Genomic DNA, 56843 nt, shown 5'->3' on the forward strand with positions numbered 1-56843 from the left:
TCACCATCGGCAAGTACGGCGTGGGCATGCTGGTGAACCTGGCGTGGCTGGTCGGTTCGTTCTACCTGACCTCGCTGCTGTTCGTGATCGTCATCCTCGGCCTGGTGTCGTGGTGGTGCGGGTTCTCGATCTTCCGCCTGATCCGCTACCTCAAGGCCGAACTGCTGCTGGTGCTGGGCACGTCGTCGTCCGAATCCGCGCTGCCTTCGCTGATGGAGAAGATGGAGCGTGCGGGCGCGTCCAAGTCCGTCGTAGGCCTGGTGGTGCCCACCGGCTACTCGTTCAACCTGGACGGCACCAACATCTACATGACGCTGGCCGCGCTGTTCATCGCGCAGGCCACCAACACCGAACTGAGCCTGGGCCACCAGATCATGCTGCTGCTGGTGGCGATGCTGAGCTCGAAGGGTGCGGCCGGCGTGACCGGCGCCGGCTTCATCACCCTGGCGGCCACGCTCGCGGTGGTGCCGGAAGTGCCCGTCGCCGGCATGGCGCTGATCCTGGGCATCGACCGCTTCATGAGCGAATGCCGCTCGCTGACCAATTTCACCGGCAATGCGGTAGCCACGCTGGTGGTCGCGCGCTGGGAGAACGCGCTCGACCGCGACGCGCTGGCGCGCGCGCTGGGCGGGCCATCCGCACCGATCGCCGCTGCGCCCGACCCGGCCGCAGGCCCGGGCGACCCGACACGACTCACGGCCGACTGACGCCGGCCACACCACGTCTTCAGAGGAGGGACTGAACGATGCATACCCAACGACGCGCCGCCCCATTGAGGAGCGGCCTCACCCTGGCCTTGCTGGCCGTCATCCACACGGCCGTGGCCCAGGAGGCGCCCGCGCCGGCCGAGCCTGCTCCGCAGACCGAAGCCGCACCCGCCGACGATGCCAAGACCTTGGACAAGGTGGTCGTGGTGGGCTCGCACATCCAGGGCGCATCCACCACCGACGCGCTGCCGGTGATGGTGGTCGGCGCGGAGCAGATCGATGCCGCCGGCGCGATCTCCGGCGACGAACTGATGCGCACCATTCCGCAGATGGGCGACGTGCTGTTCGATGCGTCCAACAACCCGCAGACCAGCAACGCGGCGCGCGGCGACGTCAATTCGGTGAACCTGCGCTCGCTCGGCGTCGGCAACACGCTGGTGCTGCTCAACGGTCGCCGCCTGGTCCAGCACCCGACCAGCCAGGGCACGTCCGACACCGGCACGGTGCCGGTGCAGAGCTTCAACTCCAACGCGATCCCGGTCTCCGGACTGGACCGCATGGAGATCCTGCTCGACGGCGCGGCCGCCATCTACGGCGCCGATGCGGTGGCCGGCGTGGTCAACACCGTGCTGCAGACCGACTTCGACGGGGTCAGCGCCAGTGCGCGCTACGGCACCGCCGAGGGCACGGGCATGAACGAGTTCGAGACGAACATCTTCGCCGGCAAGAATTTCGACCGCGGCAACGTGTCGGTGTTCCTGAACTACACCGACCGCTCCGAACTGATGGCGGCGGACCAGGACTACACGTCCACCGACGACCTGCGCGGGCTGTTCGCCGACTATCCGGATTTCGCCGGCCTGGCGGTGCTGGATGGCCGCTCCTCGCACACGCCGTGGGCGCGCCTGACGGTGGGTCCGCGCGCGGTGATCCGCTCCAACGGCACGGCGGTGACGAACACGGCCGGCGCGTTCCGCGTGCAACCGTCGAGCTTCGGCTGCGGCGTCAGCCTCGGCAACGACCTCTGCCTGGCCAGCGGCAACCACAACTTCAACACCACCAACCGCGAGATGCGCTACGACACGCGCTACGGGACCACCGTGCGTCCGTCGGTGGAGCGCTTCAACGCCTACCTCACCGGCCACTACGCGCTCGACAACGGCGTGGAAGCGTTCGGTGAAGTGGGCTACTACCAGGCCACCAGCGAAGCGCTGCAGCCGCCGGTGGTGAACCTCAACAGCCTGTGGATTCCCGCGAGCAACTACTGGAATCCCTTCGGTGCGACGACGCTGCCCGATGGCACGCCGAACCCGAACCGCCTGCCGGGCCTCACCAACGTGCCGGCCGCCGGCCTGCCGGTGCAGATGAGCAACTACCGCTATGTCGACACCGGCTTCCAGCGGGTGCGCGTGGAGAATTACCAGGCGCGCTTCCTGGCGGGCCTGCGCGGCGAGTGGAACGGCTGGAACTGGGAGACGGCACTGCTGTACTCCGAAGCCGAAGCCAAGGACCGGTCGCCGAACATCAACATGACCGCGCTGCAGCGGCAGCTGGCGCTGTCCACGCCGGATGCGTACAACCCGTTCAGCGGCGGCTGCGTGGCCACGCCGACGCACAGCGACTGCTCGCCGAGTTCGCAAGCCGCGATCGACGCCATCGTGTTCGACCTGGTCCGCGAATCGCGCACCACGCTGACCATGGCCGACTTCAAGATGAGCCGCGCCGACCTGTTCGCCTTGCCCGCCGGTGAAGTGGGCATCGCGTTCGGCGCGGAAGCGCGCCGCGAAACGCAGGAAGACAACCGCGACGCCAACCTCGACGGCACCTACACCTTCACCGACCTGGTCACCGGTGAGACCAACCTCAGCAACGTCGCCGCGGTGAGCCCGAACCCGGACACGCGCGGTTCCCGCAACGTCGGCTCGGCGTACGTGGAATTCGCGGTGCCGCTGGTCTCGGCCGACATGGACATCCCGCTCGTGCATCGCCTGGACATGCAGCTGGCGGGGCGTTACGAGCACTACTCGGACTTCGGTTCGGTGGCCAAGCCCAAGGTCGCGCTGGCCTGGGACTTGGTGGAAGGCGTGCGCCTGCGCGGTTCGTACTCGGAAGGCTTCCGCGCGCCGAACCTGGAGCAGACCAACGCCACCCAGTATTCGCGCCTGGCCAGCGGCGTGGACCACATCCGTTGCGAAGCCGACCTGCGCGCCGGCCGCATCGCCTCGTTCAGCGCCTGCGGGCAGAACACGGCGGGCGCCTCGCTCCTGGTGGCCGGCAATCCGGACCTCGATCCGGAGGAAAGCACCAACACCTCGTACGGCGTGGTGTTCCAGCCGGCCTTCATCCCCGAACGCTTCGGCAACTTCACCTTCACCGTCGATCGCTGGAAGATCAAGCAGGAGCAGATCGTCGGCCTGCTCGGTGCGCAGACCGCGCTGACGCTGGACTACCTCAACCGGGTGGAGGGCGGCGGAAACCCGCTGGTCGTGCGCGCCGCGCCCACGCAGGAGGACATCGATTTCTTCGCCGGCACCGGCATCGATGCGGTCGGCCAGGTCATCGCGATCAACGACCGCTTCATCAACCTGCAGCCGCAGACCGCCGGCGGGCTGGACATCGGCATGGACTGGTCGCTGCGTCGCACGCGCTTCGGCAGCTTCTCGGCCAGCCTCAACGCGACCAAGCTGATGGAGTTCACCCGCGACCCGGGCGACATCGTCAACGCGCTGTACGCCGCGCGCGCGGCCGGCACCATCGATCCGCTGACGCCGCTGCCGGATCCCAGCCAGCTGATCGGCCAGAACGGCCGTCCGGAATGGCGCGCGAGCGGTTCGCTCACCTGGAACAAGGGGCCGTGGCGCGTCGGTTACTCGGCGCAGTACATGAGCTCGTTCGAACAGCCGCAGCTGCTGGGCGTGTCGGGGGATCCGTGGGTGGTGGAAGATCGCCTGTTCCACAACCTGTACGGCCAGTACCGCTTCCCGGACGGCACCGCCCTGCGCCTGGGCGTGCGCGACCTGACCGACGAAGGCCCGGCGCTGGCCGATGGCGGCTACCGCGGTTCGCTGCACAATCCCTGGGGTCGCTACTTCTACGTCAACATCAGCCGGTCGTTCTGAGGAGGATCCACGCACCATGCGTTGCCTGAGCCGTCGTTGGACGGGACCCGTGCTGGCGGCGTTGCTGGCGGTGGGCGGCACATCTGCCGCCGCCGCCGCGCCCGCTGACACCGAGGTGGCGTTCGCGTCCGTCCCGTGCCCGGCGTCGGTGGGGCCGCGCGCGGCCTGCCACGAAGGACGCGACGTGCACGGTGCCTGGCTGCTCGTCGCCATGCCCGAGGCCTGGAACCGGCGGCTCGTCGTGCACGCGCACGGCGGGCCTCGGCTGGGCGCACCGAAAGCCGGCGATTCGGCGGAGGATCTGGACCGCTTCGCGGTGATGGTGCGCGACGGCTATGCGTGGATCGGCACCACCTATCGGCGCGGCGGCTACGGCGTGCGCATGGCCGCCGCCGACGTGGAGCACAGCCGGCGCGTGTTCTGGGCGCGCTGGGGCCGGCCGGAGCGCACGCTGCTGCATGGCCAGTCGTGGGGCGGCAACGTGGCGGCGAAAGCGGCCGAGCTGTACGCGCTGGAGATCGACGGCCGCGCGCACTACGACGGCGTGCTCAGCACCAACGGCATGCTCTACGGCGGAACCCGCGGTTACGGCTTCCGCGCCGACCTGCGCGCGGTCTACCAGTACTACTGCCGCAACCATCCGGCGCCGGACGAAACCCAGTACCCGCTGTGGCAGGGCCTGCCCGCCGGCGCGAAGATGACGCGCGACGACCTGCGCAAGCGCGTCGACGCCTGCACCGGCGTCGACCAGCCGGCCGCGAAGCGCACGCCGGCGCAGGCGGCCCACCTGCGCGACATCCTCGCGGTGACCGGCGTGGCGGAGAAGCAACTGGTGGCGCACCTGGCCTGGGGCACGTTCCACTTCCAGGACGTGGTGCAGAAGCGGCTGGACGGACGCAATCCGTTCGACAACGCAAAGACCCGATACCGCGGCTCGCACGACGATGCCGCCCTCAATGCCGGCGTCGAGCGCTTCAGTGCCGATCCCGCCGCGCTGGCTGCGCTGGCCTACGACGCCGATCTGTCCGGCCTGATCGTGCTGCCGACCGTCACCGTTCATGCGCGCCACGACCCCACGGTGTCGCATGAAGCCGAGGCGGCGTACGCCGCCACGGTCGCCGGCGCCGGACGCAGCCACCTGTTGCTGCAGGCGCTGACCGACGAGCAGGACCACAGCCGCCTGCAGGACGCGACCTATGCGACCGCCCTGCGGGTGCTCGAACAGTGGCTGGACACCGGGACACGGCCCGCTCCCGCGGCCTTCGGCGAGACCTGCGGCCGCGTGTCGCAGGCGCGCGAGGCCTGCCGCTTCATGTCGCCCTGAGCCGCGCCTGCGCATTCGCGGCGTGACGCAGCGCCGCATTCGGCCAAATCCGGCCCTGGCGGGGACCGGGTAGAATTGCCGCTCCCCCGCCTTCACCACAGGCACCGTTTCCGCGATGACGAACGACGATTTCAAGCAGGCCGCGCTCGAGTACCACCGGCTGTCCCCGCCCGGCAAGATCAAGGTCGCTCCGACCAAGCCGATGCTGACCCAGCGCGACCTGGCCCTGGCCTATTCCCCGGGCGTGGCCTACGCCTGCGAGGCCATCGTCGAAGACCCGAACACCGCCAGCGAGCTCACCGCGCGCGGCAACCTGGTGGCCGTGGTCACCAACGGCACCGCGGTGCTCGGCCTGGGCAACATCGGCGCGCTCGCCGGCAAGCCGGTGATGGAAGGCAAGGGCGTGCTGTTCCAGAAGTTCGCCGGCATCGACGTGTTCGACATCGAAATCGACGAGACCGACCCGGACAAGCTGGTCGACATCATCGCCTCGCTCGAACCGACCTTCGGCGGCATCAACCTCGAAGACATCAAGGCGCCGGAATGCTTCATCGTCGAGCGCAAGCTGCGCGAGCGGATGAAGATCCCGGTCTTCCACGACGACCAGCACGGCACCGCGATCATCGTCGGCGCGGCGGTGGTCAACGCGCTGGAAGTGGTGGGCAAGAAGATCCAGGACGTGAAGCTGGCCACCAGCGGCGCCGGCGCGGCCGGCATCGCCTGCCTGGACATGCTGGTGGCGCTGGGCCTGAAGCCGGAGAACATCCTGGCCTTCGACCGCGAGGGCGTGATCTACACCGGCCGCCCGCACCTGGATCCCGACAAGGCCCGCTATGCGCGCGACACCCCGAAGCGCTCGCTGGCGGAGATCGTCGACGGCGCTGACATCTTCCTCGGCCTGTCCGCCGGCGGCATCCTGAAGCCGGAGATGGTCGCGACGATGGCGGCCACGCCGATCATCCTGGCGCTGGCCAATCCGAACCCGGAAATCCTCCCGGCCGACGCCAAGGCCGTGCGCCCGGACGTCATCATCGGCACCGGCCGCAGCGACTACCCGAACCAGGTCAACAACGCGCTCTGCTTCCCGTACATCTTCCGCGGCGCGCTGGACGTGGGCGCCACGGTCATCAACGAGGACATGAAGGTCGCCTGCGTGCACGCCATCGCCAAGCTGGCGCGGCGCGAGGCCTCCGACCTGGGTTCGGCCTACGGCGACGACGTGCCGTGCTTCGGTCCCGAATACCTGATTCCGCGCCCGTTCGATCCGCGCCTGCTGGTCGAAGTGGCCGCGGCGGTCGCGCAGGCGGCGATGGACTCCGGCGTGGCGCTGCGTCCGATCCCGGACATGTGGGCGTACCGCGAGAAGCTGGGCCAGTTCGTCTACCGCACCAGCCTGATGATGAAGCCGGTCTACGACCGCGCGCGCGCCGACAAGAAGCGCGTGGTGTACGCGGAAGGCGAGGAAGAGACCGTGCTGCGCGCCGTGCAGACGGTGATCGACGAAGGCCTGGCGTTCCCGATCCTGATCGGCCGTCCGGACGTGATCGATGCGCGCATCCAGCGCCTGAGCCTGCGCATGCGCGCCGGCGTCGATTTCGAAGTGACCAACCAGGACGACGACCCGCGTTTCAACGACTACTGGCAGCACTACCACGCGCTGACGTCGCGCCGTGGGGTGACGCCGGCGGCGGCGAAGAACCTGATGCGCTCGCGGCCCACGCTGATCGCCGCGGTGATGGTCGCGCGCGGCGAAGCCGACGCGATGATCACCGGGCTGGTCGGCCGCTTCCACAAGAAGCTGGGCTACGTGCGCAGCGTGATCCCGCTGGATCCGGGCGTGCAGTCGACCTCGGCGATGACCGGCGTGATCAACAACCAGGGCGCGTATTTCTTCCTCGACACGCACGTGCAGGACGACCCGACCGCCGAGCAGATCGCCGAAGCCACGCTGCAGGCCGCCTACCGCCTGAAGCTGTTCGGCATCGAACCGCGCATCGCGCTGCTGTCGCACTCCAACTTCGGCAGTCACGAGACCCCGGGCTCGATCAAGATGCGCAAGGTCCGCGAGCTGCTGCTCAAGCGCAAGCCCGACCTCAACGTCGACGGCGAAATGCAGGGCGACACCGCGTGGGACGAGGTGTTGCGCAGCCGCATGATGCCGGGCAGCACGCTGTCGGGCCGCGCGAACCTGTTCGTCATGCCGAACCTGGACGCGGCCAACATCGCCTACAACATGGTGCGCGTGGTCACCGACGGCGTGGCGATCGGCCCGATCCTGATGGGCATCTCGCGCCCGGTCCACATCCTGACCACCAGCGCCACGCCGCGCCGGGTGATCAACATGACCGCCATCGCCGCGGTGGACGCGCAGATCCGCCAGCAGCGCGAAGCCGAGCGCACCGGGCCGGGTTGAACGCCCGCGCCACGGTGACGGTCACGACGACGCCGGCGCGCTGACGTCGGCGCCGAGGTCGGCCTCGATGGCCGGTTCGGCGGTGGCGGGCTCCTCGATGCCCGCCGGAACGGCGCTGCGGGCGCCCTCGCTCGCGTCGAGTTCGGTGGTGGCGCGGGCGATTGCGGCACGGTCGAGCGTGGACACCTTGCAGGCGCGGTCCAGGAACAGATCCGTCACGTGCTCGCGGCGGCCCTGCAACTGCGCCCGCTGCGCCATCGCGGCCATGCTGTCCTGCTGGGCCTTCATGCTCTTGTCCATCGCCTCGTAGATCGCGTCGGTGTTGGGACGCCCGCCGAGCGACGACAGTGCGCCGCTCGCCATGCCGCCACCCGGCACCAGGCCGAGCAGGGCGCTGCCGAAACTGCGGGCGCGCTGGCCGGCCACCATCTTCTTCTGCGCCTGGCGCATGTCGTCCTGCATCTGCCGCGACATCTCCATCGGATCGGCGGCCTGCGGCAGGGCGGTGATGCGCCGGCCCAGCCATTCGGATTCGGCGTAGAGCGCCTCGCAACTCGCATCGGAATCGGAGAGCCGGGCGATGTCGGTCGCCTGGCCGACGAACATCCCGGGGTCGGGCATCATCTGCGCTTGGACCGCCGGCACGGCCAAAACGAGCGTGGCGCCGGCGAGGAGAAGGGAACGGAAGAAACGGGGCATCGCGATGTCGTCCTGACAGTGAGGCGGCAACGGTAGACCCCCGCCCGGTCCGCCACGACCGCAGGAAGTCCCGGTGACGATCGAGGGCAGCCGAAAGTCATGATGACGTTCAGCAGGGGTCATGTGGCGCGCACGATCAGCTTGCCCAGGTTGTCGCCGCGGACCAGCCGGGACAGCGCCAGCGGCGCCTGCTCCAGGCCTTCCACGTACTCCTCCTGCCACCTGAGATGATCCGAACGCAACAGTGCGCCCATCTCGCTCATGAAGCCGGGGTCCACCAGGAACTGCGGATGCAGCCGGGTCACGTCGCGATGGGTGAACGAACGCACCAGCAGGCGGCGCAGCAGGATGGCGTTGAGGAAGGCCGGCAACCGGTCGCTGGCCGGCTCGGGCCACAGCTCGCCCTCCATCATGCCGCACAGGGGCATCCTCGCCCCGTCGTTGAGCAGCGGCATCACCGTATCGATGCAGTGGCCGTGCACGCTTTCGAGGAACACATCCACGCCGTCGGGACACGCGCGCCGCAACTGCTCGGGGAAATCGTCGGCATGGCGGTCGAGGGCGACGGGGAAGCCGTAGGTCTCGCGCACGTGGCGGCACTTCTCCTCGCTGCTGGTCACCGCGACGATGCGCGCGCCGCGCATCTGCGCCAGTTGCCCGGCCGTGGCGCCGATCGGTCCGCTGGCCGCGGCCACGACCATGGTTTCGCCGGGACGCGGTTCGCAGGCTTCGCGCACGGCCGACCAGGCGATGAAACCGTACATGCCGTAGATGCCCAGCGCTGTGCTGACCGGCGCCACGCCGGGATACAGCTTGCGACGGATCGAGGTGGCATCGACGACTTGGTGGCTCTGCCAGCCGGTATGCGCCAGTACCTGGTCGCCGGCCTTGAAGCCGGCGTGCCTCGACGCGACCACGCGCGAGACGGTGCTGCACGGCATCACCTGGCCCAGCGCCAGGATGTCGCCGTCGGGCGCGTCTTCCAGCATGCGGCTGGCCGCGCAGATGTCGATCGAGACCAGTTCGGTCTTCAGCAGGAGTTGGCCGTTCTTCGGCAACCGCAAGGGCATCCGCTCGATGCGGAAGCAGTCCGCGATGTCGCGGCCCACGGGGCGCTGGGCGAGCACGACGCGCGTATTGCAGGGAGTGGCGGCGGAGCGAGGCGGGGGGGCGGGTGCGTGCGCGTGCGCGTGCGCGCCGAGATGCGTTGTAGGTGTCACCGGATCCTGGTCCAAACAATTGCCCCTGTAATCCAGTGGAACGCAGTCATCGCGCGATGCCGGTCATGCGACGCATGATCGGCATCCGATGTGCGATGAATTGGTTTCATGTGTGAGCGATCGCGCATGCCACGCTGCGTGCAGGACGTCATGCAGCGAACGCGCTGATGCACGGCGTCGACATAGCGGGGGCAGGGAATGGGCATGTGCGTGCGATGTAGCCACCGGCGGTGTCGCCGCCGGTGGCGCCCGGGCATCACGGCGATGCCCGATGGGGAGGCATCAGAACTCGTAACTCGCGGTCAGCGTCAGCCTGCGCGGGTCGACGAAACTGCGCGGGTGCTTGTAGTTGTATGCCGCCGCACCGCCGCCGTCGTTCCAGATCTCCACCACGCGGTAGTAATCCTGGCTGTCGAACACGTTCTGCACCATCAGCCCGAGCTTCAGGCCCTTCGCCCAGGTGGGCGCGTAGTCCACCCGCAGGTCCACCGTGGTCGCCCACGGCACGCGGCCGGAGGTGCCGCGCGGATGCAGGCTGTCGTCGACCGAGTAAGGGGTGCCGACGCCTTCGCCGCAGTAGAACGAACCGGCACCGTACTGCACCGCTTCGCCGTCCGGGCCATCCGACGGGTAGATGCCGAAGCAGTTCACCGGACGTCCGCTCTGCGCGATCAGGTTCGCGCCGACGCGCCACTGCTCGTTGATCTGGTAGGCGCCGAACACCTTCAGGCTGTGGCGGCGATCGTTGGGCAGGTAGCCGTAGGAGCCGTCCATCAGGCCGGGGAAATCGAAGTCCTGGGTGATGCCGGCGTCTTCCTGGGCGATGTCGGACTTCACGTAGCCTTCGGTATTGCCGCGGCTCTTGGACCAGGTGTACGAGGCCTGCATGAACCACCTGTCGTCCCAGGCGCGCTCCAGCATCAGCTCCACGGCCTTGTACTTGCGCTTGGCGACCGGCAGCCCCAGCGCGCTGCCCGGGATGTTGACCACGGTCAGCTCGCCGGTGCCGTTCAGGTCGACGTTGGCCGACAGGTCCTTGCCCGGATTGGTCAGGAAGCAGTGCGACAGGGCCTCGGCGATCGCCGCCGCATGGTCGGCCGAATAACCGTTGGCGAGCGCCCAGGTTTCGGCGCCGCTGCCCGCGCACATGTCGTCCATGCCGGACTTGAGCTCGCGGTAGACGCCGCGCATCCCCAGCGTCCACTTCGGCGCGAACTGCCACTGCCAGCCGGCGATGAACTCGTCCTGGTACATCGGCTCCAGGTTGTTGTCCACCACCGTGCGCGGATCCTTGATCTCGCCGTCGCTGCTGTAGTTGCGCGGACCGACCTGGGGACCGACCGTCGGGATGCCGGTCACCGGATCGATCGCGGTGAAGGTGTACCACTCGTTGTAGTCGAGTTCGGCGCCGGCCAGGCGGACGTTGGTGTTGGCGTAGACCGGGATGTAGTAACGCCCCACGTTGCCGAACACCTTCAGCGTCGAGTCGCCCTTGGCGTCCCACGAGAAGCCGAGGCGGGGCGACCAGGTGTCCTTGATGTCGATGAAGGTGCCGCCCTCGGCATTGAGGTTCTCGAATGCTTCGTTGCGGATGCCCAGGTAGGCCATCCAGCGGTCGTTGACCTGCCAGGTGTCCTCCACGTACCAGGCCTTGTTCTTGGTGGTGAACGTGCCGCCGTTGTCGAGCACGCGCAGGCGGACCATCTCGGTGACGCCCGTCGGCACCACCACGCCCGGCGCCACGGTCGTGCCCGGCGTGGTGTTGTAGTAACGCCAGTACACGCCGCCGGAGTACGAGGAGCCGTCGACGGTGATGAACTCTTCGTTGTCCAGGCCGAAGCGGAGGGTGTGGTCGCCGAGCAGCCATTCGCCGTCGACGCGGAACGCCTTGCGCGTATCGCCGGCGTCCGGGATGCGCATGTCGTAGTCGATGTAGCAGCCGGCCACGCCGATCGGCGGCGTACCGGCGTTGCGCCCGTCCAGGATGTAGGGGCAGTCTTCCGAATTGGAGTTCTCGTTGCCGCGCGAGTACTTGCCGTAGCCGTACAGCGCCGAGAGGGTGAAGGCATCGGTGATGTAGCCGGTCCACTTGGCGATGTAGTTGTCGCCGCCGGTGGTGCGGCGGAACGTGCCGATGGGGTCGCCGCCGCCGACCGACAGGTCGCCCGCGGGGCGCTGGTAGGTGACGCCCTCCTCGATCGCCTTGTCGCGGAAGGCGGTGAGCTCGAGCCGGTGGTCGTCGTTGATGTACCAGTCCAGCTTGACCAGGCCCTGCGGCGAATCGATCGTGGACTTGTCGTGGCCGTTCTCGTAGTCGAGGACCTCTTCGTCGCGCTGGCCCTGGAACAGGCCGAAGAAGAACAGCTTGTCCTTCACCAGCGGACCGCCGCCGTACACGTTGTAGGTGGTCGTATCGACCTTGGATCCGCTCTCGACGATGCGGAAGTCGCCGTCGCGCTCCGGATCGTGCGCGAGCGCGCGGCCGCTGGACAGCGAGTCGGGGCTCCAGAACACATTGGCCCCGCCCTTCCATTCGTTGGTGCCGCGCTTGGTGGTGACGTTGAGCACGCCGCCGAGCGAGCGGCCGAATTCCGCGCCATAGCCGCCGGTCTTGATCTGCTGCTCGGCGATCGCTTCGAACGGCACCTGGTTGAATTCCAGGCCGGTGACGATGTTGGTGACGTTGAAGCCGTTGACGTAGTAGACGTTCTCCGCCGCCGAGCTGCCGCCGAACGACGCGACGTTGCCGAAGCGCGCATCGCCCTTGACCGTGCCTGGCGCGAGCAGCGCGACGTTGGTGATGTCGCGCGAGACCGGCAGGCGGTCGATCTGGGCTTCGGTGAAGATCGTCACCGATTCGACCGACGAGACGTCGATGGGATTGACCGCTGCGGAGCCGACGACGGTGATCGTATCCAGGGTGGCGGCCCCGCCTGCGACCACGAAGGAGACGTTGCTGCCAGTGCCGGTGTTGACCGCCACCTCGCGCGTGCTCGTGGCGCCGGCCGCATCGGTGCGGGTGACGCGGTATTGGCCGGGAGGCAGGGCGCCGACGCGGAAGTCGCCGCTGGTACCGACGCTGACGGAGCGCTCGAGTCCGGTACCCACGTGGGTGACCGTGATCCGGTCGCCCTCCGCCGCCTGGCCGAACACGCTGCCGGTGGTGTTGGACTGCGCCTGTACGCCACTGGCAAAACAGGCGCCAAGCGCCAGGCTGAGCGTGGTGATGCGGAACTGCTTGCGTATGCGGCCTCTGTTCATCGGTCCTTTCCGTGTCTTGGGGAAAAAGCGGGGCACTGGCGCGATGCCGCCGGCCAGAGGTCGCGACGTTAGGGAGCGCGGAGGCGGTGCCGCGAATGCATGTGGTCAGGATGAAGATGCGCCGCCGCCGAAAGTCACGGTGACGTCCGGCAGGGGGCATGACGAATGGCGGCGGACACCGGTCACTCTGAGGTGCAGCGCATGCGGGCCGCGCGCGCGGCGCCCTAGCCTGTCCGCATGGACGGCACCGCAGGTACGGGCCGCCGGATACGCAGGCACTCTCTCCCTCGGCGGCGGCCGGTATGCGCACCGCCTTTTTTTCAGGGAATGCGCGTGGTCCGCGCGTGCAGCAGCGCTGGGGAGCGGGCCTTCGGTCGACACGGGCATGCCTGAGCCCTGCCTTGCGTCCGCAAGGCGGTGGGTCATCGGATCGAGGCGCGACGGGTGTCGCGCGGACCTCACTCCTCGCCGTCGAGGATCCGCCGCTGCAGCGCGTCCAGGTAGGCATCGGCGTCCGCGGTGGATTCGAAGATCTCGTCCATCGGCACGGCCTGGACGATCTCGATGACCTTGCGGATCTGTTCCTGCGGATGCACGACCAGCAGGCGGCCTTCGTGCGGTGCGAGCGCCTTGCGCGCCTTCAGGATGCAGCGGACGCCGGCGCTGCTGATGTAGTCGAGGTGGGCGAGGTCCAGCACCAGCGCCTGCGGACGGGAGGCGAGCATCGGTGCGAGCGCCTCGTCGAGTTGGGTATGGCTGAGCGTGTCCAGCCGGCCGCTGAGCAGCACGTACTGGTTGCCGTTCACCGGCGGGTAGACCTCAATCTCCAATGTCATCGGGCATCTCGGTGCGACGGATGTGCCGGGTGGGGTGGCCCGGGTATGGAGGGGAGGAGGTCGGATCGTAAAGCAAAAGCGGGACGAAGCGACCGACGCCCGTCAGTCGTCGTCCTCGTCGGCGCGCAGGACCTTGCGCTGCATCGCATCCAGGTAGGCATCGGCTTCCGCGGTCGACGAGAAGATCTCGTTCAACGGCACCGCCTTGACCATGTCCAGCACCTTCTGAATCTGCGGTTGCGGATTCACCAGCAGGACCTTGCCGCCATGCGGCGCCAGCGTCTTGCGGGCCTTGAAGATGGAGCGGATGCCGGCGCTGCTGATGTACTCGAGGCCCGACAGGTCCAGCACCAGCGAATGCAGCTGCCGCGACAGCAGCGGTGCCAGCGCTTCGTCCAGATCCTCGTAGGTATGCGTATCGAGGCGGCCGCTGACCGCCACGCGCTGGCTGCCCTTGCCCGGCGGCAGGATGTCGATGCCCAGGCTCATGGTCCGTTCTCCTCGGTGGGGATGCGCAGCGTCAGCCGCAGCACGTTGTAGTTGCCGTCGCGCACGTAGTGGGCGTCCTCGGAGACCTGGCGCACCAGGTGCAGGCCCAGGCCGCCGGTCGGGCGGTCGAGGATGTCGGCATCGAGGTCGGGCGGCGGCTGGTCGAGCGGATTGAACGGAACGCCGCTCTCGCGGAACTCGAGCGTCAGCAGGCGATCGCGGATGCCGATGTCCACGCACAGCTCGTGTTCCTCGGCATCGACGCGGGCGAGGTCGCCGTGCTCGATCGCATTGCTCGCCAGTTCCTCGACGATCAGCCGCACGTCGCACTGGATCGCGCGGCTGACGCCGTTGTTGGCCAGCACGGCCTCGAGCGACGCGTTGAGGTCGTCGACACGGGCGTGCTCACGGGGAATGAACAGTCGCATCTGCATGCGCGGTCTCCTGTGATGGCGGAGCTTCGGGGGAAGCGGGATCGCTGTCCAGCCGGCGGCGGATGGCCAGCACGGTGATGTCGTCCGACTGCGGTGCGCTGCCGGTAAATGCGTGAACTGCGGCGATCAGGCCTTCGCACTGGTCGCGCGCGTTCGCGCCCGGGCGCAGCGCGCCGGGGATGCGCTCGGGACCGAATGCCAGGTTGTCGGGATCGAACGCTTCGGTGATGCCGTCCGTCCACGCCAGCAGGGTGGCGCCGGCCGGCAAGCGGCCCGACCACAACGGGAACGCCTCGCCCACTTCGAAACCCAGCGGCGGGCCGGGCTGCAGCGGCAGTTCCTCGTGGCGTCCGTCGGCCTGCAGCAGCAGCGGCGCATCGTGGCCGGCGCTGGCCAGCACGCACTCGCCGGTGCGCACGTCCACGCGACCGCACAGGACGGTGGCGAACATGCAGGCATCGTTGCCCTGCACCAGCCGGCGCGAGGCTTCGGCCAGCACGCGCTCGGGGCTGGCGTGGCTGCTGGCCGCCACCTCCAGCACGGTCACGGTGCGCGCCATGAACAGCGCCGCGGGCACGCCCTTGTCGGAGACGTCGCCGATGGCGAACCACAGCACGTCGGTACCGGTTTCGATGAAGCTGTAGAAATCGCCGCCCACGGCCTTGGCCGGTTCCAGCCGCGCATACGCTTCCAGGTGGCTCTGCTCGCGGTCGATCACCCGGCCCGGCGGCAACATCGCCTGCTGGATCTCGCGCGCGATGGACAGCTCGCTCTCCAGCTTCTGCCGCGCCGCCGTCATGTCCTCGATCTCGCGCAGCTGCTGCCGGATCGATCCGCGCGCGTGTTCCAGCGTGCGCGCCATCTGGCCGACTTCGTCGCGGCGGCCCACGTACGGCACGGGCATGGCGTAGTCGCCTTCGGCCAGGCGCGCGGCGGAGGTCGACAGGCGTTCGACCGGCTGGCTGATGTGGCGCGCCAGCTTGCGCACCACCAGCATGCAGACCAGCGCCAGCAGCGCGCCCACCGCGGCGAGCATCCACAGCGCCTGGTTGAGGCGTTCGGTGATCAGCTCGTACGACTGCGCGACCAGCAGGTTCCAGCCCGTGTCGCCCACCGGCTCCACGACGGTGTAGCGCCGCTCGCCGGTCACGGCATCGACGTGCGCGTGCTGCAGCGGCTGCCGCAGCCTGACCGCCTGCGCGGCCTCCTGCAGGTCCGCGCGACCGGCGCGGCGGATGTAGTCGTCCAGCGTTTCCAGCCGGTCGACCGTCACTTCCGGATTGAGCGCCAGCGTGCCCGCCGGCGCCACCAGCGTCACCCGCCAGCCGGGCAGGTTGGCCAGCGATTCGACCATGTCGGTGAGGTTGGCCAGCGGCAGGTCCAGGCTGACCATGCCGCGGGTGCGCGCGCCGCGGCCGGGGTCGCGCAGCGGCATGTTGTAGGTGACCATCCAGACGGCGCCGGCGGTCTGGTTGAGGTAGGGCTCGGACCACCACCCGCCCGGCGATGCCACGGTGCGCTGGTACCAGCCCTGGGTGCGGTACGGATAGCCGTCGGCGACCAGGTCGCGGTCGCGGCCGTTCGCCGCCACGTAGCGGGCGAAGGGCACGTCCTCGCGCGTGCGGGGCTCCAGCACCAGCAGGCCGCCGGCGCAGCCGGGCGTGGCCTTGACCATGGCGCGCAGCGTGGCGGTGAGTTCGTCGGGCGCCAGATTGGCCGCGCCCACCAGGTCGGAGATGCCGTGCGTGGTGATGGTGACCACGCGCATCGCGTTGTCCAGCCGCTGCACCGCTTCCTGCGCGCTGGCCTGGGTGTCGCGGCGCGCGTTGTCGAGGATCATCCGCCGCGCGAACCACGCCGTCGCCACCACCAGCAGTACCAGCAGCACCACGTTCACCAGGCCCGCCCACAAGGCGATGCGCGTGCGCAGGCTGCTGCGCCAGTGCGAAGCACCGGCGGCCGCTGTTGGCACGACGTTCCCTGGCACTGCGTCTTGCATGCCGCCCCCGAGCCTTCCCCCTGTGTCGATCATAAGCGCATTGCAATGTTGCAATACGGCAAAGGTCTTATTTTGGTGCTTCGATTGTCCCGGGACAGCTACGTTGTGTCCGTTCCATACGCCTGCGTAGCCAGGTCCCCCGCGGGGTGCGTGCGTTACACTTCAGGGTCTACAAGAATCGGCGACGCCACGCCCCACGCGCGGCGCAACAGGAGTGGGAATGAACTGGTTGAACGAGATGTTGCAGAGCGATCCGGACCCGCAGGAATCCCGCGAATGGATCGATTCCATGCAGGCGGTGATCGAGAAGAACGGCGCCCTGCGTGCTCACCAGTTGCTCGAAGGCATGGTGGAAGTCACCCGCCGCGCCGGTGCCTACCTGCCGTTCTCGCCGACCACCGAATACGTCAACACCATCGCGCCGCAGAACGAGGCCAAGAGCCCGGGCGACGCCGCGCTGGAATGGCGCATCCGTTCGATCATCCGCTGGAACGCGATGGCCACCGTGGTGCGCGCCAACCGCAAGCCCGGCGACCTCGGCGGCCACATCGCCAGCTTCGCCTCCGGCGCGACGCTCTATGACGTGGGCTTCAACCATTTCTGGCGCGCGCCGAGCGACAGCCATCCGGGCGACCTGCTCTTCATCCAGGGCCACAGCGCGCCGGGCATCTACGCGCGTTCGTTCCTGGAAGGCCGCATCAGCGAGCAGCAGCTCGACAACTTCCGCATGGAAGTCGACGGCCAGGGCATCTCGTCCTATCCGCACCCGTGGCTGATGCCCGACTACTGGCAGACCCCGACCGTCTCGATGGGCCTGGGCCCGCTGGCGGCGATCTACCAGGCGCAGTTCATGAAGTACCTGGAGCACCGCGGCCTGATCGAGAAGTCCGACCGCAAGGTGTGGTGCTTCATCGGCGACGGCGAGAGCGACGAGCCGGAAACCCTCGGCGCGATCGCGCTGGCCGGCCGCGAAGGCCTCGACAACCTGATCTTCGTCGTCAACTGCAACCTGCAGCGCCTGGACGGCCCGGTGCGCGGCAACGGCAAGATCATCCAGGAGCTGGAAGGCGTGTTCCGCGGCGGCGGCTGGAACGTCATCAAGCTGCTGTGGGGCAGCTACTGGGATCCGCTCATCGCGCGCGACACCAGCGGCGTGCTGAAGAAGCTGATGATGGAAACCGTCGACGGCGAGTACCAGAACTGCAAGGCGTTCGGCGGCAAGTACACGCGCGACAACTTCTTCGGCAAGTACCCGGAGACGGCGGCCATGGTCGCCAACCTGTCCGATGACGACATCTGGCGCCTCAACCGCGGCGGCCATGATCCGCACAAGGTCTACGCGGCCTACCACGAGGCGGTGAACACCAAGGGCATGCCCACGGTGATCCTGGCCAAGACGGTGAAGGGCTACGGCATGGGTTCGGCGGGCGAATCGCTCAATCCGACCCACCAGACCAAGAAGCTGGACGACGAAGCCATCCGCACGTTCCGCGACCGCTTCAACATCCCGGTCAGCGACAAGCAGCTGGAAGAGTCGGCGCAGGTGCCGTTCTACCACCCGGGCGAGGATTCGCCGGAGATCCAGTACCTGAAGTCGCGCCGTGCCGCGCTCGGCGGCTACCTGCCGCAGCGTCGCCGCAAGGCCAGCGAGTCGTTCGAGACGCCGAAGCTGGAGGCCTTCGACCGCCTGCTGAAGAGCACCGGCGAGCGCGAGATCTCCACCACGATGGCGTTCGTGCAGGGCCTGAACATCGCGCTGCGCGACAAGCAGGTCGGCCCGCGCCTGGTGCCGATCGTCGCCGACGAAGCGCGCACCTTCGGCATGGAAGGCATGTTCCGCCAGATCGGCATCTACGCGCCGTTCGGCCAGAAGTACAAGCCGGTCGATGCCGACCAGCTGATGTACTACCGCGAAGACCAGTCCGGCCAGGTGCTGCAGCAGGGCATCAGCGAGCCGGGCGCGATGTCGTCGTGGATGGCGGCGGGCACCAGCTATTCGGTCAGCAACGTGCCGATGCTGCCGTTCTACATCTACTACTCGATGTTCGGCTTCCAGCGCATCGGCGACATCGCCTGGCAGGCGGCGGACATGCGCACGCGCGGCTTCCTGCTGGGCGGCACCGCGGGCCGCACGACGCTCAACGGTGAGGGCCTGCAGCACGAAGACGGCTTCAGCCACGTCATCGCCGGCAGCATCCCGAACGTGCGCAGCTACGACCCGACCTTCGGCTTCGAAGTCGCGGTGGTCCTGCAGCACGGCATGCAGAAGATGCTGCAGGAGCAGGTGGACGAGTACTACTACGTCACCCTGATGAACGAGAACTACACCCACCCGGACATGCCGGAAGGCGCAGCCGAGGGCATCATCAAGGGCATGTACCTGCTCACCGATGCCGGCAAGCCGAAGAAGGGCGAGCTGCGCGTGCAGCTGCTGGGTAGCGGCACCATCCTGCGCGAGGCGATCGCGGCGGCCGAGTTGCTGGACAAGGATTTCGGCGTCACCGCCGACATCTGGTCCTGCCCGAGCTTCAACGAGCTGCGTCGCGACGGTTTCGATGCCGAGCGCTGGAACCGCCTGAACCCGGAAGCGAAGTCGCCGCGCAAGCCGTACGTGACGGAGCTGCTGGAAGGCCGCCAGGGTCCGGTGATCGCCGCGACCGACTACGTGCGTGCGTACAGCGACCAGATCCGCGCCTTCATCCCGGCGGCCTACACGGCGCTGGGCACGGACGGCTTCGGCCGCAGCGACACCCGCGCCAACCTGCGCCGTCACTTCGAAGTGGACCGCTACTACATCGCCCACGCCGCCATCGCCGCCCTGGCGAAGGAAGGCAAGATGACCGCCAAAGACGTATCCCGCGCGATCAAGCAGTACAAGATCGATGTGGAGAAGGCGAACCCGGTGACGGTTTGATCGAAAGCGAAGTGAGTGGAAGCGAGGGACTCAAGTTCCCGCTTCCCTACTTCCGCGAGCCGCGAAGATGGATCCCTTCTAGAAATCCCTCGCGTTCAAGTTCTTGACTCGCGTAAGAAGTCTTTGAACGCGGATATATCGTAGATGCAGCTTCTGGATACGCCGGAAGTGCGTCCGGCTTTCTTTCGGGGGTGATCATAGATGATCTCTACGGTCTCACGGCTTGCGAGATAGAACAGCACGGAACCAAGTCCGTGAGGTCTCGTTCCTAGCGGCGCAAGCTGCACGGAGTTGCTGCCCCTTCTGCTTGTGATTGCCTCTATGCAGTAGAAGGCACTAAAGGGGCAATTTGCCCTTGAGTAGTGAATGTTGCGAGCGGACCCCGTCGTTTGAATTGTCGATTGGTTGCCCAGATAGGTATGGAAAGGATAGCTGGGCCGAAAGCCTGGTACACCAATGATTGGATAGATGTTCTCTGGTGCGGGTTCAAGAGACTCGACTACGTGTGCTAAGCGACTACCCTCGAACCCTAGTAGAGGTATGAAGACAGTTTCGCCATCTTCAGTCTTACTGATGCTTGAAAAGCCTGGGAGTGGCGCAATCCCGTTGATCCTTTCGCTCAGATCGAAGAGCTCGCCCTCAGTAGGTGCGCTGCTCTGCGTGTAGTCGCCAGGTTCAACGTAGAACGCCCTTATTCGAACGTTCGCTTCCCAGTACGCCTTTATCAGAGGGGCCCAGATGTGGGTGGGAAGGCTGGTCAGATCGATATCGACGGAGCGGCTAGTGCTCATGTCAGCGATGGACAGCAATTGATCAGGGTTTCTTAGCGGAAGCTCGAACGTCCTGCCGTTCATAGAAGCTGCGGCGATAGTTAGCTCATCTGTCTCAGAAAGCTCAATGACTCTGGTCGGGACGGAATTCGCAAGCGCAGGCCAGGATTTTGCCCTCTCCTCGGGACCGCAGCCGACCACAAGAACCCCTCCAGGCAACAGTTCGGATTCAGAGAAACTTGAAGTGGAGGTTGTAAAGATTGGCTTGTCAATGACTGCCACGATAGAAGTCCTGAAACAGCGCCATCTGTGCTGGAAGGGTGGAATCAGCGCTTCTGTTCTGTCGCTTCAGAACTCGTGCTATGTACATGTGAGGATTCTCGGAAAGTCCACGCAACTCTTCATAGCTGAGAGTCATCTTCCTCTTGTGACGATAACTGTACTCAAAGAACGCGGTAAAAATCGGGTGCAGCGCGTAGTCGTAGTCTCGAACATCTTCAGATTGCTGAAGCTTGGTGCCTGCGCGTCGAATGAGCGCCAGGTGCATTACCGCATTCTCAAGTAACTCTCTTGTGATGGCGGAACTCCCGAGATCATCATTGCTAACAAGGTCGAACTGCGTAATCTCGGCGGTATGTCCAACCGGATCCTCGGCCATGACCTGGAAGATTCTGCCCAAGCTGAGCACGAGCTTGGCAACCCTAGCGCCTAGTATTGAGAGACCTTCAAGCTCGCGAAGGTTCTTTCGCCCTATGTACTGCGCGGCTCTCGTCTGAACTTCTGCAGATACCAATCCTTGAAACGATGAGCTATTGCTGGCATCAAGTTGCATCTGGATCGATCTGTGCACTAGCTCCAGAAGGTACCTGATGTTCCCCGAAGCTAATTTGCATATAACCTTCCAGCCGCAGTAGTACTTCCTAATCCCTGACTTGCGAGACTTGATGGTAAACAGCATGGATGTCTTGTAATTCTCAAAACGAGTCTTCCATGCTTTGAAGTCTTCACTAGTCATCGCCGACTGCAAGCTATCAATGCTTGACCCTTCAAGAACGTATAGGCAGTACCTCTCAAGCTGGCTCATGCTTTCATAGCGCGCCCGCGCTTTTCCAGACAGTGTTAGGAGGATGATCTGGTTGGTGCTATCAAACGTCTTGGATAGCCCGAGAAGATCTGCTTCCTCTTCAGGACTCAATGACTGGAAGATACCGATAAGCGCGCCTGGGCTCACCACACCAGTGCCGCCGTGTGACCTGATGCGGCGCGCGCATACAAGAGCGGCGAAGTTCTCAAAGTCTGAGTCAGATGTAAGTCTTTCGGCGATATCGATCCGTCTAAAATCCGCGGGATCGACCAGAAGTTCCGAGGCGTTGAGAGTGCACCTTTCTCTAATTCCGAGCTCTCGAACACCGATCTTGAAAGTGTACGGAGGGCGTGCATGCTTGATCAGCGTATTAACGACCCGCTGCTGGTAGGCGGACAAGTTCTCAAACTCGTCAATAAGAAAGAAGAACGTTGTCTTTCCTAGAATTCCCGATGCCTGTAGGCAGTCCATCAGTGCATCGATAGGGGCTCCGAGGGCTGTTAAGTCAATCGAGTTAGATCGCCCTATCGAGTTGACTGTCGTTTCCAATGTGATCAGGCGTTGCTTGAGCTTCTCTATTGCGTCGGCGACTGAAGTGGCCTCTGGCATGCTGAATGAGTTCGAAAACGAACCAAGTGATTGAGCGCTTAGCTGCTCAAACTCGCGATGCGTGCGTGAATACCATTCAAAGAAATCCAGCGCTGCAGAGGACAGTAGCAAGTTCAGGTAGTGACCAAATATTCGCTCCCACTGCGGAAGCGAGGCCTCAGGGCCTTGGAAGGCGGCCACTCGACCGGTGTTGATCCTTAGATAGATCCCAACATAGCCCCACTGATCTAGACGCTTTGGTTGGTCGTTACCTAGGGCGAATCTCCCTTTGTACGACAGCGACTTGAGAGTTGTGGTCTTCCCAGTCCCTCTGCCACCTATCAGAAAGCAAGGTTGTTCTGTAACAAGTTCTGGAAAGTAGCCAGGCTGGGTGAACTGTTCAAACAGCTCCGCACCATTGTGCTCGGCGCGGAAGTTCGAGAACGCATCCGCCAACTGCTGGTCGATCACTAACAAATTAGGCTCAGCCACGGTCAGCGCCTCCTAATCAAAGGTTGCCAATTCTCAGACTCATGCCAAAAGATCGGAAGTGTCGCGTCCGGCACGCCGTGTTCGAATGCAAGTGCTAGAGCTTGTCCTTTGTAGCCGAAGCATTCGCTATCTGGTATGCCGGCTCGTGCGCTGGCGGCTCTTATGAACTCAATCCCAGAGTCTCTCATTCCAGGTGGCCAGAAGAGCGAATCCTCATGCACGAAGTTCTCCCTTGCATCTAGCTCATGGGCAGGCATCAGCAGCAGTGAAGGACATTCACGCCGGACCACCTCCGATCCTTCAAATGTTGACACTAGGGGGCAGTAGACAATCGTAGAGTTGTGCTGTGCAACAACGTCGCGGTAAGTTGAAGTTTCGCCAGGCCAGACATCTCTATGATGCGTCCATGCCGACGTCACCTGGTCGCCACTGCCTATGAAATCGTCTAAGAGTAAAACCGGGCGATCTGGCTCAACCGCCATTACACGAAGAGCAGCCTCGGGCGTAAAGATCTGAGATTGAGGCAAGTCAAGCTTGTGCCGTGCTAGACGAGCGAAGTGTGGGCCGCTCTCGGAAGCGTTTGGATTTCTTGCCTCGACGTAAGTTGCAACCAGCTTGTCGCGGAACGCGCGCCATTGATCGCGATGCTGGGAGCCGTGGCGTTCGATTAGTTGCTTGTGAGCGCTCAGGTTGTGGAATGCACTCACCAAAAGAGCATCAGTAATCTCAGCAGAAACGAAGATGAACGCGTTCAGGCAGCATAGCGCGTGGCGCTCTTCTTCAGCCCGAAAGTTTTTGAGCCACCCCCTCGGATCAAACGTGCTTGTTGCCGGCCACAGCCCGATTGACGCAAAAAAATCTGCTTTCTGAAGAATGGAGGATCTAGAAGACTCTCGTGGGCGCTGACGAGATACGGCACTCATTAAATGCTCTCAATCCCAAGCCTTCTCAGGGCATCGCGCAGGCGTTCGATAGTTGTAAAGGGTGCGCCGGTGCCCACATAGGTGGCCGAAATATCGGAGAAGTTGTCTATCAGCAGCTGTTGGAGCTCTCTTGTGCTGAATGGAGGGGATGGGACCAGTGCAATCAGGCAATCGGACATCACGAACTTTCGTTGCGCTCCGATGATGCAAATCTTTCTTCGATCTGGCCTCCCAACTCTCGGTATCACCACAGCTGGGCCTGACAGAGTGCTGGGCACGCTGGGTGATCGGAAGGAGCTGTGGAGAACTTTGTTGTGCTTTAGGTTGGTAGTATGAAGAAACTCCACAGCCTTCTTGGATTTCGACGGCACAGCTGAATGCACATGTACCCTGCCGCGCTTGATGGTTAAAGACCGCTCCATATTCACGACTTCCAGGGTCGTTGGAGAGCGTGGCTCTGGCACCTTTGCTCTTACATTCACAAGTGCGGTCTCTACAAAACAGTTTCTGAAGGTCCTGCGACCAACTACGCGGTTGATCTTCAAACTCCAGTTCTCAGAGAGATAGGCACGAGCATCGGCATCTCGTGATCCATACAAGGCGCTGATTGGAAGGACGGTAGATATCTCGCCCTTCGAACTTAAGTAGCGCTGGGATTCGAGAACGAACTTGAGAGCTGGGCTGCAGCTAATTTCCGTCCCGCAAGGAAGTACAAAGACGCCCTCCGTGCTCGCGCGCGAGAACGGGGGGTTAAGAAGAACGACGTCGACACGTCCTTTGATGCCTTTGAGGGCTTTGCAGCTCTTCGACGAGTTTGACGATAGGAAGTTGCACGTTCCTATTTGCCAGCTCGGATACGTCCGCTTCAGAGCGTCGGTGAACTCGCGCTGGATGTCGATCGCAGTGATATCGGCGTGAGGCCAACGGGCCGCTGCACTCACTAGAAGATTTCCGGAACCAGCAGAAAAATCAGCCACCAGCTTTGGCTCGTCAACTGCAACGAGTTCAACCAGCTCTTTCGCTAAATGGGGAGGCGTTGGGTAGTAGTCGAAATTCATGGTTGCCTCACCAGAGCTTTCCTTGCTGCCTGAGATTAGTTCGAGCGTTGTAGAAGCTCTAGAACATCCACTTCTAGTGCCCTTGCAAGTCGTTCCAATCCATCAATTGAAATGTTTGTCACGCAGCGCTCCAGCTGTGAAACATATGTGCGATGGAACTGTGCTAGCTCAGCTAGCTGCTCCTGACTGAGTCCGCGACCTTTACGTAGGCGGCTCAAGTTGGTGGATATCCGCTCACGGGCAGTTGCTTGGGTGGGCGTCGATTGTGACTTTCTAGGCATGAGACCAGATTCATGCCCTACTGCTTGACAATCTACAGATTATAAATCTACTGTTTTTAAATCTCATTGACCGTCACGAGAGATGTGTGACGGGGAGCCAAGAGACACTTAACGAGCAGCCAGGAGATTTGAGTCATGGAGTGGGCAGAACAAGATCAAGCCAAAGGCGCGGGCAATCTGCATCCCGGCGCCCAACATCATCGCCCGGAGCCGCCGACAGGCCTTGAGTCCGTTCTCAGTCTGCTACAGGGCGAAGCACTGGATGTACTGGCCGATGCGGGCATCACTGGCTACGAAGGCGATCGTCTTGATCGACTTGCAGCCGCCGCGAGACGCTAGGCCGAAGACTGCCTAGACCGCATCCGCTGTCTGCTTGATCTGCTCAACGCGTGCCTGCCCCAGCTGCAGCCACACCCGAATGTGCTGCTCATCAGTGCCTACCGACACCTCACTGCGCTTGTGGCCGATCTCGAGCGATGGCAGGCGCTGGCCGAGAACGCCTCGTACTACCGCGATCACCCACACGTCGCCGTACAGATCGCTGCTACACGAAGGTGAAGCCGCAGGTGGCGGGTCGAGCGCTTCGCTTCGACCCGCTAGAATCTCCCCGCCAGCGAGCGTCGCCGCCGCCCTCGCGTCGCGGCAATCCCTCACTGGAGTTCCTGCATGTCCCGACCCCTCGCGCCCGCCGGGCGCCTGTTCGCTGTCGCCGCCTTCGTTGAAGGCTTCACCTGGGCCGGTCTGCTGATCGGCATGGCGTTCAAATACGGTGCCGTAGGGAACGACCTCGGTGTCAAGATATTCGGCCCCCTGCATGGCGGTGCATTCCTGTTCTACGTCGTCGCCACCGTGCTGTCGGCCCTACGCCTGCGTTGGCCGTGGTGGGCCACGCTGCTGGCGGTGGTCGCTGCCGTGCCGCCGCTGGTGACCGTGCCGCTGGAGATGTGGTTCCGCCGGATCGGCTTGCTCAGCGCGCGGAGTTGATGCGGCGTGACGGACGAACGCGCGCGCATCGCATAGACTGCGGCGCCGATTCCCACCGCTGCCACGCATGAGTCCTCATTCCCGCCTGACCGAGTTGCGCCTGCTGCTGGGCATCGAGCGCAACACCACCCGCCATGGCGAGAAGTGGATATCGGGCATCGGCGCGCTGCTGGGCATCCTGTCGGTGTACTGGCTGACCCGGTGGACGTTTCCGACCGCCGCCGCGTCCACCGTGGGCGGCGCGTTGATGGTCACCTCGATGGGCGCGTCCGCCGTGCTGCTGTTCGCCGTGCCGCAGGGCGCGCTGTCGCAGCCGTGGGCCGTGGTCGGCGGCCACCTGCTGTCCGCCTTCATCGGCGTGAGCTGCCAGAAATTGTTCCCCGACCACACCTGGACCGCTGCCCTCGCGGTCGGGCTCGCGGTGCTGGGCATGTACTACCTGCGCTGCATCCACCCGCCCGGTGGCGCCACCGCCCTGGCGGCGGTGATCGGCGGCCCGGACGTGCACGCCCTCGGCTACCACTACCTGCTGATGCCGATCCTGATCAACACCGTCGCCATCCTGTCCATGGCCATCGCCTTCAACGCCCTGTTCCCGTGGCGCCGCTACCCGGCCCACCTGCACCGCCGCCGCACCGCCGCACGCTTCACCCAGCCCGCGCAGCGCCAGTTCGAACTGACCCAGGAAGACTTCTCCGCGGCGATGGAGCAACTCAACTCCTACGTCGACATCACCACCGAGAACCTCACCGAACTGCTGGAACTGGCCAAGCAGCACGCCGAGCGCAACATCACCCACCCCGACGCGATCATCCGCGGGCGCTTCTACAGCAACGGCAAGCTCGGCCGCCTGTGGAGCGTGCGGCACGTCCTGGAAGGCGAGGGCGCGGCGCTGGACTATCGCGTCGTCGCCGGCGAACAGACTGGTACGCCCGGCGTTGCCAGCCCCGACGAGTTCCGCCAGTGGGCGCGCTTCGAGGTGGTGTTGCAGGAGAATGGGCGGTGGGTGAGGGCGGAATGATCGCCTGAAGGGTGCTGTCCGCCGGGCGGTGTCCGGCCCGCGCCCGCGGTGGCGTTGTCGCCGGTTGAGCGGTCCCGACCCGGGCCGTGTCACGTGTGCATGGACGGCATCGCGATGGCCGGGGTTCCTGCACATGCGTCTTTTCCCGTGGCGGCGCGGTGGACCGGTCGCAGCGCGCACGCCGGAGCAGACCCATGCATCGAAACGTCTTCCTCGCCGCTGGCGCGCTTGCGATCGCCGTCAGCGTGAGCTCTTCCGCGCAGGACCTGGTGAAGACCGCAGGGTCCGGCGCAAAGGTCATCCTGGAGAACGACCAGGTTCGCGTGATCGAGCTGACCGTCGCGCCGGGCAAGAGCACCGGCACGCACACGCATGGCGATCACATCATCTACTTCCTGACGCCGGGCGAAGCCTTGCTGACCGGCCCGGGCAAGAAACCCGAGCGACGTAACATTCCGCAAGGCCATATCGAATGGGCGTCGCCGGTGACCCACGACACGGTGAACGCGGGCAGCGCCGAGACGCGTACCCTCATCATCGAACTGAAAAAACCGGAGTCCTGAAGCGACGCCGCATCACCAAGCGGCGTCGAGCGTCCTGAAGGGCTTGGCCAGGCGAAGACCGTCGGCATCATAGTCGGCGGCCGGCACTGCCTTGCCATCCACCGTCACCCGCGACGGCTTCGTCCGGCTCGGCCAACTGACCTTCAGCGCGGTGTCCTTGCGCAGGCCCGGGCCGAGCGTCACGCGCAAGGTCTGGCCCTGCTTGCGCGCCGTCATGGCCAGCGTGCCGTACGCCGTCGGCAGGCCGTCCACGCGCAGGCCGTCGCCGGCCACCCACGCGGGCGGCGTGCCTGGCAGCAGCGACAGTGCATCGTCGCCTTCGTGCATCAGCATGCCGAAGAGCGCGCGCGCGTATTCCGAACCGATCCACGTATGCGGCATGTCGCCCAGATAGATCGCGTGGCGCGGATCGGAGTACACCACTTCCGCCAGCACCTGCCACGGGCCCGGGCGGCGATGGCCGAGGAACCGCATCAACAGCTCCTGCGCCTCCTGCGGCCGGTTGAGGTGCACGTAGGTCAGCACGTTGCGGATCTCGTACGGCGTGTAGGCGAACAGCGCACCGGGCGTGTCGCGCTTGCGCACGTCGTCCAGGTAACGGTCGAACGTGGTCTTCAGCGCATCGGCCGGCATCACGTCCTGCTGCCCGGCCGGGTCCAGGCCGATCGACAGGCTGGTGGGATCGCTGCCGCCCATGTCGGCATCGGCGGGCACGTAGTCCACGCCCTTCCACTTCATCGTCGCGCGCAGCGAGGCGGCCATCGATTCGCGCAGCGCCGCGTACTGCTCGCGTGCCCAGGCGGCCGTCTTCGCATCGCCCCACTGCTCGGCCAGCCATGCGCCGTCATGCCAGCCCTTCAGGGCCCAATAGTCGTCCCAGTAGCTGTGCGTGGGCACCGGATAGCCCTCGTGGCTGATCGACGGCGCCAGGATGCCGTGGAAGCGCTCCGGCGACGGCTGGTCGGCGAGATAGCCCGGCACCATCGTGCGCTCGCGCAGCTCCTGCATGAACTTCATCGCGCGCGTCACCTTGTCCTGGTAGTCGCGCACGCTGCGCGCACCGCCATCCAGGCGCGCGATTTCGGCGACCAGCCAGATGAACTGCCCTTGGCTGTCGTACTCGATGTCGGAGCCGAACCCCGTGTTGACCGATCCGTCGTCGTTGAGGATCGGCGACACCAGGCCGTTCTCGTGCACCGCATGGCCGGCGTACCACTGCAGGTAGTCGCGCGCCGTCTTCGGCATGCCCATGCGCACCAGCGTGGCCGCGGTCGCCGCGCCGTCACGGATGAAGGAGCGGTTGTAGTTGCGCGGACCCGGCTGCATGGCGTGGCCGCTCTGGTTGATCAGCATGTACGCGGCCTGCGCACGCAGCATGTCGACCAGCGAGGCATCCGGCAGCGACAGCCCGATACGGCCCAGGCGCTTCTCCCATTGCGCGGCCACTTCGTCGGCGCGCGCATCGAAGGCGCCTCCGCCGGTGAGTCCCGCGAGGTCGAGTGCGGGCGCGGCGGGCAGCGGCTTGGCCGGATCGATGCGCGCATCGCCGAGGGCGAAGGCGATCACGATGTCCTGCGTCGCGCCGGGCGCCAGCGCCACGTCGTAGCCCAGCTGGCCGGCGGCCAGGCCGGTGTCGTCGTGCGCCTGCTGCGCGTCGGGCAGGCCATCGGTCATCAGCAAGCCGGTGATCTCGCCTTCGCCATGCGCACCGAAGGCGGATGCGGATGCGCGCGCCACCGGCGTCAGCGACTGGAACAGCGTGCGTCCGTTGACCGCCACCTGTGCGGCATCGCCGCTGCCGACGTGGATGTCGCGGATCGGCGACGGGCCGCCGTTCTGCCACGGCGGGCTGACCTGCATCGGCCGCGTCAGCAGATTGAAGCTGCCGGCCACGGGCGCGGTGCCGGTGTTGCGCAGGCGGTAGCGCACCAGCGTGACCGGCGCGCCGCGTTGTTCGAGGGCGATCGCGGCCGTCGTCAGTTCCAACCCCGGCTGCGGCGACCACTGCACGGTGGGCATCGGCATCCAGCCGTCGCGCAGCGCGTGGGTGATCGGCGTGTCGGCGTTCGCCGCGCTCGCCCGGCCGCTCGCATCGCGCCACACCGGCTGCACCAGCGGCGCGCCCTTGAAGGCTTCGACATGGCCGAACTCGTCGAGCACCGACTTCTGCCGGCCCGCGGGAATGCCCACGGCCGTCCAGTACACTTGCTGCTGGTGCAGCGACGAGGGGAACAGTGCACGGTGTTCGCGCGAGGCGGCCAGCTCATAGCGCTTCATCGCCGTCATCACCCGCTTGGGCCCGATCAGGCGCAGCCGCTGCAGCGTCGGCGCCTGCGTGCCCTCGCCGCGTACGCTCAAACGCAGCGCGGACAGCGTGCGCGCCTGGCTGTCGGCGAGGAAAGCGCTGTCGCCGAATGCGCGCGGGTCTTCGGCCAGCACGATCCAGCGATCCGAACCGGCTTCGCGGCCTTCCAGCCGGGCGGCGCGCGGCGTGTCCTTCCACGCCACTTCCAGACCGGCCACGGACACCGGCGTGGGCAGGTCGATCTGCAGCTGCCGCATGCCGTCGGCGGCGGGCTTGCCGGTCATCGCATGCGCATCGCCGGCGTCGGACCACAGCGCTGCCGGATCGCCGTCGACGCCGCGGATGCGGGGCGCCTCCGTGCCGGCATACGGCTGGAATTCGAACACCGACACGCCCCAGTCCGCCGAGCGGTCCGGTGCGGTCAGGCGCAGGTAGCGCGCCTGCACGGTGGGGAACACGTCGTACTCGATGCCGCCGACGCCATCGCGCGTCTCGAACGCGGTGCGCCAGTGTTCGCCGTCGTCCGAGGCCTGGATCGAATAGGCGCGCGCGCCGCCCCATTCCCAATGCAGCTCCACCGCACCGACGGCCACCCGCTTGCCCAGGTCCACCTGGTACCAGTGGCCGGGCGAGAAGGCGCCGCCCCACTTGGTCGCGGGGTCGCCATCGATGCCCTTGGGCGGGGCCATCTCCACGGTGGTGCTGGCCGAACTGGTCGCCGTCCAGCTCGCGCGCGGGGGCAGGGCATCGGCGGACCGGGCCAGGGGGCTGAGGACCAGGCCGACCGCCAGGGCGAGGACCGCACAGGCCAGGGGCGGGCGGCGGACCGCAGGCGCGATGGGGGTCATGGCGGGGCTCCTGGGGGCGGGCCGGACAGGCCACGGGAGCGCCGGATACTAGGGATGAAAACGTTTACATGCTAGTTGCAGCGCACGATTCGCCGCTGATCGCCGGGCGATGAGCCCGGCGGCTCAGGGCGCGCGATGCAGCCCGTGCGCGGCCTGCTCGCAGACCACGAGGGTGTGGGGTTCGGAGACCGTGCCGGTCGCCCGCACGCGGTCGCCGGCCTTCAGGGCCTGCACCTCGTCCGGCGGCGGCGCCTTGCACAGGTTCCAGCGCGCCGGCAGGTGGACCTCCACGTTGCCGGTCGGCGTGGCGAGGGTGACCACCGCGCTGCCGTCGTAGGTCCACGGCGTGGTGTCGACCGTGGCGACCTGGCCCTCCACCGTGGCTTGCTGGCCCGGCACCCAGGCCGGAGCGGCGGGCGTGGTGGTGCAGGCCGCCAACGACACGATGGCGGCCAACGTGGCGGTGAGGCGGACGGGCGATGCGGTGGGGCGTGACGTCATCGAAGGACTCCGGAACGCGGCTCAGGGATTCGTGGCAGGTGCGGCGCCACCGGATGCCTCGCTGGGGCATCGCGGCACGCCCGAACCGACCACGCAGTTCACGCAGCACTCCTGCCTTTCCGGCGACGCATCGGGCGCGTCCTGTACCGGCGGCAGGGCGCCCGGGAGTTTCGCAAGTTCCGCCGGCGATTTGAGGCGCAGGATCGCCGCCCAGTCCTGGCGGTTCATGTTGCAGGCAGCTTCGTTGTCGGGCGCGCACAGCGTGCCGTCGCCGATCCGCAGCGGCAGCCCGCCCCAGAACTCGCCGTTGCGGTTCAACGGCAGCATCCGCATCGTCACGCTCTGCTGCACGTTGCCGCCGATGGCGTAGGCGGTGCTGTCGTTGTTCGGGTTCACCGCCACCACGATGTCGCAATGCATGTCGAGCGAGCTGCCGCTGCGCAGCAAGGGCACCAGGCCTTCGTGGCCGAACAGGCGGCCGGCCTGGCGCACGTAGCAGATCAGGTCGCCGACCACCGGCTTGGCCCTCGCCACGTCGATGACGTCGAAGGCATTGGTCGACGGGTTCTGATATGCCGCCTGCACGTAGCTGAAGTGGCGGCTGGAACCGCGGAAGCCCGGCACCCTGGCTTCGCGCATCACCCACGAGATGAAGGCGGCCGACCACGGCGTATCCACCACGAAGCCGCGGCAGGCTTCGGCCTGCGGGCCGGTCGCCGAGGCGTACAGGCAGTCGGTCGCACCGCGACGGTGGCCGATCGCGGCGAGCAGGCCGCTGTCGCGCCAGTAGCGCGCGACGCGCTGCCAGGCGCGGTCATCGCCGATCGACAGCAGCGACGACTCGGCTTCATTCATCGGCGCATTCGCCAGCCGGCCGTCGCGGTCGATGAAGGGGCGGTACCACATCAGGTGTTCGCGGCAGGCGACCGCGGCGATGCGGGTGGCGACGTCCGACGGCGCCTGTTGCGACAACTGCGGACAGACATCGGCCGCACGCGCGGCGAAGGACGACAGCAGCAACAGGGGCAGCAACAACCATGCACGCATCAGCAAATCCTTCGGGGTCGGTAGTCCTTCTTACGCATCATGCCGCATGGGCAGGACAGATCTTCATCACGCGGCCTGAAGGTATGCAAAAGGTCTGCGCGGCCCGACTTGACCTCAATCGCGGTTGAGGACGCAAGGTGGCGGTCCATCCAGCGAACATCGCCGCCATGCCTGCCCACCTCACCGATACCGCCCTCTATCTGCAGCGACTGGGCCATGACCGGCCGCCGCCGCCCACGCTCGCCACCTTGCGCGACCTGCAGCAGTGGCACACCGCCGCATTCCCCTTCGAGACGCTGTCCACGCTGTTGCGTGAGCCGGTCGCGGTGGATCTGCCGTCCATCGAACGCAAATTGCTGCACGAAGGACGGGGTGGTTACTGCTACGAGCTCAACCGTGCGTTCCTGGCACTGCTGCAGGCGCTGGGCTTCGACGCACGCGGCATCACCGCACGCGTGGTGATGGGCGAAGCGGAAGGCGCGGTCACGGCACGCACGCACCTGCTGGTGCTGGCGACGGTGGAAGGCGTGCGCTACACGGTGGATGTCGGTTTCGGTGGCATGGTCCCGACGGCGCCACTGCGGCTCGACCGCGACGATGCCCAGCCCACGCCGCACGAACCGTATCGCATCGCGCGGCGTGCCGACGAGTACACGCTGCATGCGCAGGTCGCGGCGGAATGGCGCGCGCTTTACGTGTTCGACCTGCAACCGCAGGCGGAGATCGACTACGTCGTCGGCAACTGGTACGTCAGTACGCATCCCGATTCGCCCTTCCTCGACGAACTGCGTGTCGCCCGTACCGGTCCCGGCTGGCGCCGGACGCTGGGTCACGGCGGCGTGGCGCTGCATCGCCTCGGCTCCCCGAGCGAGCGGCGCGCGCTGGCGGATGCCGATGAGGTGATCGTCGAACTGCGGGATGGTTTCGGCCTCCGTGTGCCCGAACACCCCGGACTGCGCGCCGCGATCGAGCGCTGGCTGCAACGGCATGCGCACGCGGGATGATGCCGGCCGGTGGTCGCAGGAACGCGACCACGGGTAAGCTCGCCGCTTCCTTCCGTTCGTGGACCGTGCATGCGCCCGCTCCTGCTTGCCGTGTTGCTTTCGCTGCTCGCCCTGACGGCCCACGCGGCCGAGCCCGACCGCCGCATCGCCATCACCATCGACGACCTACCGTGGCAGCGCATGGACAAGACGGCGTCGGCGGAACTCCCGGTGCGCCATGCCCAGCTGATGGCGCAGTTGAAGCAGGCCGGCGTGCCGGTGGTGGGCTTCGTCAATGAAGGCAAGCTGGAGATCGACGGGCAGGTGCAGCCCGCGCGCGTGTCGATGCTGCGCGACTGGCGCGATGCGGGCTTCGAGCTGGGCAACCACACGCGCGGCCATCTCGACCTGCATGCGGTCGGCTTGCCGGCGTTCCAGCAGGACATCCTCGATGGCGAGCGCACGCTGCGGCCGCTGCTGGCCGAACGCGGGCAGGCGCCGCGCTGGTTCCGCCATCCCTACCTGCGCGCGGGCCGCACGCCGGACGACCGTGCCGCGCTGTCGGCCTTCCTGGGAGAACACGGGTACCGCATCGCGCCGGTCACCGTCGACAACGGCGAGTGGGTCTGGGCGTTCGCCTATGCGAACGTGCTCGACGGCCAGCCCGACACGCCCGCGCGCGCGGCCACGCTCGAGCGCCTGCGCCGCGGCTACATCCCCTACATGCTCAACAAGGTCGATTACTACGAACAGCAGTCGCAGGCGCTGCTGGGGTATGCGCTGCCGCAGGTCTGGCTGCTGCATGCGAACGAACTGAACGCCGTCGCCTACGCCGACCTGATCGCCGGCGTGCAGCGCCGCGGCTATCGCGTGGTCACCCTGGACGAGGCGATGCGCGACCCCGCCTACGCGCGCGGCGAGGACGGCTACAACGGTCGCTACGGCCCCAGCTGGCTGCACCGCTGGGCGATGGCGGAAAAGAAGCCGAAGGATTTCTACGCCGGCGAGCCCGTGGTACCGGGCTGGGTGTTGCAACTGGCGGGCGTGGATGCGGAGTAGCTGGCCCGCGACGCGCGGTTTCCGCGTTGGTCGGTAGGGACCAGGGTGGACCGGATCGCATGCCAGGCATGGGCGCGACGTGATCGAGCCGGAGGGCGTGCATGCAGAAGAAAGTGGACCTCTCGACGTGCCGGGGTCACCTGGTGGAAGTCGTGATCGAACGGCCCGACGCGCAGCAGCCGTGGTCGCTGGCGGTGCGCGTGCGCGAAGCTCAGGGCGGGGCCTGGAGCCCGCTCTGGCACGATCGCGAACCGCACCATTTCACCTGCCATGACGCGCTCGCCGCGGGCAAGCAGCAGGCATTGCGGATGATCGGCCCGTCGGACGACGCGGGTATCGCCTGATCCGCCCGCCGCGCTGCGCTGGGCATCCGCCGCGGCCCGTTGTACCGTCGCCCGGACGCCGATCCGCGCGTCCTCGAGCCCCGGAGCCCCGATGCCCGCGAAGAAGTCCGCCGCACCCGCCGATGTCGACGCCTTCCTCGCCGCGTTGAAGCATCCGCAAGACGCCGCGATCCGGCGTCTGCGCACCGTCATCCGCGCCACCGACGCGCGGATCGGCGAGGACATCAAGTGGAACGCACCCAGCTTCCACCTGGATGACAAACATTTCGCCACGATGCAGCTGCGGAAGACGGACAGCGTGCTGCTGGTGCTGCATCTGGGCGCGGGCAAGCGCGCGCTGGCCAAGGATGCGATCGCCGATCCGCAGGGGCTGCAGACGTGGCTGGGCGCTGACCGCGCGACGCTTTCCTTCGCAAACCCCGCGGAGGTGGAGGCGCGTGCGGAAGCGCTGCAGGCCGTGCTGCGGCAGTGGCTGACGCACGCCTGAGTCCGCGGCGTCCCTGCGCGATCGACCGACGGGAAGAACGAACCCTCGCCGCCGCGTTGCTTGCCCTGCTGCCGCTGGGCAGGCGTGCGTGCTACAAGGCGGTCCTGCCCAGGGGAAAGGACGTCGGATGCGATACGCGTTGTGGAGTGCCCTCGTGGTCGTGCCCACGGTCGCGATGGCGGGACCCGCCGAAATCCCGCCGGAGGTGCTGGCGCGGCAGACCTGCCAGGAGCATGTCGTCGAAGCCGCCCGGCCGACGGCAGCCGACATGCCCAAGGTCTCCGGGGAGTACAACGCCTACGTGGTCATCGACTACCGTCTGGACGGGTCGGGAAGCGCGGTCGATCCGCGTATCGTCGAGGCGCGGCCGCGGCGGGGCTTCGACGACTATGCCCTGCGCATGCTCGAGCGCACCCGCTTCGCGCCGGGCGTGCAGGCGCAGTGCACCGAGGTCCGCACGATCAGCAAGGTGCGTCGCGCCAGCCGGTAGGTCCAGCCGGGCAGCCGGGCGCAGAATTCGACGCCGAAATAGTGGATAGTGCGCCGCAGTATCCGGACCGTCCCGCCGTCGCACCCGCATGCCCGACTCCCCCCCGTCCGCCGGCCACGCCCCGCGTCCCCCCTCGCTGAGACGGCAGTTCGCACGTGCGGTGGTGCTGGCGGCGCTATTGCCGGCCGCGGTCCTGGGCATCGTCGAACAGGTGCGCTCCTACCGGGCCGAGCAGCGCCACCTCGGCGAACGCCTGGAGGTGAGCACGATGCTCAGCGCCACGGCGGTCAACGATTTCGTCGACATGCACCAGGCGGGTGTCGCCCTGGTGGCCTCGATGAGCGGCAAGGACACCGACTGGCCGGCGCAACTGGCCGAACTGCGCCGCCGCTATCCGGGTTTCAGCAGCGTGCTGGTGACCGATGCCCTGGGCACCGTGCAGGCGTCGCAGCCGGTGCCGCCGCGCGCGCCGGCCATCAACGTGGCCGACCGCGAATATTTCCGGGTGCCGCGCGAGACCGGTGCCCCGTACGTATCCGACGCCTTCCGCGGTCGCCGGCTCAGCAACGATCCGCTGGTGGCGGTCTCGGCGCCGTGGCAGGTGGAGGGCGCGTTCGCGGGCGTGGTCCAGGGTTCGATCCGCGTCGATGCCTTCACCGGGCCGCGGGTCGCCGCGATGCGCCGCCGTGGCGTGGAGATGCTGCTGCTCGATCGCGAGTTGCGCGTGATCCGTGCGACCGAAGGCCTGCAGTACCGCTTCCAGCAGCCGTTGGCGGACACGCCGCTGATGGCCGGCGCCGGGCAGGGCGCGCGCGAGACCGAATCGCGCAGGCTGCAGGGCGTGATGGCCGACGGGCGCGCGGCCTGGGTGTCGCAGTCCAAGCTGACCTCGGGCTGGACCCTCGTGCTGGTGGTGCCCGACGACATGCTGGTGAGCACGGTGCGCAATCGCGCGCTGGCCACCGCGGGGCTGCTGGTGCTGATCCTCGCTGGCGTGTGGTTCGCGTACGCATGGCAGATGCGGCGGCTGGATGGCGCACTGGCGCAGCTGTCCGACGCCTTGCAGGCGCTGGCCGTGCATCGTCGTCCGAGCGCGGCGGCGCCGCTGCCCGAAGAGTTCGAACCGGTGGGTCGCGCGGTCGGTGAACTGGCCGACCAGCTCGAGGATGCGCACGAGGACCTGCAGCGTTCGCTGGGCGACCAGAGCGCGCTGGCGCTGTCGCTGCAGCGCACACTGGAACGGCGCGAGCAGGAGATCGACCGCCGCACCGCCGAACTGCGCCAGGCCAATGCCGAACTGGACCGGCTCAACCGTACAGATCCGCTCACCGGCTGCCTCAACCGCCGTGGCCTGCAGCACAAGCTGTCGCTGGTCAGCGACGAAGCCGGCCAGCTCACCGTCGACATGACCGTCATCGCCATCGACGTGGACCACTTCAAGGCTTACAACGACCGCTACGGCCATGCGGCCGGCGACAGCGCGCTGCGGCGCGTGGCCGGCGTGGTGGGCGGCCTGCTGCGCGCGCCGCAGGACGCGGTGGCGCGGATGGGCGGCGAGGAATTCCTGGTCGTGTTGCCGGATACCGACGCCGCGATATCAGCACGCGTCGCCGAGCGCGTGCGCGCCGCCGTGCATGCGCTGGGCATCCCGCACCAGGATTCGCCGTGGGGCGTGGTGACCGTCAGCATCGGCTGGGTGCGCACCGCGCCGGGCGAGGACTACGCCCAGGCCTTCCTGATCGCGGACGAAGCGCTGTACCGCGCCAAGCACGCCGGCCGTAACCGGGTGGAAACCGAAGAGTCGTAGCCCTGCGTCAGGTCGCCGGCCGCGGGCCTACGAGCTTCAGGAAGGCCTCGTGCTGGTAGCGGCTCATGCGCAGCTGCTGGCCGGTGTCCAGGGTGATGACGTGGTGGCCGTTGAACCACGGCTGGATGTCGCGGATCCGGCGCACGTTGACGATGGCCGAGCGATGTACGCGGGCGAAGTGGCGCGGGTCCAGGCGCGCGGCCAGCGCGGACATCGTCTCGCGCAGCTCATGCACGCGCCCGGCCAGGTGCAGCTGCACCGTGTTGCCGTTGGCACGCACCCAGACGATGTCGTCGACGTCCACCAGCACGACCTTCTCGTCCTCGCGCACCGGGATGCGGGAAGCGTAGTCGTCGCGCTGGCGCAGCGTTTCCAGGGTCTGCAGGATGCGCGCGGTGGCATCGGCGTCGGCCCCTTCGCGGATCGCCAGACGCTGGCGCGCGCGCCGCAGCGTCTCCTGGAAGCGCTCGCGGCTGAAAGGTTTGACCAGGTAGTCCACCGCATGCGTTTCGAAAGCGCGCACGGCGTACTGCTCGTACGCGGTGACGAAGATCGTGGCCGGCATGCGCGCCGCCCCGATCGTGGCGACGACATCCAGGCCGGTGATCGCCGGCATCTGGATGTCGAGGAACACCAGGTCCGGCGACAGCGCGCGGATCGCTTCGACCGCCGACACGCCGTCGCCGCATTCGCCGACGATCTCCAGATCGTCCACGTCGCGCAACTGGCGCACGACCGCGTGCCGCGCGATCGGCTCGTCGTCGACCACCAGCACGCGCAGGCTCATGCCGGCACGTGTTCCGGGGCGTCGTCGTCCTGCGCGAGCTCGCGGAACGGCACGCGCAGGCGGCAGGCGACGCCGCGCGGCACCATCGCGTCCAGGCGCAGGTCGGCGTGGTCGCCGTACAGCTCGCGCAACCGCAACCGCGTGTTCGCCATGCCGATGCCGTGCCCGCCGTCGCTGGGCTGGCCCAGCGCACTGTTGCCGTTGCGCACCTCGATCAGCAGCTGCTCGCCGTCCCGGCGGCAGTCGATCTCGACACGGTCCTCGCCGACATTGCGGCCGATGCCGTGACGGATCGCGTTCTCGACCAGCGGTTGCAGCACCAGGCTGGGCACCGCGGCGTCGAGCGTGTCCGGCGCAACATAAATGCGCGTCTCCAGGCGATCCTTGAAGCGGCGGCGCTGGATGCCGAGATAGAGTTCGAGCAGCTCCAGTTCGCGCCGCAGGGTGATTTCCTGCCCGTCGTAGTCCTCGAGAAACGCGCGCAACAGCTCGCTCAGCTTCAGCAGCATGTCTTCGGCCGACAGCGTGTCCTCGTCCAGCAGGGTGACGATGGCGTGCAGCGTGTTGAACAGGAAGTGCGGTTGAAGCTGCGTCTTCAGCACCTGCAGGCGCGACTGCGCGAGTTCGGTCGCCAGCTGGCTGGCTTCCAGTTCGCGTCGGGCCTTCTCGGCATGGAACTGGATGGCCTGCTGGATGGCGAACAGCATCCAGTAGGTCAGCAGGCCGATGGCGAAATGCTGTTCCAGGAAGTAGCCGAGCTGTTCACCGAAGCCGCTGGGTTCGAACAACGTGGAGACCAGCGCGCCGATCACCATCGCGACGAAGGTCGTGCACAGGCTGGCCACCAACTGCTTGCCGAGCCCGCGGAGGCGGAACGGGTTGCGCAGCGGATATCGCTCGGCCAGCCGGAACACGACGGGCGCCAGCGCCGCCCAGGTGTACCACTGGATCAAGGACCAGCGGATCAGATCCCACAGCGGCCAACTGGGACGTTGCAGGCCGTTGTTGAGCTTGGCCTGCAGGGTGAACAACAGCGCGACCGCCGTCCACAGACCCAAGTAGCGGAACAGGCCGATCTCGGTGGTGCCCAGTCGGATCTTCATGCGCGGTGTCCGGGAAGGTGGAGGCATCCTAGGCCGGGGTTCCGCGCGTGGGAAGCGCCGCGCGTGCATGGCTACGATTCGTCATGGCGCAACGACGATTCGTCCCGAATCCGTTGCCGGCGCGGCGCGGGCGGCGCGTGATGCGGCCGTCCGCCCCGCCTGCGTGGCTCCCGGCGGATCCCCTTCCCAACGGAGATTCGCCATGCGCCCCCTGTCGATCCGCTTCGCCTTCGCCACCGCCCTGCTGTCCATCGCCGCCATCGCGCAGGCCGGCGACGGCTCGCGCGTCCACTACCTCGACATCGTCAATCGTGCCCACGAGCGGTTGGTCGCGATGTCGGCCGCGCCCGTCGGCGGCGAGCCGGTGCCCGTGGTGCTCGGTGAAGACCTGCATGGCGGCGGCAATGCCGCGACCGTGCGCCTGCCGGTGCAGGGCTGCGTGCAGGACCTGCGGCTGGAGTTCCGCAACGGCCAGCAGGTGATGTACCCGGCGGTGGACGTGTGCGCGCATCGCGGGCTCACCATCCAGCCGGCGCATGCGAGGCGCATGACCGCGGAAGAACTGCAGAAGCAGCAGCGCGTCGCGCGCGAAGATTGAGCGCGCTCAGCGCACCACGCTGAGCCGGCGCGGCGGGTGCTCGTCGCGCTGGAACAGCACCCGCTCGGGACGGTGCAGGGCGAAGCCCTGGCCGTAGTCCACGCCCAGCGAGCGCAACGCGTCGCACAGCCGCGGGCTGCTGACCCATTCGGCCACCACCTTCAGCCCGCGCTGATGGCCGATCTGGGCGATGGCGCTGACGATGGTGCGGCTCATCGGTTCGGTCTCGAGGTCGCGGATGAAGCTGCCGTCGATCTTGATCAGGTCCACCGGCAGGTTCTTCAGGTAGCCGAAGGACGACATGCCGGCGCCGAAATCGTCGAGCGCGATGCGGCAGCCGGCGCGGCGAAGCCGTTCGATGACGTTGACCACCTTCAGCAGGTTGCGCACCGCCACGGTCTCGGTGATCTCGAAGCACAGCGTGTGCGCCGGCACGGCGTATTCGGTGATGCGGGCGAGGATGAAGTCCGCCAAGCCTTCATCCTCGATGCTCGCGCCGGACAGGTTGATCGCGCACGTCCCCAGCCGGGTGCCGGAATGATGCAGTCGGCCGAAGTTCGCCAGCGCGTTTCGGATCACCCAGCGGTCGATGGCGGGCATCAGGCCGTAGCGCTCGGCGGCGGAGAGGAAGGCGCCCGGCAGCACCACGCCGCCGTCCTCGTCGCGCAGGCGCAGCAACAGCTCGATGCTCGGCGCGGTATCGCTGCCGTCGAGGGGGACGATTTCCTGATAGTCCAGCAGCAGGCGGTCCTGTTCCACCGCCCAGCGCAACCGGCTCGCCCATTCCATTTCGCCCTGGCGGAGGGTGGTCTCGTTGTCCTGGCGGTAGACGTGCACGCGGTTGCGGCCGTTCTCCTTGGCCAGGTAGCAGGCGGTATCCGCCCACGCGAGGAGGTCTTTCAGGGTGGGCTCCTGCTGGTCCACCACCACCACGCCGATGCTGGCGCTGACGGTGTAGGTGCGGTCCTGCCAGACGAACATCAGCGCCTCGATGCATTCGCGCAGGCGTTCGGCCAGCGCCTGCGCGCCCTCGGCGTCCACGTGGAATGCCATCAGGCCGAATTCGTCGCCGCCCAGGCGCGCGAGGACATCGCCGCCGCGCAGCTGGTGGCGCATCGCCAGGGCGAGCTGCGCGAGCAGCTGGTCGCCGGCCATGTGACCGGAGACGTCGTTGATCAGCTTGAACTGGTCCAGATCGATGTAGAGCAGCGCGCAAGGGTCGGTCTGTGCGCGGCCCTTGCGTTCGTGCAGTGCTTCTTCCACGCGTCGTTCGAACTCGCGGCGGTTGCACAGTTCGGTCAGGGCATCGTGGGTGGCCTGGTAGCTCAGGCGTTCGGTGAGCTCGCGCTGCTCGGAGATGTCGGTGGCGACCATCAGCAGGTGCGCCTGCCCGTCCATGTCCACCTGCGAAATGGATGCGCTGGCCCAGAAGGCGTCGCCGCCGGGGCTCAGCAACACCGCTTCCAGGTTGCCCCAGTCGTTGCCGATCGCGTCGGCGTCGCGCGCGCGGTGCTGCAGCTGCGGGTCGGAGAACAGGGCCGACAACGGCAGCCCGGTGGGGTCGCCCAGGCGCAGGCGCGCGGCCTGGTTGGCATAGACGATCCGGCCATCGCGCGCGTCGGCCAGCAGGACCAGCGCGGGCAGCAGTTCGTTGAGTGTGCGGAAACGCAGTTCGCTTTCGCGGTAGCGCGCGCTCATCTGCGCGCCGAGGGCGACGGCACGGCGGCGGGTGGTGGTCAGCGACCACACCAGCGCCGACAGCAGCAGGCTGATGACGCCGCCGCCGACGAGGATCGCCTGCAGCCGTCCCAGGTCCAGCGGCTGCGGACGCGGCAGCAGTTCCACCCGCCACTGGCGTCCACCGAAATCCAGGCGGCGCACCTGCGTGGGCAACCCCGCCTGCACTTCGGTGCCGGAGTCGTAGAAGGGATGCGCATCCGCCGTGGCGTCGCTGACGCGCACCCTGAAGCCGTCCAGCACCGGGCCGGCCAGGGCGCTTTCCACCATCGGCTCCAGGCGGATGCCGATGGCCAGCGCGCCCAGCTCGCGCGCGCGGCGCTGGTTGGGCGTGGTCGGGGTCGGGCCGTGCGAGTACACCGGCAGGCGCAGGGTGACGCCGAGCGGATTGTGTCCGGCCGGCGTGGTCTGGCGCAGTGCGAACGGCGCGGAGATCACCACGGTGTCGGTATCGCGGGCCTGCAGCAGGGCGCTCAGGTTCGCTTTCTGGGTGACCATGTCGAAGCCGATCAATGCCGTGTTGGCTTCGAACGGCGCGACGTAGGCGTAACGGTAAGAGACCTGGTCGGCCAGCGGTTGCCCGGCGGGTTCGCGGCGGGCGAAGGCGACCGAGGTGTACGCCGCCGGCTGCAGCGGGCTGCGCAGGCTGGTGTGGTACTGGCTGAAGCGCACCTGGTCCATCTGGTCGTTGGACAGGAAGACCGTCTGCATCGCCCGCAGCATCGAGGCGGCCTGCTCCAGGGGCACGCGCAGGCGGGTGGCGCTGGCGTCGGCCGACGCGCGGCGCTGCTCTTCGGCCCGCTGCTGAAGATCCTTCCATTCGCGGTGCGCCACGAACGCCGTGCACAGCAGGCCGGCCAGCAACACGGCCGCCGCCCATGCCATCGGCGGCATGCCGAGACGGCGGTCGGGCGTCCCCGGCGCCGCCGCAGTGGCGGGCCCGGGGGGCGTGTGGGTGGCTTCCACCAGCGGCATTCCTGCGTTGAAAGGGGCGGCCATCCAGGGCGATGCCGATCCGGAGAAGGGATGCAGGCATCGTGCCAATCCGTCGGGACATCGAAAGCGCGGACTCCCGGGGGCAGCCCGGAAGCCGGTCCTTCACCGGACGGAAGTCGGATGGACCGTATGGGTCACTATCGGCCCTGCCTGCGCCATCTTGATCATGGCGGAGGCGTTATCGCGTTTACGTAAATGCGGTTACGCGAGCGGATGAATCGGAGAGGGGCGCGCCATGCGCCTGCGTGCGGCGACCGGCCAGGTAGGCGCGTGCGGCACCGGCTCGATCGCAGCCAGGGCCTGCTGGAGGAGGGCGAGGTCCTGCAGGGCCCCGAGCTGGTCGACCAGCGCGGCGATGTCGCGTGATGCCACCGCGGCGCCGTGCGGAGATACGCGCAGCCGCTTCAGTGCGTTCAGCTGCATGCGCAGGCGTCGCGACTTGCGGCGCAGGTCGTGGAGATCGTCTAGATCGCTGCTGGCGAGCGCGACGTCCTGGGCGCGTTGCTGGCGGCGCAGCGAACGGTCCAGGCCTTGGCGGAGATCATCGGCGTGGAGCCGATGCCACGGGAGTGCGCGCAGCAGTTCGGCCTGGCGGTGGGCCTGTGCCTGCCGCCGCATGAAGCCCGGATCGTCGGCCAGGGCTTCGGCCACGCGATGCTCCTGCGCGTGGACCAGCAGGGGGGTGAGCGTGTCCCAGCTGGCCGCCTCGTCCGCATCGCCCGCGTGGCGTGCGCAGTGGTGCGCGGTGTCCAGCACGACCTGTCCGTCGCGCAGCGCCGACAGGCCCTTCGCCAAGGTCTTCAGCGCGTCGTCGATGGCCTGCACGTCGGCCTTGCCGAACGCGGCGCGGACCAGCGCAAGCAGCGAACGCAGCCGGCGGAGGCTCTTGCGGGCCTCATGCACGCCGGCCGGAGCCGCCGGTGCGGCCGCCAATGCTTCGGCCAACACCTGGATCTCGTCGGCGGCGAGCGCGGCGACGCGCTTGCCGGTACGGGAGGAGGAGGCTCCGGGCATCGGCACGCTCCGGGGAGGGGGAATCGAGAGTCTACGGCGTCCCGCCGTGTCTGCCGCCGCGACATCGCTGAACGGAATGCCGCTTGTCGGAAAACGGATGCTTGGCGCGCGCCCGCATTAAAGGTATAAATGATTTATACGATTTATGGATGGTGCCATGGTCAAGCAGCACAAGTCGCGCAGCGCCGTGCCGATAGAGGAAGCCGGCAAGCCCGGCAAGCTCGTCCGCGACAGCTTCACCATGCCGGCCGACGATTTCGCGCTGGTCGGCGTGATGAAGGCGCGTGCGTTGCAGGCGCAGCGGCCGGCGAAGAAGAGCGAACTGCTGCGTGCGGGGTTGCATGCGCTGTCGGCGCTGTCGCCCCAGGCACTGGCCAAGGCGCTGGATGCGCTGGCCCCCGTCAAGGCGGGGCGCCCGAAGAAGAAATAGGTGCCGCGTCCGCGCGGCGAAGCCGAATCGAATCCCCGCATGCGTCCCAGGGCGCGTGGGGCGTCCCTGTCCCGGATGTGTTGCCGATGAACGTTGCCGCTGTCCTCCGCCGCCCGCGCGTGGCGGTCCTGCTGTCCCTGCTGCTGCTGGCGCCGATGCTGGTGGCCTGGTCGCACGTGCACCTGCGCGGCGATGCCGTCGTCGAGGCGCAGGCGGGCTATCGCGTGCAGGACCTGGACTGGGTGGATCCGGCGCGGGGGCGTGCCGTGCCGGTGAAGCTGTTCCTGCCGGAAGGCGCGGGCCCCGTGCCGCTGGTCGTCTTCTCGCATGGCATCGGCAGCGCGCGCGACGGGTATACCTACCTGGGCCACTACTGGGCGCGGCACGGCATCGCCAGCCTGCACGTGCAGCACGTCGGCAGCGACCGCACGCTGTGGGAAGGCAATCCGTTCTCGCTGGTGGCCCGCTTCCAGCGCGCAGCCGGCGATGCCGAAGCGATCGCCCGCGTGCGCGACCAGCGTTTCGCGCTCGATCGCCTGCTGGCGGGCGAATGGGGCGCGCGCATCGATCGCGCGCGCATCGTCGCTGCGGGGCACTCCTACGGCGCCAACACCACGCTGATGTCGGCCGGCGCCCAGGTCGTGCGCCACGGCCATACGATCCGGCTGCGCGACCCGCGCATCAGTGCGGCGATCGTGATCTCCGCGCCGCCGTTCTACGGCGACGAGGACTTCCGGCCGATCCTGTCCGGCATCCGCATCCCCACGCTGCACGTGACCACCGCCGACGACATCATCCGCATCCCCGGGTTCAACTCGGGCGTGGACGATCGGCTGAAGGTGTTCGACGCCATCGGCGGCCCGGGCAAGGTGCTGGCGGTCTATCGGCATGGCACCCACAACGTGTTCACCGACCATCGCTACTTCGATTCGCGCGACGTCAGCGAACAGGTCAAGCAGGCGACCGAGTCGCTCTCGCTCGCCTTCATCGACAGCGTGTACGGCCGTTCGCCGGCCGAACTCGCGCAGTGGCAGGCCGGCCACCGCGCGCTGCTGACGCGCTACGAAGCGCGGTGAATCAGGTCGCCGACCACACGGCCAGTTCGTAGCCGTCGGGATCGGCGAACTGGAAGCGGCGGCCGCCGGGGAAGGCGAAGATCGGCTTGGTGATGCGCCCGCCCGCGGCTTCCACGTTCGCCAGGCTCTCTTCCAGCGCCGTCGAATACAGCACGACCAGCGCACCGCCGGGCCGCGCGGTGTCGTGCGCGAAGCCGCCGGTCAGGCGCCCGTCGCGGAACTCGCAGTAATCCGGGCCGTAATCCTGGAACGTCCAGCCGAACGCCTCGCCGTAGAACGCCTTCGAGGCGGCGATGGAGGCGACGTTGAACTCGATGTAGTCGATGCGGTGGTGCTGTTCGGCGGTGCTCATGGCGGATGTCCCTGGAAGTGGCCGCCAGTCTGGCGGACGCCGCCCGCCGTGTCTTGGCGAAATCGGACAGTCAGCCCGCGACCTGCGCCACCAGCGCCGTCGGTGTCAGGCCGGTCAGGCGCCGCGCATCGCCGGCAAGCTGGGCGGCGTCGTAGTAGCCCGCCTCAAGCGCGGCGTCCAGCAGCGAGGGACGCATGCGTTGCAGGTCCAGGAAGCGCTGCAGCCTCAGGATGCGCGAGAGCCGTTTCGGCCCGTAGCCGAACGTTTCGTCGCAACGGCGCAGCAGGGTGCGCTCGGTGATGCCGAGGTCGCGGGCCAGTTGCGCGACCGAATCGGGGAACGCGTGCGACAGCCGCGCATGCACGACACGCATCGCGTCGACACGCGGCGGCCCGTCGGCGAGGATCCTGCCCGCGAGCCAGGCCATGGCATCGCCATCGTGTTCCGCCATCCGCTCGGCCAGCGTCGCAAAACCCGCCTTGGCGAGATCGCGCAGGTCCACGCGCTGGTCGGCCAGGGCGTGCAACGGAACCCCCAGCCATCGTGCGGCTGCGCCCGGCGCGAACCTCAGCCCCTGCACGCGGGCGCTGGGCGCGATGTCGGCGTACTGCGCGCGCGTATCCGGCCCCGCGATGCTCAGCCGTGCGCCATCCCAGAGCAGATCGACGCAGGCATCCGGCAGCACCAGGGCGGGCGTCGCCCGCGTGCCCTGCACGTACTCCCACCGGCACAGCAGCGACTGGCCCGGCGCGAGGTCGTGTTGTCGGTAGCGGCCGCTCATCGGGGGATCGGACTAGCGTTCGGAATGTCCGCTCTCATCGTAGTCGCGGCGCTCGAACAAGTGGGGCTGGATCAGTTCGATGAAGGCGCGCGCCTGCGGCGACAGGAACTTGCCCTTGCGCACCACCACGCCGTAGCTGCGCGACGGGAACCACTGGCTCAGCGAGCGCGCGGAAAGGCGGCCGCGATCGGCGTCGGTCAGGCAGATCGAGGCGATGATCGAGACGCCCATGCCCATGCTGACGTACTGCTTGATCACCTCCCAGCCGCCCACCTCCAGCGCGACCGTGTAGGGCACGCGGGCCTGCTGGAACACCAGGTCCACCAACCGGTAGGTGATCAGCCGTTTCGGCGGCAGGATCAGGCCGTAGGGCGAGAGGTCTTCCAGGCGCAGGTCGCGCTTCTTCGCCAGCGGATGGTCCGGGGGCGTGATCAGCATCGGATCGAAACGGTAGACCGGCGCGTAGCTGAGGTCGGCCGGCACGTCGAGCACCGAGCCCACGGCCAGATCCACGGCGTCCGAACGCAGCAGGTCGGTACCGTCGGCGGTCGCGGCGTTGTGCAGGGTGAGCCGCACGTCGGGATGCTGCTGGCGGAAGTGCTCCACGATCTTCGGCAGCAGGTACAGGATGGTGGAGCTGTTGGCCGCCACGTTCAGCTCCCCGGCCTCGAGCCCGCCGACTTTCTCGCGGAACGTCGCGTCCAGCCCGTCCAGCCCTGTCACCAGCGGCTGCGCCAGTTCGTACAGCAGCTGACCCTCGCGGCTGGGCGTCAGCCGGCGGCCACTGCGCTCGAACAGGGTCACCCCCAGCTCCCGTTCCAGCGCCTGCAACTGCAGGGTGATCGCCGGCTGGCTGACGAAAAGCGCCTCCGCCGCACGTGAAACCGAACCCAGGCGCACTGTCTGGCAGAACGCCCGCAGGGGCTTCAGCCGGTCGGATTTGTAAGGAAATCGCGGGGTTGGCGTCTGCGCGGTCACGACATTCAGGCAAGTATAAGTCCTACTTATTTAACACATTGGCAAAACTGTTTTGTCAAATAATTCGATGGGGGAGCACTGTGCGGTTCCAGCAAGACGCCAGGAGATCTCCATGTCCGCCACCGCTTTCGCCCTGCCGACGCGCGATGCGCGCGCCGACCGTCCCACCCCCGGCATAGCCCTGACCGCCGATGTGGCGGGCCAGGACGCCTTGCTGACCCCGGGCGTGCTGGCGCTGCTCGTCTCGCTGCACCGTGCGATCGAACCGGAGCGCCAAGCCCGCCTGAAGGCGCGCCGCGAGCGCCAGGCCTTCTTCGATGCCGGCGGCCTGCCCGACTTCCGCGCCGACACCCGCCCGATCCGGGAGAGGGACTGGGCGGTCGCGCCGGTGCCGGCCGCCCTGCAGGACCGTCGCGTGGAGATCACCGGCCCGGTCGACCCGAAGATGGTCATCAACGCGCTGAACTCGGGCGCGAAGGTGTTCATGGCCGACTTCGAGGATTCCACCTCGCCGACCTGGCAGAACCTGCTGACCGGCCAGCGCGCGCTGATCGGCGCCGTGCAGGGGGACCTGGAATTCACGTCAGACGCGGGCAAGCACTACGCGCTGAAGCCGCAGGACGAGCAGGCCGTGTTGCTGGTCCGCCCGCGCGGCTGGCACCTGGACGAGAAGCACGTGCTGATCGACGGCGCGCCGATCGCCGGCGGCCTGTTCGACGTGGCCGTGTTCGCCTGGCACAACGCCCGCGCACTGCAGGCCCGCGACCGCGGCCCGTACTTCTACCTGCCCAAGCTGCAGAGCATGGAAGAAGCCGCGTTGTGGGAGGCTGCGCTGTCGCACATCGAAGCGGCGCTGGGCCTGCCCCATTGCCAGATGAAGGTCACCGTGCTGATCGAGACGCTGCCGGCGGTGTTCGAGATGCACGAAATCCTGCATGCGTTGCGCGACCGCATCGTCGGCCTGAACTGCGGCCGCTGGGACTACATCTTTTCCTACCTGAAGACCTTCCGCCGCCACGCCGACAAGGTGCTGCCGGAGCGCGGCCAGGTGACGATGACGCAGCCGTTCCTGAAGGCCTACTCGGAACTGCTGATCCAGACCTGCCACCGCCGCGGCGCGCATGCGATGGGCGGCATGGCGGCGCAGATCCCGATCAGCAACGACGAGGCCGCCAACGAACAGGCCCTGGCCCGCGTGCGCGCCGACAAGCTGCGCGAAGTGACCGCCGGCCACGACGGCACGTGGGTCGCGCATCCGGCGCTGATCCCGGTGGCGAAGACGATCTTCGACGAGCACATGCCGCAGCCCAACCAGCGCAGCGTGCAGCGCGAGGATGTGGTGGTGACGCGTGACGACCTGATCCGTCCGTCGACCGGCACGATCACCCGCGCCGGTTTCGAAGGCAACGTGGAAGTCTGCGTGCGCTACCTGGCCGCCTGGCTGGACGGCAACGGCTGCGTGCCGATCCACTGGCTGATGGAAGACGCCGCCACCGCCGAGATCTCGCGCACGCAGATCTGGCAGTGGTTGCACACCGCCGACGTGCACCTGTGCGACGGCACCCAAATCGACTACGCGCTGCTGCAGCGCACGCTGGCGGCGCTGCCGGCCAAGCTGGGCGACACCACGCGCCTGCCGGGCGGCGCGCGCATCGCCGAAGCCATCGCCCTGCTCGACCAGCTGAGTCACGCCGACGAGCTGGTCGATTTCCTGACCCTGCCCGCGTACGACCGCATCGACTGACACATCGATTGATCACCCCCACCACGACGCCCCACGACGAAAGAGAGCCCGCCATGAGCACCAAGCAACAGCAGATCGACGCCATCCAGAAAGACTGGGACAGCAACCCGCGCTGGACCGGCGTGAAGCGCGACTACGCCGCCGCCGACGTCGTCCGCCTGCGCGGCAGCCTGCAGCCGGAGTACACCCTGGCCCGCCGCGGTGCCGAAAAGCTGTGGAAGCTCGTCAACGGCGAAGCGAAGAAGGGTTACGTCAACGCGTTCGGCGCGATCAGCGCCGGCCAGGCGATGCAGCAGGCCAAAGCCGGCCTGGAAGCCGTCTACTTGTCCGGCTGGCAGGTCGCCGCCGACGGCAACACGTCCGAGACGATGTACCCGGACCAGTCGCTGTACGCCTACGACTCGGTGCCGACGATGGTCCGTCGCATCAACAACACCTTCCAGCGTGCCGACGAGATCCAGTGGAAGAACATCTGCGACGGCAAGGCGAACGAGGCCGATGCCATCGACTTCTTCCTGCCGATCGTCGCCGACGGTGAGGCCGGCTTCGGCGGCGTGCTGAACGCCTACGAGCTGATGAAGAACATGATCGTCGCCGGTGCCGCGGGCGTGCACTTCGAGGACCAGCTGGCCGCGGTGAAGAAGTGCGGCCACATGGGCGGCAAGGTGCTGGTGCCCACGCAGGAAGCCGTGCAGAAGCTGCAGGCCGCGCGCCTGGCCGCCGACGTGCTGGGCGTTCCGACGATCGTGCTGGCGCGCACCGATGCCGAAGCCGCCAACCTGCTGACGTCGGATTTCGACGCCAACGATCAGCCCTTCGTCACCGGCCAGCGCACCGCGGAAGGCTTCTACCGGGTGAAGAACGGCCTGGAGCAGGCGATCAGTCGCGGTGTCGCCTACGCGCCGTACGCCGACCTGGTCTGGTGCGAGACGGGTACGCCCGACATCGGCTTCGCCCGCGAGTTCGCCCAGGCCGTGCACGCCAAGCACCCGGGCAAGCTGCTGTCGTACAACTGCTCGCCCAGCTTCAACTGGAAGAAGAACCTGGATGACGCGCAGATCGCCCGCTTCCAGGACGAGCTGTCGGCACTGGGCTACAAGTACCAGTTCATCACCCTGGCCGGCATCCACATCAACTGGTTCAACACCTTCAAGTTCGCCCACGACTACGCGCGTGGCGAGGGCATGAAGCATTACGTCGAGCAGGTGCAGGAAGCCGAATTCGCCGCGCGCGAGAAGGGCTACACCTTCGTGTCCCACCAGCAGGAAGTGGGCGCCGGTTACTTCGACGACGTCACCACCGTCATCCAGGGCGGCAGCTCCAGCGTCACCGCGCTGAAGGGGTCGACCGAGGAAGAGCAGTTCTACGAAAAGGAAAAGGCCGCCTGATCGCTGCCCGCAGGGATGCAGCAAAAGAAACGCCGGCTTTCGCCGGCGTTTCTCTTTCCAGCGTTGCGGGAAGGAAGCGCGCCTACTTCTTCACTTCCTGCGTGTGGCCCTTGAGTGCATCGGCCAGGCCCGGCACGCCGTTCGCTCCCGCGGGCACACTGATGCTCGAACCGGCGAAGTCCTTGCCGATCGGCTCGGCGCGACCGCCCAGGCACTGGGCGAGGAAGCCTTCGGTCACCGCGTTGAACGCCTTGTTGTTCTCCGGGCGGGCGAAGCCGTGGCCTTCGTCGGGGAACAGCACGTAGGTCACCGGGATGTTCTTCGCCGTCATCGCCTTGACGATCTGGTCGCTCTCGTCCTGCTTCACGCGCGGGTCGTTCGCGCCCTGGCCGATCAGCAGGGGCTTCTTGATCTGGTCGGCGCGGGTCAGCGGCGAGCGCTCGGCCAGCCACGCCTTGCCGGCGTCGGTGCGCGGATCGCCCATGCGCTTGGCCAGCTGTTCGAAGAAGCTCGCCCAGTACGGCGGCACGGTGCTCAGCAGGGTGTTGAGGTTGGACGGGCCGACGATGTCGACGCCGCAGGCGAACGCGTCCGGCGTGAAGGTCAGGCCGGCCAGCGTAGCGTAGCCGCCGTAGCTGCCGCCCATGATCGCGACCTGGTCCTGGGTGGTGACGCCCTGCTTGACCGCCCATTGCACGGCATCGATCAGGTCGTCGTGCATCTTGCCGGCCCACTCGCCGTTGCCGGCGTTGGTGAAGTCCTTGCCGAAGCCGGTGGAGCCACGGAAGTTGACCGACAGCACCGCGTAGCCGCGGTTGGCCAGCCATTGGTTATAGCCGCCGTAACCGTAGGAATCGCGCGCCCAGGGGCCGCCGTGGACCAGCAACACCAGCGGCACGGGCGCGTCGGCCTTGCCGTCGTTGTTCGCGTCGGCGCTGCGCGGCAGCGTGAGGTAGCTGACCAGCGTTTTCTTGTCGCGCGAGGCGATCTCCACCGGCCACTGCGGGACCAGCGGCTTGCCTTCCAGCTTCGGCCGCGCGGAGAACAGCTTGGTCAGCGTGCCGGCCGGGCGCTCGTAGCGGTAATAGACCAGGGGTGCTTCCGCCGCGGAGTACGCGACGATCCAGGTCTTGTCGTCGAGCGTGCGCGTGTTGACGGACACATCGCCCGGGCCGATCGCTTCCAGCTTCTCGAGGTCGGCACGGATCGACGGATCGACGACCTTCCATTCATCGCGCAGGTAGTCCACCGACACGGCCTGCACCTTGCCGGTCGCCGGATCCGCCAGGCTGCCGCCGACGTCGGCGCGCGCGTCCTCCAGCACCAGCGAGCGCTTGCCGCTGGCCACGTCCACGGCGAACAGTGCCGCGGTGTTGCGGCCGCGCGAATCGGTGAAGTACAGCGTCTTGCCGTCCAGGGTCAGGCCACCGGGGCTGGTGGTCAGGACGTCTTCGAACGGGATGTCGTCGAACTTCTCCCATGCGCCGTTGGCGCCGCGCTTCAGCACGTCGGCGCCGCCGTCGGGACGCGAACGCTGCGCGTACTTGAGGGTGTAGTCGGCATCGGCGATGTAGCCGGCGATCTTGGCGTCGTTCTTCTCCAGCAGCGTGCGCGCACCGCTGGCGAGGTCGACCTTGTAGAGGTCGTGCCACTGCGCGTCGCGGTCGTTCATGCCGACCAGGATCGTGCCGGGATGCTTCGGGCTGAGGCCGGCGACCTGGGCGGTGGTCTTCGGGAACGGCGTCAGGTCCTTCGCCTGTCCGGTCTTCAGGTCGACCGCATACAGGTGGAAGTCCTCGTCGCCGCCGCTGTCGCGGAGGTACAGCAGCGTGTCGGGGTTGTACGACCAGAAATAGCTGCGGATGCCGCGCGCCTTGTCCTGGGTGACGGCCTTGGCCTGCGCCGGATTGTCGGCCGGGGCGACCCACACGTTGAGCACGCCATCGACGGCGGCGACCCAGCTGAGGTACTTGCCATCGGGGCTGATCTGCACGTTGGCGCGTTCGGGATTGCCGAACAGTGCGTCGCGCGCGATCAGTTCGGTCCCGGCGATGCGGTCGGCGGCGGACGGTGCGGCCTGCGCGGCAAGGGCGAATGCGACGGTCGAGGCCAGCAGCGTGAGACGGAATGCGGGGTGGCGCATGGGCGGACTCCAGGATGGCGAGGAAGGGACAGCGGACGAGACGTCCGCCCGCGTGATGTGTGACCCGAGTAGACCACACCCCACCTTCCACCGCCGTGGCCGGAGGTCATGCTGCGTTGCCGCGGTCCAGTCCCCGGTAGCCCAGGGCTTCGGTCAGGTGCGCCGTGCCGATGGCATCGCTCTCCGCCAGGTCGGCGATGGTGCGCGCCACGCGCAGGATGCGGTGCAGGCTGCGCGCGGAAAGCTGCAGCCGCTCGACCGCACGCTCCAGCAGTGCCTGGTCGCGGGCCTGCAGGCGACAGTGCGCCATGGTCTCCGCCTGGCCCATGCGGGCGTTCGGTTTGCCGCAGCGGCCCAGCTGCCGCGCGCGGGCCGCGATCACGCGCGCCTGTACCGCCGCGGTGCCCTCGCCATCGGGCGCATCCGGTCGCAGGTCGTGAGGGGGCAGCCGCGGCACGTGCACATGCAGGTCGATGCGGTCCAGCAGCGGACCCGACACGCGGCTGCGATAGCGGCGGACGAGCTCCGCACCGCAACGGCAGCGCCCGCTCGGGTCGCCCGCCCAGCCGCACGGGCAGGGATTCATCGCCGCGACCAGTTGGAAACGTGCGGGAAACTCCGCGGTTCGCGCAGCGCGCGAGACGGTGACCGTGCCGGATTCCAGCGGCTCGCGCAGGACCTCGAGGGCGGCGCGATTCCATTCCGGGAGTTCGTCGAGGAACAGCACGCCATGGTGGGCCAGCGAAATCTCACCGGGTCGCGGCTGCGCACCGCCGCCGACCAGCGCTACAGCGCTGGCCGTATGGTGGGGCGCGCGATAGGGGCGTTGTCGCCAGCGCGCCGGGTCCAGCCCGCGCCCGCTGACCGAGGCGATGGCGGCCGCCTCCATCGCTTCGGTGTCGCTGGCCTCGGGCAGCAGGCCCGGCAGGCGGGAAGCCAGCAAGGTCTTGCCGCAGCCCGGCGAGCCGATCAACAGCAGGTGATGCCCGCCCGCCGCGGCGACCTCGAGTGCACGTCGCGCGTGCACCTGGCCGCGCACGTCGGCCATGTCGGGAATCGTCGGGGGCAGGGCGGGCGGCGCCACGGCGGCAGGCAGGGCTTTGCGCCCTTCGAGCAGGGCGCAGACCTCCAGCAGCGTGCGCGCGGTGAGCGCTTTGCCCTGTTGGGCGAGCGCGGCTTCGGCGCCGCTCGGTTCCGGCACGACCAGGGTGCGGCCGCTGGCGGCGACGGCCAGCGCCGCCGGCAACACGCCATCCACCGCGCGCAATTCGCCGGTGAGGCTGAGCTCGCCCAGGAATTCGTACTCGGCCAGGGCCTCGCGCCGGATCTGCCCGCTGGCGGCGAGGATGCCCAGCGCGATGGGCAGATCGAACCGGCCGCCATCCTTGGGCAGGTCGGCGGGTGCGAGGTTGACGGTGATGCGGCGCGCCGGGAACTCGAACTGCGCGCAGAGGATGGCGGCGCGCACGCGGTCGCGCGCCTCGCGCACCGCGGCTTCCGGCAGGCCGACGATCTGGGTGGACGGCAGGCCGCCGGACAGGTGCACTTCCACCCGTACCGGAGGCGCGGATACGCCCGCCCGTGCCCGGCTGTGCACCAGGGCCAGACTCATGGCGGCGGGCTCAGGACTGGGCGGGCTTGTCGGCCAGCTGGGCTTCCAGCGTGGCGACGGTGCGTTCCAGGGTTTCCAGCTTCTCGCGGGTGCGCAGCAGCACGGCCTGTTGCACGTCGAATTCCTCGCGCGTCACCAGGTCCAGCTTGGCCAGGCCGGCCTGCAGGGCCGACTTGAAGGTCTGCTGCAGCTCTTCCTGCGAATCACGCAGGCCAGGCGGCACCAGTTGGCTGAGGCGGCGGGCGAGGTCGTCGATGTGGTTGAGGTCGATCATGGCGGGTCTCCGGCTGAGCACCGAGCTTGCGAGGGCCGCAGGCGGGAGGCCATCGGCGTTCGCAGCGTGATGTTGTCGGAATTGTCCGAGCGGCGAGACCCACATTGAACCGCGAGACGGCCCCGTGTCGCAACCGCGCGGGGGCGCGTCGCGTTATCCTGCGTGCAGCACCGACGGGAGGAAGCTGCATGAAAATGGTCATGGCCATCATCAAGCCGTTCAAGCTGGACGATGTGCGCGAAGCGCTGGCCGAAGCCGGCATCGCCGGCATCACGGTCACGGAGGTGAAGGGCTTCGGGCGGCAGAAGGGCCATACCGAGCTCTATCGCGGCGCCGAATACGTCGTCGACTTCCTGCCCAAGGTCAAGTTGGAAGTCGCCGTCACCGACGATCAGGCCGAGCAGGTGGTCGAGGCCATCGTGAAGGCCGCCGGCACCGGCAAGATCGGCGACGGCAAGGTGTTCGTCTACGACCTGGAGCGCGTCGTGCGGATCCGTACCGGCGAGCTCGATGCCGACGCGTTGTAAGTGCCCATGAGCGATGCCGCATTCGATAGCCGGCTTCAGCGCGCGCTCGCGCTGATCGAGTCCAAGGGTGTCCGACGCAGTACGGCGGCGCCGCCGATGTACCGGCTTTTCTGGAAGATGGGCCTGAAGGTGCCTCCGCCGCTGATGGCGGGCTTCTTCTCGGTCGCCCTGCTGATGGGGGGATTCTTCGGTCTGTTCTGGGGCCTGGTGATGTGGGCGCTGATGTGGACGCGCACCGGCATGCCGGCGTCCGCCGCGGTGCTCACCTCGCTGCTGGCGGGCGTACTGTTCGGCCTGCTCATGGCCGCCGTGCTGCGCGCGCAGGCCCGGCACAAGGGCATCCCGGTCTGGAAGGACATCTCGCCCTGAGTGCGGCGCGCCTTCGTGCGCGGGAGTACGGGCGTCGGAAAGCAGAAACAAGAAAGCCCCGCGAGCGCGGGGCTTTCCGTGTCAGGCACCGATGGGCTTATTCGCCCAGCGCCTTCGCCACGAACGGCGGCGCCACCAGCACGCCCGTGTGCAGGTGGGCGGTGTAATACAGGGTGTCGAAGGGCTTGGTCGACGCATCCGCCTGGCGGAACGCGAAGTCCGCGCCGGCCTGCTTGCTGGCGACCGTCACGCTCCACCAGCCGGTGGGATAGCACGGCTGCGGGAACGGCAGCGTCTTGAACGACTGGAAGCCGGCCTTGCCCATCTCCGCGCGCATGTCCTTGATCAGGTCCAGCAGCGCGAGCGGCGATTCGGACTGCTGCACCAGCAGGCCGTCCGGCTTCAGCGCGCGGAAGCAGCTCTCGAAGAACGCCTTGTTGAACAGGCCTTCGGCCGGACCCACCGGATCGGTCGAGTCGACGATCACGACATCCACGCTGCCCGGTTCGCAGTTCGCCATGTACGCCACGCCGTCGTCGAACAGCAGCTCGGCGCGCGGATCGTTGTTCGATTCGCACAGTTCGGGGAAATACTTCTCCGCCATGCGCGTGACCTGCTCGTCGATGTCGCACTGCGTGGCCTTCTCCACGCCCGGGTGCTTCAGCACCTCGCGCAGCGTGCCGCAGTCGCCACCGCCGATGATCACCACGCGCTTCGGCGCGGCGTGGGTGAACAGCACCGGATGGCTGATCATCTCGTGGTAGAAGAAGTTGTCGCGCGTGGTCAGCATCATCGCGCCGTCGATCACCATCAGCTTGCCCCAATCGGTGCTGTCGTAGATCTCGATCTTCTGGAACGGCGACTGCACCTCGTCCAGCTTGCCGGTGGTACGGAAGCCGATGGCCGAGCCGGTGTGCTCGAAGTGTTCGATGAACCAGGTGTCGTTGGCGGTCATGGGGCTGTCCTGCGTGAAGGGAATGGCAACGGCGACAGGGGCCTGCCGCTGAGGGGCCGCATTGTAACGGACCCATGTGACCGCAGCCTGTAGAATGCGCGTCCGCTCGCCTCCCCTGGAAAACCGCCATGACCTGGTCCACCGACCACGCCCGCAAGACCTACTCCGTGCCGCACTGGGCCGAAGGGTATTTCGACGTGGACGCCGCCGGCCGCATCGTGGTCTCGCCGAAGGGCACGCAGGGGCCGCTGATCCCGCTCCCCGAGGTGGTCGACGCCGCGCGTGCGCAGGGCGCGCAACTGCCGCTGCTGGTCCGCTTCCCCGACATCCTCGGCGACCGCCTCGGCAAGCTGCAGGCCGCGTTCGCGCAGGCGCAGGCCGACTGGGACTACAAGGGTGGCTACACGGCGGTGTATCCGATCAAGGTCAACCAGCACCGCGGCGTCGCCGGCACGCTGGCGTCGCATGCCGGCGAGGGCTTCGGCCTGGAGGCCGGCAGCAAGCCCGAGCTGATGGCCGTGCTGGCGCTGTCGCGCCCGGGCGGGCTGATCGTCTGCAACGGCTACAAGGACCGCGAATACATCCGCCTGGCGCTGATCGGCCGCAAGCTGGGCCTGCAGACCTTCATCGTCATCGAGAAGCCGTCCGAGCTGGCGCTGGTCATCGAAGAGTCCCGCAAGCTGGGCGTGAAGCCCGGCCTGGGCGTGCGCATGCGCCTGGCCACGCTGGGCGCCGGCAAATGGCAGAACAGTGGCGGTGACAAGGCCAAGTTCGGCCTGTCGCCGCGCCAGGTGCTCGACCTGTGGAAGCAGCTGCGCGAGGCCGGCCTGCAGGACACGCTCGGTCTGCTGCATTTCCACATGGGCTCGCAGATCAGCAACGTGCGCGACATCGCCAACGGCATGCGCGAGGCGACCCGCTATTTCGTC

General features: G+C 67.4%; 49 protein-coding genes (2 of these 49 cut by a window edge). 23 read left to right on the forward strand and 26 right to left on the reverse strand.

From position 1 onward, the window contains the following. From BLT45_RS02500 to BLT45_RS02515, 4 genes are all read left to right on the forward strand, one after another. Positions 1-707, forward strand: the 3' portion of a protein-coding gene (locus tag BLT45_RS02500) for a dicarboxylate/amino acid:cation symporter (protein ID WP_093294726.1). The gene continues 649 nt to the left of window position 1, outside the view; the window shows 707 of its 1356 coding nt (coding positions 650-1356); the start codon falls outside the window, past its left edge; it ends in the stop codon at positions 705-707. A gap of 38 nt (positions 708-745) precedes the next feature. Further along, a complete protein-coding gene (locus tag BLT45_RS02505) occupies positions 746-3826 on the forward strand; it encodes a TonB-dependent receptor domain-containing protein (RefSeq protein WP_093294729.1) in 3081 nt (1026 codons plus the stop codon). Between the two features lie 16 nt (positions 3827-3842). After that, positions 3843-5150, forward strand: a complete 1308-nt coding sequence (locus BLT45_RS02510) for an alpha/beta hydrolase (protein WP_139187879.1) — start codon at positions 3843-3845, stop codon at positions 5148-5150. A gap of 115 nt (positions 5151-5265) precedes the next feature. Continuing rightward, positions 5266-7563 (forward strand): NADP-dependent malic enzyme, encoded by a 2298-nt coding sequence (locus tag BLT45_RS02515; protein ID WP_093294734.1) that lies wholly within the window; start codon positions 5266-5268, stop codon positions 7561-7563. Positions 7564-7584: 21 nt separating this feature from the next. Here BLT45_RS02515 and BLT45_RS02520 read toward each other — a convergent pair whose 3' ends face one another. The 7 genes from BLT45_RS02520 to BLT45_RS02550 form a co-directional block, all read right to left on the reverse strand. After that, positions 7585-8262, reverse strand: coding sequence for a hypothetical protein (locus BLT45_RS02520; protein WP_093294737.1), 678 nt, complete (start codon positions 8260-8262; stop codon positions 7585-7587). Between the two features lie 119 nt (positions 8263-8381). After that, entirely contained in the window at positions 8382-9389 is a 1008-nt protein-coding gene (locus BLT45_RS02525) for an MDR family NADP-dependent oxidoreductase (protein ID WP_139187881.1), read from the reverse strand. A gap of 375 nt (positions 9390-9764) precedes the next feature. Continuing rightward, entirely contained in the window at positions 9765-12743 is a 2979-nt protein-coding gene (locus BLT45_RS02530) for a TonB-dependent receptor (RefSeq protein WP_093294743.1), read from the reverse strand. Positions 12744-13201: 458 nt separating this feature from the next. After that, the gene (locus tag BLT45_RS02535; RefSeq protein ID WP_093294746.1) at positions 13202-13579 is read right to left on the reverse strand and encodes an STAS domain-containing protein; all 378 of its coding nucleotides are present in this window, start codon (positions 13577-13579) and stop codon (positions 13202-13204) included. A gap of 102 nt (positions 13580-13681) precedes the next feature. Continuing rightward, positions 13682-14068: an STAS domain-containing protein gene (locus BLT45_RS02540; RefSeq protein ID WP_093294750.1), complete on the reverse strand. Its 387-nt coding sequence runs from the start codon at positions 14066-14068 to the stop codon at positions 13682-13684. After that, positions 14065-14502, reverse strand: coding sequence for an ATP-binding protein (locus tag BLT45_RS02545; protein WP_093294753.1), 438 nt, complete (start codon positions 14500-14502; stop codon positions 14065-14067). The genes BLT45_RS02540 and BLT45_RS02545 overlap by 4 nt, the downstream gene beginning before the upstream one ends. Then, positions 14474-16501 (reverse strand): SpoIIE family protein phosphatase, encoded by a 2028-nt coding sequence (locus tag BLT45_RS02550; protein ID WP_175455703.1) that lies wholly within the window; start codon positions 16499-16501, stop codon positions 14474-14476. The genes BLT45_RS02545 and BLT45_RS02550 overlap by 29 nt, the downstream gene beginning before the upstream one ends. A 220-nt stretch (positions 16502-16721) precedes the next feature. On the opposite strand from BLT45_RS02550, the gene aceE reads away from it, so the two are divergent. Further along, entirely contained in the window at positions 16722-19415 is a 2694-nt protein-coding gene (gene aceE / locus BLT45_RS02555; protein ID WP_093294757.1) for a pyruvate dehydrogenase (acetyl-transferring), homodimeric type, read from the forward strand. 95 nt (positions 19416-19510) lie between these two features. Here the strand turns inward: aceE and BLT45_RS18050 are convergent, their stop codons facing one another. The 5 genes from BLT45_RS18050 to BLT45_RS02570 are packed head-to-tail and all read right to left on the reverse strand — an operon-like array spanning position 19511 to position 24611. Next, on the reverse strand, positions 19511-20467 hold the full coding sequence (locus tag BLT45_RS18050; RefSeq protein ID WP_139187883.1) for a hypothetical protein: 957 nt from the start codon (positions 20465-20467) through the stop codon (positions 19511-19513). Beyond that, complete coding sequence (locus BLT45_RS02560) at positions 20454-22349, reverse strand: ORC-CDC6 family AAA ATPase (RefSeq protein ID WP_175455704.1); 1896 nt, start codon at positions 22347-22349, stop codon at positions 20454-20456. The genes BLT45_RS18050 and BLT45_RS02560 overlap by 14 nt, the downstream gene beginning before the upstream one ends. 2 nt (positions 22350-22351) lie before the next feature. After that, the gene (locus BLT45_RS18055) at positions 22352-23272 is read right to left on the reverse strand and encodes a phosphoribosyltransferase-like protein (RefSeq protein ID WP_139187887.1); all 921 of its coding nucleotides are present in this window, start codon (positions 23270-23272) and stop codon (positions 22352-22354) included. After that, a complete protein-coding gene (locus BLT45_RS02565) occupies positions 23272-24330 on the reverse strand; it encodes a methyltransferase (protein WP_093294761.1) in 1059 nt (352 codons plus the stop codon). The genes BLT45_RS18055 and BLT45_RS02565 overlap by 1 nt, the downstream gene beginning before the upstream one ends. Positions 24331-24365: 35 nt before the next feature. Beyond that, complete coding sequence (locus BLT45_RS02570; RefSeq protein WP_093294763.1) at positions 24366-24611, reverse strand: helix-turn-helix domain-containing protein; 246 nt, start codon at positions 24609-24611, stop codon at positions 24366-24368. Positions 24612-24746: 135 nt separating this feature from the next. Between BLT45_RS02570 and BLT45_RS18060 the strand changes: the two genes are divergently transcribed. The 4 genes from BLT45_RS18060 to BLT45_RS02585 all read left to right on the forward strand — a co-directional run bounded on the left by BLT45_RS18060 (position 24747) and on the right by BLT45_RS02585 (position 27179). Continuing rightward, positions 24747-24950 carry a hypothetical protein gene (locus BLT45_RS18060; protein WP_139187889.1) on the forward strand — a complete coding sequence of 68 codons (204 nt, stop codon included), beginning with the start codon at positions 24747-24749 and terminating at the stop codon, positions 24948-24950. A gap of 327 nt (positions 24951-25277) precedes the next feature. Beyond that, on the forward strand, positions 25278-25595 hold the full coding sequence (locus tag BLT45_RS02575) for a DUF3817 domain-containing protein (protein WP_093294765.1): 318 nt from the start codon (positions 25278-25280) through the stop codon (positions 25593-25595). A 67-nt stretch (positions 25596-25662) separates the two neighbouring features. Continuing rightward, positions 25663-26616 carry an HPP family protein gene (locus BLT45_RS02580; RefSeq protein ID WP_093294767.1) on the forward strand — a complete coding sequence of 318 codons (954 nt, stop codon included), beginning with the start codon at positions 25663-25665 and terminating at the stop codon, positions 26614-26616. A gap of 194 nt (positions 26617-26810) precedes the next feature. Continuing rightward, positions 26811-27179, forward strand: a complete 369-nt coding sequence (locus BLT45_RS02585) for a cupin domain-containing protein (protein ID WP_093294769.1) — start codon at positions 26811-26813, stop codon at positions 27177-27179. Positions 27180-27191: 12 nt separating this feature from the next. Here BLT45_RS02585 and BLT45_RS02590 read toward each other — a convergent pair whose 3' ends face one another. The 3 genes from BLT45_RS02590 to BLT45_RS02600 form a co-directional block, all read right to left on the reverse strand. Then, on the reverse strand, positions 27192-30332 hold the full coding sequence (locus BLT45_RS02590) for a discoidin domain-containing protein (RefSeq protein ID WP_093294771.1): 3141 nt from the start codon (positions 30330-30332) through the stop codon (positions 27192-27194). Positions 30333-30455: 123 nt separating this feature from the next. Beyond that, complete coding sequence (locus BLT45_RS02595; protein WP_093294773.1) at positions 30456-30833, reverse strand: hypothetical protein; 378 nt, start codon at positions 30831-30833, stop codon at positions 30456-30458. A 21-nt stretch (positions 30834-30854) separates the two neighbouring features. Continuing rightward, the gene (locus BLT45_RS02600; protein ID WP_093294775.1) at positions 30855-31880 is read right to left on the reverse strand and encodes a DUF2272 domain-containing protein; all 1026 of its coding nucleotides are present in this window, start codon (positions 31878-31880) and stop codon (positions 30855-30857) included. A 137-nt stretch (positions 31881-32017) separates the two neighbouring features. On the opposite strand from BLT45_RS02600, the gene BLT45_RS02605 reads away from it, so the two are divergent. The 6 genes from BLT45_RS02605 (at position 32018) to BLT45_RS02630 (ending at position 37050) form a co-directional block, all read left to right on the forward strand. Further along, positions 32018-32884 (forward strand): arylamine N-acetyltransferase family protein, encoded by an 867-nt coding sequence (locus tag BLT45_RS02605; RefSeq protein WP_254771769.1) that lies wholly within the window; start codon positions 32018-32020, stop codon positions 32882-32884. Between the two features lie 69 nt (positions 32885-32953). Further along, positions 32954-33922 (forward strand): polysaccharide deacetylase family protein, encoded by a 969-nt coding sequence (locus tag BLT45_RS02610; protein WP_093294779.1) that lies wholly within the window; start codon positions 32954-32956, stop codon positions 33920-33922. Positions 33923-34023: 101 nt separating this feature from the next. Further along, positions 34024-34266, forward strand: coding sequence for a hypothetical protein (locus BLT45_RS02615; RefSeq protein ID WP_093294781.1), 243 nt, complete (start codon positions 34024-34026; stop codon positions 34264-34266). Positions 34267-34357: 91 nt separating this feature from the next. Beyond that, on the forward strand, positions 34358-34753 hold the full coding sequence (locus tag BLT45_RS02620) for a DUF1801 domain-containing protein (RefSeq protein WP_093294783.1): 396 nt from the start codon (positions 34358-34360) through the stop codon (positions 34751-34753). Between the two features lie 127 nt (positions 34754-34880). Beyond that, positions 34881-35243, forward strand: coding sequence for an energy transducer TonB (locus tag BLT45_RS02625; protein WP_139187891.1), 363 nt, complete (start codon positions 34881-34883; stop codon positions 35241-35243). Positions 35244-35331: 88 nt separating this feature from the next. After that, positions 35332-37050, forward strand: a complete 1719-nt coding sequence (locus BLT45_RS02630) for a sensor domain-containing diguanylate cyclase (RefSeq protein WP_093294787.1) — start codon at positions 35332-35334, stop codon at positions 37048-37050. Positions 37051-37057: 7 nt separating this feature from the next. On the opposite strand, the gene BLT45_RS02635 is transcribed toward BLT45_RS02630, so the two are convergent. Together BLT45_RS02635 and BLT45_RS02640 are read right to left on the reverse strand one after the other, a co-directional pair. Further along, a complete protein-coding gene (locus BLT45_RS02635; RefSeq protein ID WP_093294789.1) occupies positions 37058-37837 on the reverse strand; it encodes a LytR/AlgR family response regulator transcription factor in 780 nt (259 codons plus the stop codon). Next, positions 37834-38940 carry a sensor histidine kinase gene (locus BLT45_RS02640; RefSeq protein WP_093294790.1) on the reverse strand — a complete coding sequence of 369 codons (1107 nt, stop codon included), beginning with the start codon at positions 38938-38940 and terminating at the stop codon, positions 37834-37836. The genes BLT45_RS02635 and BLT45_RS02640 overlap by 4 nt, the downstream gene beginning before the upstream one ends. Before the next feature lie 202 nt (positions 38941-39142). On the opposite strand from BLT45_RS02640, the gene BLT45_RS02645 reads away from it, so the two are divergent. Beyond that, positions 39143-39538 (forward strand): hypothetical protein, encoded by a 396-nt coding sequence (locus tag BLT45_RS02645; RefSeq protein WP_093294792.1) that lies wholly within the window; start codon positions 39143-39145, stop codon positions 39536-39538. Positions 39539-39544: 6 nt separating this feature from the next. On the opposite strand, the gene BLT45_RS02650 is transcribed toward BLT45_RS02645, so the two are convergent. Next, entirely contained in the window at positions 39545-42241 is a 2697-nt protein-coding gene (locus tag BLT45_RS02650; RefSeq protein ID WP_254771770.1) for a bifunctional diguanylate cyclase/phosphodiesterase, read from the reverse strand. 231 nt (positions 42242-42472) lie between these two features. Beyond that, the gene (locus tag BLT45_RS02655) at positions 42473-43285 is read right to left on the reverse strand and encodes a CHAD domain-containing protein (protein WP_093294794.1); all 813 of its coding nucleotides are present in this window, start codon (positions 43283-43285) and stop codon (positions 42473-42475) included. A gap of 157 nt (positions 43286-43442) precedes the next feature. On the opposite strand from BLT45_RS02655, the gene BLT45_RS02660 reads away from it, so the two are divergent. Together BLT45_RS02660 and BLT45_RS02665 are read left to right on the forward strand one after the other, a co-directional pair. Beyond that, positions 43443-43715 carry a hypothetical protein gene (locus tag BLT45_RS02660; RefSeq protein WP_139187893.1) on the forward strand — a complete coding sequence of 91 codons (273 nt, stop codon included), beginning with the start codon at positions 43443-43445 and terminating at the stop codon, positions 43713-43715. 86 nt (positions 43716-43801) lie between these two features. Beyond that, positions 43802-44791: an alpha/beta hydrolase family protein gene (locus BLT45_RS02665; protein ID WP_093294798.1), complete on the forward strand. Its 990-nt coding sequence runs from the start codon at positions 43802-43804 to the stop codon at positions 44789-44791. 1 nt (position 44792) lies between these two features. Here the strand turns inward: BLT45_RS02665 and BLT45_RS02670 are convergent, their stop codons facing one another. From BLT45_RS02670 to BLT45_RS02680, 3 genes are all read right to left on the reverse strand, one after another. After that, a complete protein-coding gene (locus tag BLT45_RS02670) occupies positions 44793-45143 on the reverse strand; it encodes a VOC family protein (protein ID WP_093294800.1) in 351 nt (116 codons plus the stop codon). Positions 45144-45213: 70 nt separating this feature from the next. Next, positions 45214-45924: a helix-turn-helix domain-containing protein gene (locus BLT45_RS02675; RefSeq protein ID WP_093294802.1), complete on the reverse strand. Its 711-nt coding sequence runs from the start codon at positions 45922-45924 to the stop codon at positions 45214-45216. Positions 45925-45936: 12 nt separating this feature from the next. Then, positions 45937-46902, reverse strand: a complete 966-nt coding sequence (locus tag BLT45_RS02680; RefSeq protein ID WP_093294805.1) for a LysR family transcriptional regulator — start codon at positions 46900-46902, stop codon at positions 45937-45939. A gap of 112 nt (positions 46903-47014) precedes the next feature. Between BLT45_RS02680 and aceB the strand changes: the two genes are divergently transcribed. Beyond that, complete coding sequence (aceB, locus tag BLT45_RS02685; protein WP_093294807.1) at positions 47015-48646, forward strand: malate synthase A; 1632 nt, start codon at positions 47015-47017, stop codon at positions 48644-48646. A 53-nt stretch (positions 48647-48699) separates the two neighbouring features. Beyond that, complete coding sequence (aceA, locus tag BLT45_RS02690; RefSeq protein ID WP_093294809.1) at positions 48700-50034, forward strand: isocitrate lyase; 1335 nt, start codon at positions 48700-48702, stop codon at positions 50032-50034. 82 nt (positions 50035-50116) lie between these two features. Here the strand turns inward: aceA and BLT45_RS02695 are convergent, their stop codons facing one another. The 3 genes from BLT45_RS02695 to BLT45_RS02705 all read right to left on the reverse strand — a co-directional run bounded on the left by BLT45_RS02695 (position 50117) and on the right by BLT45_RS02705 (position 54063). Next, a complete protein-coding gene (locus tag BLT45_RS02695; protein WP_093294812.1) occupies positions 50117-52177 on the reverse strand; it encodes an alpha/beta hydrolase family protein in 2061 nt (686 codons plus the stop codon). 106 nt (positions 52178-52283) lie between these two features. Continuing rightward, a complete protein-coding gene (locus BLT45_RS02700; protein ID WP_093294815.1) occupies positions 52284-53789 on the reverse strand; it encodes a YifB family Mg chelatase-like AAA ATPase in 1506 nt (501 codons plus the stop codon). A gap of 10 nt (positions 53790-53799) precedes the next feature. Next, positions 53800-54063 (reverse strand): ubiquinone biosynthesis accessory factor UbiK, encoded by a 264-nt coding sequence (locus tag BLT45_RS02705; RefSeq protein WP_093294818.1) that lies wholly within the window; start codon positions 54061-54063, stop codon positions 53800-53802. Between the two features lie 188 nt (positions 54064-54251). On the opposite strand from BLT45_RS02705, the gene BLT45_RS02710 reads away from it, so the two are divergent. After that, positions 54252-54590, forward strand: a complete 339-nt coding sequence (locus tag BLT45_RS02710) for a P-II family nitrogen regulator (protein WP_093294821.1) — start codon at positions 54252-54254, stop codon at positions 54588-54590. A gap of 6 nt (positions 54591-54596) precedes the next feature. Next, positions 54597-54959, forward strand: a complete 363-nt coding sequence (locus BLT45_RS02715) for a DUF6404 family protein (protein ID WP_093294824.1) — start codon at positions 54597-54599, stop codon at positions 54957-54959. A 97-nt stretch (positions 54960-55056) separates the two neighbouring features. On the opposite strand, the gene speE is transcribed toward BLT45_RS02715, so the two are convergent. Beyond that, on the reverse strand, positions 55057-55914 hold the full coding sequence (gene speE / locus BLT45_RS02720) for a polyamine aminopropyltransferase (protein WP_093294827.1): 858 nt from the start codon (positions 55912-55914) through the stop codon (positions 55057-55059). 128 nt (positions 55915-56042) lie between these two features. On the opposite strand from speE, the gene speA reads away from it, so the two are divergent. Then, a protein-coding gene (gene speA / locus BLT45_RS02725) for an arginine decarboxylase (RefSeq protein WP_093294830.1) crosses the window boundary here: on the forward strand, positions 56043-56843 show its 5' end (the start). It continues 1089 nt past the right edge of the window; 801 of the gene's 1890 nt are visible here — the first part of the coding sequence; the start codon lies at positions 56043-56045; its stop codon lies off the right edge, out of view.

The sequence above is a fragment of the Pseudoxanthomonas sp. CF385 genome (assembly GCF_900104255.1).
Lineage (GTDB): Bacteria > Pseudomonadota > Gammaproteobacteria > Xanthomonadales > Xanthomonadaceae > Pseudoxanthomonas_A.

Excerpts from the sequence above, each read along its gene's own strand:
- BLT45_RS02505 (WP_093294729.1), top strand. The coding sequence starts at position 746 with ATGCATACCCAACGACGCGCCGCCCCATTGAGGAGCGGCCTCACCCTG.
- BLT45_RS02510 (WP_139187879.1), top strand. The coding sequence starts at position 3,843 with ATGCGTTGCCTGAGCCGTCGTTGGACGGGACCCGTGCTGGCGGCGTTG.
- BLT45_RS02515 (WP_093294734.1), top strand. The coding sequence starts at position 5,266 with ATGACGAACGACGATTTCAAGCAGGCCGCGCTCGAGTACCACCGGCTG.
- BLT45_RS02520 (WP_093294737.1), bottom strand. The coding sequence starts at position 8,262 with ATGCCCCGTTTCTTCCGTTCCCTTCTCCTCGCCGGCGCCACGCTCGTT.
- BLT45_RS02530 (WP_093294743.1), bottom strand. The coding sequence starts at position 12,743 with ATGAACAGAGGCCGCATACGCAAGCAGTTCCGCATCACCACGCTCAGC.
- BLT45_RS02535 (WP_093294746.1), bottom strand. The coding sequence starts at position 13,579 with ATGACATTGGAGATTGAGGTCTACCCGCCGGTGAACGGCAACCAGTAC.
- BLT45_RS02540 (WP_093294750.1), bottom strand. The coding sequence starts at position 14,068 with ATGAGCCTGGGCATCGACATCCTGCCGCCGGGCAAGGGCAGCCAGCGC.
- BLT45_RS02545 (WP_093294753.1), bottom strand. The coding sequence starts at position 14,502 with ATGCAGATGCGACTGTTCATTCCCCGTGAGCACGCCCGTGTCGACGAC.
- BLT45_RS02550 (WP_175455703.1), bottom strand. The coding sequence starts at position 16,501 with ATGCAAGACGCAGTGCCAGGGAACGTCGTGCCAACAGCGGCCGCCGGT.
- aceE (WP_093294757.1), top strand. The coding sequence starts at position 16,722 with ATGAACTGGTTGAACGAGATGTTGCAGAGCGATCCGGACCCGCAGGAA.
- BLT45_RS18055 (WP_139187887.1), bottom strand. The coding sequence starts at position 23,272 with ATGAGTGCCGTATCTCGTCAGCGCCCACGAGAGTCTTCTAGATCCTCC.
- BLT45_RS02565 (WP_093294761.1), bottom strand. The coding sequence starts at position 24,330 with ATGAATTTCGACTACTACCCAACGCCTCCCCATTTAGCGAAAGAGCTG.
- BLT45_RS02570 (WP_093294763.1), bottom strand. The coding sequence starts at position 24,611 with ATGCCTAGAAAGTCACAATCGACGCCCACCCAAGCAACTGCCCGTGAG.
- BLT45_RS18060 (WP_139187889.1), top strand. The coding sequence starts at position 24,747 with ATGGAGTGGGCAGAACAAGATCAAGCCAAAGGCGCGGGCAATCTGCAT.
- BLT45_RS02575 (WP_093294765.1), top strand. The coding sequence starts at position 25,278 with ATGTCCCGACCCCTCGCGCCCGCCGGGCGCCTGTTCGCTGTCGCCGCC.
- BLT45_RS02580 (WP_093294767.1), top strand. The coding sequence starts at position 25,663 with ATGAGTCCTCATTCCCGCCTGACCGAGTTGCGCCTGCTGCTGGGCATC.
- BLT45_RS02585 (WP_093294769.1), top strand. The coding sequence starts at position 26,811 with ATGCATCGAAACGTCTTCCTCGCCGCTGGCGCGCTTGCGATCGCCGTC.
- BLT45_RS02590 (WP_093294771.1), bottom strand. The coding sequence starts at position 30,332 with ATGACCCCCATCGCGCCTGCGGTCCGCCGCCCGCCCCTGGCCTGTGCG.
- BLT45_RS02595 (WP_093294773.1), bottom strand. The coding sequence starts at position 30,833 with ATGACGTCACGCCCCACCGCATCGCCCGTCCGCCTCACCGCCACGTTG.
- BLT45_RS02600 (WP_093294775.1), bottom strand. The coding sequence starts at position 31,880 with ATGCGTGCATGGTTGTTGCTGCCCCTGTTGCTGCTGTCGTCCTTCGCC.
- BLT45_RS02610 (WP_093294779.1), top strand. The coding sequence starts at position 32,954 with ATGCGCCCGCTCCTGCTTGCCGTGTTGCTTTCGCTGCTCGCCCTGACG.
- BLT45_RS02615 (WP_093294781.1), top strand. The coding sequence starts at position 34,024 with ATGCAGAAGAAAGTGGACCTCTCGACGTGCCGGGGTCACCTGGTGGAA.
- BLT45_RS02620 (WP_093294783.1), top strand. The coding sequence starts at position 34,358 with ATGCCCGCGAAGAAGTCCGCCGCACCCGCCGATGTCGACGCCTTCCTC.
- BLT45_RS02625 (WP_139187891.1), top strand. The coding sequence starts at position 34,881 with ATGCGATACGCGTTGTGGAGTGCCCTCGTGGTCGTGCCCACGGTCGCG.
- BLT45_RS02630 (WP_093294787.1), top strand. The coding sequence starts at position 35,332 with ATGCCCGACTCCCCCCCGTCCGCCGGCCACGCCCCGCGTCCCCCCTCG.
- BLT45_RS02635 (WP_093294789.1), bottom strand. The coding sequence starts at position 37,837 with ATGAGCCTGCGCGTGCTGGTGGTCGACGACGAGCCGATCGCGCGGCAC.
- BLT45_RS02640 (WP_093294790.1), bottom strand. The coding sequence starts at position 38,940 with ATGAAGATCCGACTGGGCACCACCGAGATCGGCCTGTTCCGCTACTTG.
- BLT45_RS02645 (WP_093294792.1), top strand. The coding sequence starts at position 39,143 with ATGCGCCCCCTGTCGATCCGCTTCGCCTTCGCCACCGCCCTGCTGTCC.
- BLT45_RS02655 (WP_093294794.1), bottom strand. The coding sequence starts at position 43,285 with ATGCCCGGAGCCTCCTCCTCCCGTACCGGCAAGCGCGTCGCCGCGCTC.
- BLT45_RS02660 (WP_139187893.1), top strand. The coding sequence starts at position 43,443 with ATGGTCAAGCAGCACAAGTCGCGCAGCGCCGTGCCGATAGAGGAAGCC.
- BLT45_RS02665 (WP_093294798.1), top strand. The coding sequence starts at position 43,802 with ATGAACGTTGCCGCTGTCCTCCGCCGCCCGCGCGTGGCGGTCCTGCTG.
- BLT45_RS02670 (WP_093294800.1), bottom strand. The coding sequence starts at position 45,143 with ATGAGCACCGCCGAACAGCACCACCGCATCGACTACATCGAGTTCAAC.
- BLT45_RS02675 (WP_093294802.1), bottom strand. The coding sequence starts at position 45,924 with ATGAGCGGCCGCTACCGACAACACGACCTCGCGCCGGGCCAGTCGCTG.
- aceB (WP_093294807.1), top strand. The coding sequence starts at position 47,015 with ATGTCCGCCACCGCTTTCGCCCTGCCGACGCGCGATGCGCGCGCCGAC.
- aceA (WP_093294809.1), top strand. The coding sequence starts at position 48,700 with ATGAGCACCAAGCAACAGCAGATCGACGCCATCCAGAAAGACTGGGAC.
- BLT45_RS02695 (WP_093294812.1), bottom strand. The coding sequence starts at position 52,177 with ATGCGCCACCCCGCATTCCGTCTCACGCTGCTGGCCTCGACCGTCGCA.
- BLT45_RS02700 (WP_093294815.1), bottom strand. The coding sequence starts at position 53,789 with ATGAGTCTGGCCCTGGTGCACAGCCGGGCACGGGCGGGCGTATCCGCG.
- BLT45_RS02705 (WP_093294818.1), bottom strand. The coding sequence starts at position 54,063 with ATGATCGACCTCAACCACATCGACGACCTCGCCCGCCGCCTCAGCCAA.
- BLT45_RS02710 (WP_093294821.1), top strand. The coding sequence starts at position 54,252 with ATGAAAATGGTCATGGCCATCATCAAGCCGTTCAAGCTGGACGATGTG.
- BLT45_RS02715 (WP_093294824.1), top strand. The coding sequence starts at position 54,597 with ATGAGCGATGCCGCATTCGATAGCCGGCTTCAGCGCGCGCTCGCGCTG.
- speE (WP_093294827.1), bottom strand. The coding sequence starts at position 55,914 with ATGACCGCCAACGACACCTGGTTCATCGAACACTTCGAGCACACCGGC.